Raw genomic sequence first — 50351 nt, 5'->3', positions numbered from 1 at the left:
GGGGTGGGACGACGAAATAAATTTTACGAAAATATCATTTCTGTCCCACTCCCAAGATACACTAATTCGCCAAGCGAAAAGTGTAACTATATATGCAGTTGGAGCGAAGACCAACTGTAAACCGCGACATTATAGAGCTAATCACTAGCCTACCTCAGGATCACCAACGAATCCTTCATTATTAAGGAATCTAGGCATCTTTACGGCGTGGTTCTAATCGCATCTTTTTCAATCTAAGTGCGTTTGTTACAACACTTACTGAACTTAGTGCCATTACAGCACCAGCAACCCATGGCGCAAGTAAGCCCAATGCAGCTATAGGGATACCGGCAATATTATAGCCGAATGCCCAAAATAGATTTTGACGAATATTACGAATGGTTGCTTTACTTGCATAAATGGCTTTAGGAATAAGCATCAAGTCGCCACCAAGAATAGTAATATCAGCTGCTTCAATCGCAACTTCTGTACCTGTACCAATGGCGATACCGATATCAGCTTTAACTAATGCAGGTGCATCATTTACACCGTCACCAACCATCGCAACCTTCTTACCTTGTTGCTGTAGTTTCGCAATTTGTGCAGCTTTTTCTTCTGGTAAAATATCTGCAATAACAGTATCTATGCCTACTTGTTTTGCAATGGCTTGAGCAGTGTTTTTATTATCGCCAGTTAACATGGCAACTTCAATACCCATATCATGCAATTGTTTTATAGCATCTTTGGCATGATCTTTTACAGTATCTGCCACTGCGATGATACCAGTTAATGAATAATTAACAGCAATGAGCATAGCAGTTTTACCATCTCGTTCATAATGTGTTAAATCATCAGAAATATGCTTAGGCAAGCTAATATCATTGTCAGCCATTAATTTACGGTTACCAACCAATATATGGTGATGATCAATCGTTGCTTCAATTCCATGACCAGGTACTGCTTTAAATGTTGTCGTCTCAGTTAATGTTAATTGCTTTTCTTTTGCATAATTGACAATGGCTTCTGCCAATGGGTGTTCAGAATCTTTTTCAGCAGTAGCAAGCAGTTGTAGCGTTTGATCGTCACCATGATAATCTGTCACGACTGGACGACCATTTGTAATGGTACCCGTCTTATCTAAAACGATGGTATCAATTTGATGTGTGCGTTCAACAAACTCGCCACCTTTAAATAAAATACCATTTTCAGCTGCACGACCGGTACCTACCATAATAGATGTTGGTGTAGCAAGTCCCAATGCGCATGGACAAGCAATGACGAGAACGGAAATACTCGCAACAAGTGCAGGTTCAAATGTACCTGGTGTAACTAAAGTAATCCACACGATAAATGTTAATAGTGCGATACCAACAACGATAGGAACGAAATAACCAGAAATAATATCTGCCAATCGCTGAATCGGCGCTTTAGAACTTTGAGCTTCTTCGACAACTTTAATAATATTTGCCAACGCAGTGTCCCCGCCAACTTTTGTTGCTGTCATAGTAATAGTACCGTTTTTGTTCATTGTTGAACCAATTACAGTATCATCAACATTCTTTTCAACAGGGATAGATTCACCTGTTAACATAGATTCGTCGATGGCAGTCATACCTTTAATAATTTTGCCATCAACAGGTATCTTTTCACCTGGTTTAACGATAAGTGTATCTCCAACATGTACCTCATTTAGAGGAATCATCACTTCATTACCGTCATTTAAAATGCGTGCTTCTTTAGCTTGTAAACTTAATAATTCGCCAAGCGCATTAGTTGTTTGAGACTTCGCTCTAGCTTCTAAATACTTACCGAATAAGATTAAGGTAATTAGTACGGCGCTTGTTTCAAAGTATAAATGCGGTTGCGTTGTTGAGCCATTTAGCCAACGAACCATTTCATAAATACTGTAAAAATATGCTGCACTTGTACCAACAGCAACAAGTACATCCATATTGGCGCCACCATTTCTTAAGTTTTTATAAGCACCTACATAAAATTGCCATCCAATAATAAATTGTACAGGTGTAGCTAAAATAAATTGGAACCATGGATTCGTAAATAGTGCTGGTATATGCATATTGAAAAGATGCACAAACATTAACATTAATAGCGGTAAAGATAATACTGCTGATATGATAAGCTTAATTAATTTATGTTGTAGCGCTTCAGCTTTGCGTGACGTTTGATCTTTATTGTTATCTTTAATAGACGCGTCATAACCTAATTTTTGAATGCGAGTGACAAGTTTATCAGCATCTGTTTCTTCAGGATAATAGTCAACTTTAGCTTGCTCTGTTGTTAAATTGACCGTTGCATTTTGAACGCCGTCCATTTTATTTAACACTTTTTCAATACGGCTTGAGCATGCAGCACAAGTCATGCCTGTAATGTCTAATTCGACAGTTTCTACAGCGACACCGTAACCTAAATGTTGAATCGTATTAATAAATTCTTGGACATCATGTTGATCAGGGTTATACTCAACAGTTGCTTTCTCTGTAGTTAAATTCACTTGGGCATTAACGTCATCAAGTTTATTCAGTTTCTTTTCGATACGATTTGAACATGCGGCACAAGTCATACCAGTGATATCTAACGTTGTTTTTTTCGTATTAGCCACATTATTGCCTCCCTGTGATTCATTGTTACACGTCTAATGTACCCCCTATAGGTATATAAGTCAATCGTTGCGTTTTACTTTTACCAATTTTAAAAAGAAAAAGAGAGATTGCCGTGCAAACATTGCACAACAATCTCACTATTTAGCATCTATATAAAAGAAGTCGTAATTAATATTAAAGGATGTATGAATGAAAGGTAAAACTTAAATGACTTCTGGATTTGCAATTCTTGGGTGACTTAAAAGAAATCAGATGGGTTAAATTCTTTCGCATGTAAATTTTTAAAATTATTAAGATGGATGACTTTATCATCATCTTTGTTGTCTGACAACTGACGACTCGTGTCGTTTGTCATTTCGTAATCTTGTATCGTTTTAACTAAACCTAGAATGATTAAGATAGCAACTGTGCCTGTAATTAATATTCTCATCGCTATCATACTCCTTTATATTTCTCTTACTCACATTGTACGTTAATAGATTAAAAAATGAATGCGTCTGTAGTATTGAATTTATCTACTACTTTAGCAGTATTTGATGTGAGAATTGTATGGATAAGGGTGATAAGGTCATGATTTCATAATGTTATAGCGTATTAGTTGCATAGGCGAATGTTTATTTGATTAACTTTTAAACAAGTAAATAAGTTATATTAGGAGTTGAAAGGTTTAATGACTGAAAAAGAAAAAATGTTAGCAGAAAAATGGTACGATGCAAACTTTGATCAAGACTTAATCAATGAACGTGCACGAGCGAAAGATATTTGCTTTGAATTAAATCATACAAAGCCGAGTGACACAAATAAAAGAAAGGAATTAATCGATCAATTATTTCAAACAACAACAGACAATGTAAGTATTTCGATTCCTTTTGATACAGATTATGGTTGGAACGTTAAACTAGGAAAAAATGTCTATGTAAACACCAATTGTTATTTTATGGATGGTGGACAGATTACAATTGGCGATAATGTTTTTATAGGACCTAATTGTGGATTCTACACAGCAACACATCCACTTAATTTTCATCATAGAAATGAAGGTTTTGAAAAAGCCGGACCCATTCATATTGGCAGTAATACTTGGTTTGGCGGTCATGTAGCCGTGTTACCAGGGGTGACGATTGGAGAAGGTAGTGTGATTGGTGCTGGTAGTGTTGTCACTAAAGATATTCCGCCACACAGCTTAGCGGTTGGAAACCCTTGTAAAGTCGTTCGTAAAATTGATAATGAGGTACCATCAGAAGCATTGAACGATGAAACACTAAATTAGTTGTCATGACACTTCTAAATTTTAAAAAGTAACTAATCATTTTCAAAATGCTTGAGAAGAAAGGTATAAAACACAAAAATGAAAGCGATTGCAAAAGCGACCTTGCTCATAGTAAAATGAGTTTAAATGATGTTATATCATTAAATCAAAGGGTTAAACCACTTTCAAAATTTATAGGGGGTAAGTGTACATGGTAGTAGAATTTAAAAATGAACCTGGTTACGATTTTTCAGTCCAAGAAAATGTGGATATGTTTAAGAAAGCATTGAAAGACGTGGAAAAAGAATTAGGTCAAGACATACCATTAGTGATTAATGGAGAGAAGATTTTCAAAGATGACAAAATTAAATCAATCAATCCTGCAGACACATCACAAGTGATTGCAAATGCATCAAAGGCAACAAAACAAGATGTTGAAGATGCATTTAAAGTAGCAAACGAAGCTTATAAATCTTGGAAAACATGGTCAGCAAATGATCGTGCAGAGCTTATGTTACGTGTTTCGGCAATTATTCGTCGTCGAAAAGCGGAAATTGCAGCAATTATGGTTTATGAAGCAGGTAAGCCATGGGATGAAGCAGTTGGTGATGCAGCTGAAGGTATTGATTTTATTGAATACTATGCACGTTCAATGATGGAATTGGCTCAAGGTAAGCCAGTTCTTGATCGTGAAGGTGAACACAATAAATATTTCTATAAATCAATTGGTACAGGTGTTACAATTCCACCGTGGAACTTCCCGTTTGCGATTATGGCTGGTACGACTTTAGCACCAGTTGTTGCAGGTAATACAGTGTTATTGAAACCTGCTGAGGATACACCTTATATCGCTTATAAATTAATGGAAATTTTAGAAGAAGCAGGATTACCAAAGGCGTAGTTAACTTTGTTCCTGGTGATCCAAAAGAAATTGGTGATTACTTAGTTGATCATAAAGATACGCATTTTGTTACATTTACAGGATCACGTGCGACAGGTACTAGAATTTATGAACGTAGTGCCGTTGTTCAAGAAGGTCAAAACTTCTTGAAACGTGTTATCGCTGAAATGGGTGGTAAAGATGCCATTGTAGTTGATGAAAATATTGATACAGATATGGCAGCAGAAGCTATTGTAACGTCAGCATTTGGTTTTTCTGGTCAAAAATGTTCAGCATGTTCACGTGCAATTGTGCATAAAGACGTTTATGACGAAGTATTAGAAAAGTCAATCAAACTAACAAAAGAATTAACGTTGGGCAATACTGTAGACAATACGTATATGGGCCCAGTTATTAATAAAAAACAATTTGATAAGATTAAAAATTATATTGAAATTGGTAAAGAAGAAGGTAAATTAGAACAAGGTGGCGGCACTGATGATTCAAAAGGTTACTTTGTAGAACCAACAATCATTTCAGGACTTAAATCTAAAGATAGAATCATGCAAGAAGAAATTTTTGGTCCAGTTGTTGGCTTTGTGAAAGTTAACGATTTTGATGAAGCAATTGAGGTTGCAAATGATACAGATTACGGTTTAACTGGTGCAGTGATTACAAATAATCGCGAGCATTGGATTAAAGCGGTAAACGAATTTGATGTAGGTAATTTATACCTTAACAGAGGCTGTACTTCAGCAGTTGTTGGATACCATCCATTTGGTGGTTTCAAAATGTCAGGTACGGACGCTAAAACAGGTAGCCCAGACTACTTATTACACTTCTTAGAACAAAAGGTTGTTTCAGAAATGTTCTAATACTTCATAATGAACAAGGGCCATCCATTGCGGTTGGCTCTTTTTATTTATAACTTTAAAAATTAAGTAATAGCAACCATATTTTTAGAAAAGGCTTATAGGTATAAGAATGTGAGATACGTTATTTCAATAATAATGGGAATTGTATTAGCAATTTGGTCATTTAAACAACTGAGTCAAAGTCATTTAGATAGCGGATTTATTTTTTTCTTCATAGTTTATGTGTTGTGTATCAGTTATTTTAATAGCGATAAGCACGATAAAAATAAAAAACGATAGTAGTACACGAATTCATTAACGTGTACACTATCGTTTTTATTATGAATGTTGGTAACGCTTATGAGCCTCTAATTTACTATTTAATCTTAATATTGATTAATCTATGGAAAATGTTATCAATATCTTCGCCAGGCCAGTCAATTTTTTCATCTTTTATCCAATGTATAAAACCTTCAATCAACGAGTCATAAATATAAAATATGAGATTATCTGGGATGTCGCTGTCAATATCGATACGGTCTCTATTATTTTTGATATCGTTATGCATAATTTTAATGCAGACATTTTTTAATACTTTATTAAATTCAGCGTCTTCTTCTTGGAATTCTGCGATTTCTCTCAAATCCTCTTTATTATTAATCGTATCACTCATCGTTTGGAATGGATGGTTAAGGCGATCGCCAATGTCTCTGGCGAAATAGTCTTTAGTCAATTGATTGAACAAATACTCTAGAAGATCATATTTATCATAAAAATGTTTATAAAATGTTGTGCGGTGTACGAGTGCGTTGTCGCAAATTTGATTGACAGTAATCGTTTGGAATAATTGCTGTTCTAACAATTGTAGCAAGCTACTCGACAATGCTTTTTTTGTCTTTATAACTCGTAAATCAGTCTCTTTCATCTACATTTCTCCTTTGTGTGTAGTTTAATATACAAAATTTTCCAATTGATTCTTTAAGAGGTCGGGGATAGATACTATAATCAAACAATAATCTACACTGTATAGTTAAACTATAACGTTGATTTTAAAAGGAGGCAATATACTTTGGCAAAATTTTTATATAAGATGGTGACATTCATCGCAAAACATAAATGGTCCGCGGTCATTGCATGGATAGTGATTGTAGCTGCAATATTGATACCACTTGCTACAAATGCACCGAAATTTGACAATGATATTAAAATGACAGGATTAGAGTCGTTAGATACGAATAAAAAGATTGAAAAACATTTTAATCAAGATAGTGAAAAGGCACAAATACGTGTTGTCTTTAAGACGACTAAAGATGATGGAATTCTACAACCGAGTATTACTAAAGATATTAAGAAAACGTTAGATGATATTAAAAAAGATGACAAGCACATTGATAAAATATCAGATCCTTATGAAAATAAGCAAATTAGTAAAGATAAAACAACAGCATTTGCAGATATCACATATGACGTTAGTCAAACATCTTTAAAAGATGACTCTAGAGATAATGTTAAAAGTCATTTGAAAGACTTACGTGACAATCATAATGTACAGACAGAATTAACAGGAACAGGTATGACCTCTACAGATATAGGTGGTAATTCTGAATTAGTTGGTATTATTGTTGCCTTTGTTGTGTTATTAATCACATTTGGTTCAGTTATTGCTGCAGGTTTACCAATTATAAGTGCATTAATTGGTTTAGCTTCTGGTGTAGGCATTATCAGTTTGTTAACTTATGCATTTGATATACCAAATGTCACACTGACATTAGCCGTAATGATTGGGCTCGCTGTTGGTATCGATTATGCATTATTTATTTTGTTTAGATATCGACAAGTAATGAAAACTGAAACAGACTATGTTAAAGGTATCGGACTTGCAGTGGGAACAGCAGGTAGCGCAGTCATCTTCGCTGGTGTGACAGTTGTGATTGCTGTATGCGGTTTATCGCTAGTTGGTATAGATTTCTTAGCAGTGATGGGGTTTGCTTCGGCAATTAGTGTTATATTTGCTGTATTCAGTGCACTGACTTTATTACCTGCGTTAATTAGCATTTTCCATAAACGCATTAAAGTGAACAAATTGCAGTCTAATTTTAAAAAAGATATTGATACGCCGTGGTCTAAATTTATTACTGGTAATGCACTTGCAGCAGTATTATTAGGTTTAATTATATTAGTTGCAGCGGCTATTCCAGTTAGTCATATGCGTCTTGGCATTCCAGATGACGGTGTTAAACCAGCAGATTCTACACAGAAAAAAGCTTACGATATTATCTCGGATAAATTTGGCGAAGGATTTAATGGCCAAATACCGATGTTGATAAATGTGAAAGATAAAAAGGATGATCCACAAGGATTACAACAAGATTTACAGTCTGTATATAAAGATATTAAAGATAAGAAAAATGTAGATATTGTTACGCCACCACAAATGAGTAAAGATAATGATTATGCATTGATGGTTGTGATACCTAAACATGGACCTAATGCAGAAAGTACAAATGACTTAGTACATGATTTACGAGATTATAATAAAGATGCGCAAGATAATTATGGATTTAAAACGGAAATTTCAGGACAAAGTGTCATTAATATTGATATGTCTAAAAAGTTAAATGAGGCGATACCTTTATTTGCAACAGTAATTGTTGTATTGGCATTTTTCTTATTAATGATTGTCTTCCGTTCAATTCTAATACCGTTAAAAGCAGTTTTAGGATTTGTCTTGTCATTAATGGCAACACTAGGTTTTACAACCTTTGTGATGCAAGATGGCTTTATGAAAGGATTATTCGGTATAGAAACGACAGGACCAATGCTAGCCTTCTTGCCGGTTATTACAATTGGTATACTATTCGGCTTAGCAATGGATTACGAAGTCTTCCTTATGTCGCGAATTCATGAAGAATATAGTAAAACAGGGGATAATGATTATTCTATCAAAGTAGGATTGAAAGAAAGTGGTCCTGTTATTGTAGCAGCTGCATTAATCATGTTTAGTGTCTTCTTTGCGTTTGTATTCCAAGAAGATGTCATGATTAAATCAATGGGTATGGCATTAGCGTTTGGTGTACTCTTTGATGCCTTCGTAGTCAGAATGATGTTAATTCCTGCATTAACTAAATTGTTTGGAAAAGGTTCGTGGTATTTACCAGCATGGTTGAATCGTATTATTCCACGAGTTGATATTGAAGGACATGCACTTGAAAAATATAAAACGGTTGAATCACAGGAATCTGAAGCTAAAGATAGTAAGGAAACATACGACACAACCTTTAAAGTATATCCACAAGGTGCAACAAATGTATCGAAACATCAAGATGTACATGGACAAGATGATGCACGTTCAATAGTACTAGATGATAAAACGATGGCATTGTACCAAGAAGTGAAACAGCAATCAGCAAGTTCATTGTTCTTATATGATGCTTTAATGGATTATCAAAACAAACATCAACTAAATTCAAAGCAACAAGCCACGAATATAGAACAGTTGAATAAAAATATTGAAAAGCTCAATCAATTGTTAGAAAAAAACTTAAGAAATAAATCATAAAATAACATGTACATGCCTCCGCTTTAAATGTCATTGATAGACATTTAAAGTGGAGGTTTTTTGCATGGAAGATATTATACAAAACATTTTTGCAATGTCACAAATTTTACATGAAAAATGAAAATTATTTAAATAAAGTATTGCGAGCTACAATTTTAAGGGTTATGATTTTTAAGTGATAATGATTATTATTTCTATTAGGAGAGCGAAATAGTATGTTAAACATTAAAAATGGTGAAATGAATAAGGCTTATAAAATAAAGCGAATGGATATTGCTAATGAGAATATGTTGTATCGTCTAAGTGCCTTTGGGTTAACAGATGACGCTATCATAACGATTAAACAAAAATGTTTATTTAAAGGGCCATGTATTATTGAAGTAAACGGACAACAGTTAAGTATTAGACATTGCGATGCTTGTTCTATTGCATTAGAAGAATAGGAGCCGGACGAATGGAAAATTATTGTATTTTAGGAAATCCTAATGTTGGTAAAACATCTTTGTTTAACGCTTTAACTGGTTCGTATGAATATATAGGCAACTGGAGTGGCGTAACGGTAGAGAAAAAAGTAGGGAAGCTAAAAGAAAATGTAGGACAATTAATTGATTTACCAGGTACATATGATTTATCGCCGATTTCTAAAGATGAAACTGTAGTGACAGACTATTTATTAAACGATTCTTTTTCAGGAATCATTAACATTGTTGATGCGAGTCAACTAAAAAGAAATATGCAATTAACAGTACAATTGTTAGAACTTAATCAACCAATATACATCGGATTAAATATGATTGATGTAGCTACAAAGCGCGGGATAAAAATCGATTATCATAAATTGATGAAAAAGTTAAAAACACCTATTTTTCCAGTTGTGGCACGTACAGGCAAAGGAACTAAACATTTACTTGGCGAATTAAAGCATCTAGGGGAAGGGTATCAACCGCATTTTAAAATCAATTATGGTGAGAAGATTGAAGAGACAATTAAAAATATGTGTCAAATAATAATGACAGAGACATCTCATGATAAATATCAAGCTAGATTTATTGCGATTCAATTCTTACTAAATAACATGCAAATTGCAAATGAACTTAATTCAGAGGTTGTAAATAAATTGTCGAGTTTACGGGATCAAGTTGCTGAACAAGTAGAGGCTGTATCTGTTCGTCGAGAGATGGAACGTATACGCAATCATTATATTGAGACGTTATTGCAAGACGTGGTAACGTATCCAGATGAAGATAAGCAATATTTCAGCTCTAGAATAGACAAGATATTAACACATAAATATATAGGGATGCCTATTTTTCTAGCGATTATGTGGTTGATCTTTCAAACTACATTTACATGGATTGGCACACCTTTGTCGGATCAACTCGATGCATTTATAGGTGGTACATTTACGGATAGTGTGAAGACGATTATGAATTATCTTGGCGTTATACCATTTTTACAAGATTTAATTACAGATGGCATTATTGCTGGTGTAGGATCAGTATTAGTCTTTGTACCACAAATTGTTGTGCTCTTTTTCTTTATATCTTTATTAGAAGATTCAGGTTATATGGCACGTATTGCGGTTTTAATGGATCGTATTATGGAATCTTTCGGTTTAAGCGGGAAGTCTTTTATACCGATGATTATCGGATTTGGTTGTAACGTACCGAGTATTATGGCTGCGCGCAGTATTGAAAATGAAAAAGAGCGTTTAACAACGATATTAATTGCACCATTCATGTCATGCTCTGCTAGACTTCCAGTGTATGCATTGTTCGTAGGTATCTTTTTCAAAGAGAATCAATCTTTAGTAGTATTAAGCTTGTATGTTTTAGGTATTATTATGGCATTTTTAGTCAGTACAGTACTTACTAAGACAGTTTTAAAAAATGATAATGCAATCTTTATTGTGGAATTGCCAACATACCGTGTCCCTTCCATTAAAACGTTGTGGCGTAGTACTTGGGAAAAGGCTAAGGGGTTTGTTCGTAAAGCAGGTACTTTTATTTTTGGCGGCTCAGTAGTCATTTGGCTATTAAGTTATGTAGGACCACATGGTATCAATGTGAATATCAATCAAAGTTTTTTACATATAGTTGGTAGCTTCTTTGGTATGTTAGTGCAACCGCTCGGATTTGGAACATGGCAAGCAGGTGCTACGTTAGTGCCAGGATTTTTAGCAAAAGAAGTTATCGTAAGTTCGATGGCGATTATCTATTCATCAGGTGATGCAGGCCTTGTTAATGTGATTCAAAACCAATTCACACCGCTATCTGCGTATGCATTTATGATATTTATACTATTGTATATTCCTTGTGTTTCTACAGTGGCAGCAATCCGTAAAGAGACTTATTCATGGAAATGGACGGCACTTGCAGTTGCCTATCCTCTAGTCATTGCATATGTCTTAACATTCATCTTTTATCAAGTTGGACATTTATTTGTTTAAGGAGTGGTTAAAGTGTCAGTCATTATTAATATTTTAATTTTTTTAGCGATTTTCGGATATGCCTTGTATACGTTAGTTAAATTTTTCAAACGTTCGAAACAAGGAAAATGTGGTACATGTGACATTGATCGTGATTGTTGTGGAACAGAACAACACACAGCGAATCATTTTCCTGGGAAATAATTTAAAAAATGAGCACAGGCGAGGGCGTCCTGATGCTCATTTTTTGATACGCTATATGTTAAAGTATCATGATTTACCTTTGACGACTAATTCATTGTCTTCGATATCTAAATCCACATGTTTAACGTCTGTATGATCTAAATAATAATCTGTTATTTTGTTACGCACTTGTTGTTCAACAATACGTCTTAATGGGCGTGCGCCTAACTCTTCATCATATCCCTCTTCAATTAACCAATCTTTTGCATCTTGAGAGACATTCATCGTAATACCTTTTTTATCTAGTGTTACTTGGACATCATCCAACAATAAATTAATGATTTCTTGAAGTGATTCTTTATCTAGGTGTAAGAATTCCACAATACCATTGAAGCGGTTAAGGAATTCAGGACGGAAGAATTTTTTCATTTCTTGCATAATGTCATCGTATTCTTGGTCTGTACCGTTACCAAAACCAGCGTTTGACGTACAAATAACGATTGTGTTTTTAAAGTTGATGACGTTACCTTGACCATCTGTTAAATTACCATCATCCATCACTTGAAGTAATAATGTTAATATTTGTGGATTAGCCTTTTCAATTTCATCAAATAGAATGACTGAATATGGATTGCGTCGTACTTTTTCAGTTAATGTATTTGAATTATCGTCATAACCGACATAACCAGCAGTTGTACCAATCATTTTAGAAACAGCAGTAGTATCACTATATTCACTCATATCAAGTCGAATCAGTGCCTCTTTATTACCAAATAAATCAATGGCTAACTGTTTGGCAAGCTCTGTTTTACCAACACCAGTAGGACCGACAAATAGGAAGCTACCAATTGGACGGTTGCCGTCATCGAATCCAGCACGATTACGGCGAATTGCACGTGAAACCATCTCTACAGCTTGGTCTTGACCGATGATTTTACTTCTTAAACGATTAGAAATATTTTTTAAACGTTCAATATCGTTATCATCCATTTGAGAAACTGGAATACCAGTTAATCGTTGAATAGTATCTGAAATATCATGAACTGTAGCAACAGCAGTATGTTCACCATTACTGTTTTCTAATTTATCTTGTAATGATTTGATTTCATTTTGAATGTCGTCAGCTTTTTTATATTCTTCAGCACTTACTGCTTTACGTTTATCATTTTCTAATTCAGAAATTCGTTTTTCAGTTTCAACTTTATCGACAGCTGGACTTTGCGCAGATAAATGTGCTGCTGTAATATCTAACACATCGATTGCTTTATCTGGTAATAGGCGTTGTGGAATATATTGAATGGATAAGTCTACACATGCCTTTAATACGTCATTAGGTAATTTGACTTGATGGTGTGTTTCAAATTTTTCACGAATTCCTTTTAAAATTTCAACCGTATCTTTTGCGCTTGGTTCGTTAACCAGTACCTCGTTAAAACGACGTGTTAATGCAGCGTCTTTCATGATATTATTGCGATATTCATCTTGAGTCGTTGCACCTATAATTGAAATTTCACCACGACTTAATGCTGGTTTTAAAATATCAGATAACCCTTTACTACCGGAATCACTTCCTGTTGCGCCGGAACCGATGATTTGGTGAATTTCGTCAAAGAAGAGCACAGCATTTTGTGATGATTTAACGCCTTCAACTAACTTTTGGATGTTTTCTTCAAAGGCGCCACGATATTGCGTTCCAGCTTCAAGAGATGAAATATCTATAGATATAATTTCTTTATCTTTGATTGCTGCAGGTACATTCCCTTCAACGATTGCTTGCGCTAAACCTTCGACAATCGCAGTTTTACCAACTCCAGCTTCTCCGACTAGGATAGGATTGTTTTTAGTGCGTCTACTTAAGACTTCTGCAGTTTCTTGGATTTCTTTATCACGACCGATGACTGGATCTAATAATCTGTCACGAGCCTCTTGCGTTAAGTTACGACCAATTTGTTCTAAATAATTGCCATTGCCACTTTGTTGACCTTGTTGTCTTAGTGCTGCTTGTTGAAAAGCTTGCGCACTTTGTTCGGCAGAATGATTATCATCTTGTTGCGTAAATTGTGATAATTCTTCCGGTGAAACTTCTTTACCATTAATATAGTATTTCTTGTTACTAGTCTGATTTGAGTTTTGCATGTCTTGCATCATTCTTCGTAAAATAGAATCGAAATCACTATTGAAAAAATTGTTATTCATAAACATCACCTCTAAATTTTTAAACTAATAAGTAAAAGAAAATACATTGAAACTATATGCAAACTATAAACAATGGCAATTCTATTTTTCCACCATTGTAGTTTTAAAAACGGCGCATTGTAGGCACTTTATGAACTTTTTGTGTAATTTTTGAAGTAAGTAAGAATTTAAAAGTAAATATTAATCAATGGTTAAGAAACGTATGTGTTGATACATAGTTAATTAAGAAATGGTATATTGTGTTGGTAGTCTATGTGAATTTTGATTTGGAAGTGAATAGTTGATCTTGAAAAAGCATAAAGTGTTAATCATTTTCATAAAGTTAAATGAATAGTATGATGATGCAAAAGGAGTGTGTGTTTATGGTATATAAAAGTTACTATGATTCGCCTGTAGGACGATTGGAACTTGTGAGTGATGGGGTAAGTCTGACCGCTGTTTTGTTTGAAAATCAACAAGATGATGGTACTAGGGAAGAAAATACGTCTTTAGCGATATTTAAAGAGGCGACACAGTGGTTAGACGCGTATTTTAAAGGTGACAATCCTGAAATCACAATACCTTTAAAGCCAACAGGTAGTCATTTTCAACAGTGTGTTTGGAATGAATTAAGACAGATTCCTTATGGGACGTTAACAACGTATGGTGCTATTGCCAAAAAAGTAGGCAAGGTGCTTGATAAGCCAAAAATGTCAGCCCAAGCGGTTGGAGGTGCAGTCGGAAGTAATCCATTATCTATTATCGTGCCATGTCATCGTGTTGTCGGTAAAACGGGTAGCTTAACAGGATTCGGTGGAACGATTAATAATAAAATTAAGCTGTTAGAGTTGGAGAATATCGATATGTCAAAGCTTTATGTACCAAAACATAGCACGAAGCCGTAAATTATAAATGATCCAGGCATTAGGAAAACTTCAATGCTGTGTCAAATAGGCATAATGAATTCATTCAAGACGAAGCATTATAAATAGAAAACAGCAGTAAGACGATTTCAATGAAAAGCTGTCTTACTGCTGTTTTTAGGTTATATTTAAATGTCTTTCAAATACACAGATTACTCTGGTCTGTGATATTCGCGAACGTTATTTTCAATATTTGATAAGTAGAAAATATGACGATCTTCATGAACAGCATCTTGTTGTTCGTCAAAGTCTACGTCATCAAAACGTTTGAAGAATGTTTCATATGCATCAACAGATACTTCAGTACGGTTATTTAATAATGTTTTGTGCGCAGCCTGATCTAAATGATCTTTGTAGCCTTCAACTAATGTCGCACTATAAAATTCACCAACTGAACCTGAGCCATAACTGAATAAACCGATTGTTTCACCAGCTTGTAAATCACGATTTTCAAGTAATGATATTAGGCTTAAATATAATGATCCAGTATAAATATTACCGACATAACGGTTATAATCTACAGCATCTTCATATCCTGAACGTAAACGCTCTTGAGTTGTTTCATCAGCGTTATCAATGATTGACTCTAATGCCTTTTTACCCATTTTTGTAAATGGAACATGGAAGCATAGTGATGCGAAGTCAGCTAGCGACTTACCTTGACGTTTTGCGTATTCATTCCAGCTTTGTTGGAATGAGCGGATATAAGCATCTTTAGATAATGCACCATCAACTAATGGATATTTATGTCCAGTTGGACGCCAGAAATCATAAACGTCTTCAGTGTAAGCAACAGCATCTTCATTTAATGCCAAAATGCTTGGATTATGTGCAATAACCATCGCAACTGCGCCAGCACCTTGTGTTGGCTCGCCGCCTGAATTCAATCCATAACGTGCTGTATCTGTAGCAATAACTAATACTTTTTCATTCGGTCTAGTTGCTAAATAATCTTTAGCTAATTGAATTGCTGGTGTTGCAGCATAACAAGCTTCTTTCATTTCAAAGCAACGTGCAAAAGGTTGAATACCTAATAAGTTGTGAATTTGAACAGCGGCTGCTTTAGCAGCATCAACTGCTGATTCAGTTGCCACAATTACCATACCAATTTTCTTTTTATCTTCGTCTGTTATAATGTCCTTAGCAGCGTTAGCGCCCATTGAAACGATGTCTTGATTTACAGGACTAACAGCCATTTCAGTTTGACCAATTCCAATTAAAAATTTGTTTGGGTCTACTTGGCGTGCTTCTGCTAATTTAGCCATGTCTACATAGTACTTTGGAACGTAAAAGTTTATTTTGTCGATACCTATTGTCATAAGGTTTTACATCCTTTCAAATTTATAAAAGCAACACTTGTATCATATCAGAATATGCTAATCTTATACAAAGAAATACACTAAATTTAAAAATGATTTGACGTTTCTTGTAAGCGTTTTAATTTACCTTGCTTTATTTTATAGTTAAAACAATAATTATTCAATTGAATTTTAAGACGAATAACGTTATTTTATGGTAAAAATAGTAGTGATTGAAATGTTAAAAAATTATGTGAAGTAAAAGGAGTATGTCCATGCAAAGTTTAGATAAAAATTTCCGACATTTATCTCGTCAACAAAAGTTACAACAATTGGTAGATAAGCAATGGTTATCAGAAGAGCAATTCAACATTTTATTGAATCATCCATTAATTGATGAGGAAGTAGCAAATAGTTTAATTGAAAATGTCATCGCGCAAGGTGCATTACCCGTTGGATTATTACCGAATATCATTGTGGACGATAAGGCATATGTTGTACCTATGATGGTGGAAGAGCCTTCAGTTGTCGCTGCAGCTAGTTATGGTGCAAAGCTAGTGAATCAGACTGGCGGATTTAAAACGGTATCTTCTGAACGTATTATGATAGGTCAAATCGTCTTTGATGGCGTTGACGATACTGAAAAATTATCAGCAGACATTAAAGCTTTAGAAAAGCAAATTCATAAAATTGCGGATGAGGCATATCCTTCTATTAAAGCGCGTGGTGGTGGTTACCAACGTATAGCTATTGATACATTTCCTGAGCAACAGTTACTATCTTTAAAAGTATTTGTTGATACGAAAGATGCTATGGGCGCTAATATGCTTAATACGATTTTAGAGGCCATAACTGCATTTTTAAAAAATGAATTTCCGCAAAGCGACATTTTAATGAGTATTTTATCCAATCATGCAACAGCGTCCGTTGTTAAAGTTCAAGGCGAAATTGATGTTAAAGATTTAGCAAGGGGCGAGAGAACTGGGGAAGAGGTTGCCAAACGAATGGAACGTGCTTCTGTATTGGCACAAGTTGATATTCATCGTGCTGCAACACATAATAAAGGTGTTATGAATGGCATACATGCCGTTGTTTTAGCAACAGGAAATGATACGCGTGGTGCAGAAGCAAGTGCGCATGCATACGCAAGTAAAGATGGTCAATATCGTGGTATTGCAACATGGAGATACGATCAAGAACGTCAACGTTTAATTGGTACAATAGAAGTGCCTATGACATTGGCAATCGTTGGCGGTGGTACAAAAGTATTACCAATTGCTAAAGCTTCTTTAGAATTGCTAAATGTAGATACAGCACAAGAATTAGGTCATGTAGTTGCTGCCGTTGGTTTAGCGCAAAACTTTGCAGCATGTCGCGCGCTCGTTTCCGAAGGTATCCAGCAAGGTCATATGAGCTTACAATATAAATCTTTAGCTATTGTTGTAGGTGCAAAAGGTGATGAAATTGCGCAAGTAGCTGAAGCATTGAAGCAAGAACCCCGTGCAAATACACAAGCAGCTGAACGCATTTTACAAGATTTAAGAAGTCAACAATAATCAAATGCGAATAGCGATTTTAAAGAAAAGTTTAAGTCAGTCCATCATAGCGCTTAAATAAATTAATATGAACAAAAAATAAAAAACTTCTATCATACGCATACAGGAAATTGAAGCGTTCGTGATAGAAGTTTTTTGATTAGTAAATATAGTTAAAGTTACGTGCTGCCTTTTTGCTTAGTACACGTGTATTGTATTTTAATGGGCGATAAAAGTTGTATTCTGAAACTTTAATACTACCGTTTTTATATACTTGTTCAACAACTGCGACATGTCCATAATATCCTGCAGTTGATTGCATGACAGCAAATTTTCTTGGTGTACGACCAGTCGCATATTTTGATTTACGTGCATTGTAATACCAATTTTTAGCATTACCCCATCTATTAGAAACAGGTTTGCCGACTTGTGCGCGACGTTTAAATGCCCACCATGTACATTGGTTTTTACTGTAATAATTAACTGCGGCATGCGATTGATGCGTTTGTTCGACGGATTGATAAGTGAAATCTGCTGAGAAAAGGACTGCAAAGGCAATTAGTAAACGAAAAAGTATCTTTTTATATTTCATTTTTATCTCCCAAGTTAATTTTTTCTTTATTCAACGTTATTTATGATAGCAAAATTTTTTTAGAAAACAATGCAAGCAATCAACAATAAAAGTAACTGTAATGAAGCTGTCATATAAAGTGTTAAATTGTAATAAAAATGGATTTTTTCATAAAATATAGAAATTCATGTATATAACAATTAATTGTCATAGTGATACAAGGATGTCAGGATTGATTAACAGCGGATATTAGTGGGAAAATATAAAATGATTTAAAAGAAAAGGTACGTGGTTCTATAACTGAAAGAAAATAGCAATCACAACATATAAATGAAGCGATAACATTAAAAACAGCGCCCTGCAATCAGAGCGCTAACATGAGATGATGTGACTCCATGTATTCATGTATCATTGTACATTTGTGAATTGGTTGAAAACTGATAGTGCCCGTTTAATTACAGGTACTGAGATGCTTTCAGGACATGGATTTGTTCGAAAATATGACAATATTTCACTATGGCTCTTCACTTCTCTAGGGAAATTGCTATCTTGATTAATCCAATCAACCAATTCACCTAATGGTGTGTCATCACCAAGAAAACTTTGCATAAATTCGTAAAAGCTCAATACCTCACCTCGAATAACAAACTTGAGCCATTAATATAATACCATAAAAGAATGTGTATTTTACATAAAACTTTTTATAAAGCAATTTTATAAATCTAAATTTATTGAATGTTTAAGAAGTTGTGTATAATGAAATAAACGTGTTGAAATAGTTAGGATGATGTTAGTGGATATCAAACATATGAAATATTTTATTGAAGTCGTAAAGCAAGGAGGCATGACTAATGCTTCCAAATCATTATATATTGCACAACCTACAATTAGTAAAGCAATTAAAGATATTGAAAATGAAATGGGCACGCCCTTATTTGATAGAAGTAAAAGACATTTAATACTTACCGATGCAGGTCAAATTTTTTATGAGAAAAGTAAAGAAATTGTTGCACTGTATGATTATTTACCATCTGAAATGGAACGCTTGAATGGACTGGAAACAGGGCATATAAACATGGGCATGTCGGCAGTCATGAATATGAAGATTCTTATCAATATTCTTGGTGCATTCCATCAACAATATCCAAATGTTACATATAATTTAATAGAAAATGGCGGAAAAACGATTGAGCAGCAAATTATCAATGATGAAGTAGATATAGGCGTGACCACTTTGCCAGTCGATCATCATATTTTCGATTATACTACCCTAGATAAGGAAGATTTGCGACTTATCGTGAGCAGAGAGCATCGACTCGCAAAATATGAAACTGTTAAACTCGAAGATTTAGCAGGTGAAGACTTCATTTTATTTAATAAAGACTTTTACTTGAATGATAAAATTATTGAAAATGCTAAAAACGTTGGCTTTGTTCCGAATACTGTAGCGCAAATTTCACAATGGCATGTTATAGAAGATTTAGTTACGAATGAATTAGGTATTAGTATTTTACCAACATCAATTTCAGAGCAACTAAATGGAGACGTGAAACTATTACGTATTGAAGATGCGCATGTACATTGGGAATTAGGTGTTGTTTGGAAGAAGGATAAACAATTAAGTCATGCCACAACGAAATGGATAGAATTTTTGAAAGATCGTTTAGGCTAACATATTAATAAAGCACTCATTATTTGAGGTTCCTCATTACTTGGATCATTGAAATAATGAGTGCTTTTTATTATGAAAAAGAAGTGAAATTTAGAGAGCGTTTCCATAGAAAAAAGTAATACAAAGCATAAAAAAAGAGTATTTTTATATTGTGTGTGTCATCTTTATAATAGTTATTGTAACAATTTAGACATATTTAGAAAGGGATGGCGCCATGCACAAAGTCCAATTAATAATCAAACTACTACTACAACTAGGAATCATCATTGTGATTACTTATATTGGCACAGAAATTCAAAAGATTTTTCATCTTCCCTTAGCCGGCAGTATTGTTGGTCTATTTTTATTTTATTTACTATTACAATTTAAGATTGTACCGCTCACTTGGGTAGAAGACGGTGCAAACTTTTTATTAAAGACGATGGTCTTTTTCTTCATACCATCAGTTGTAGGTATTATGGATGTTGCGTCCGAAATTACGCTAAATTATATACTCTTTTTCGCAGTCATTATCATAGGAACATGTATCGTTGCATTATCTTCAGGTTATATTGCTGAAAAAATGTCTGTTAAACATAAGCAACGTAAAGGTATAGATGCTTATGAATGATTACGTGCAAGCCTTGTTAATGATTTTATTGACTGTCGTTTTATATTATTTCGCTAAAAGATTACAACAAAAATATCCGAATCCGTTTTTGAATCCAGCATTAATTGCATCTTTAGGAATTATTTTTGTCTTACTTATCTTTGGAATTAGTTATAATGGGTATATGAAAGGTGGCAGTTGGATCAACCATATTTTAAACGCAACGGTCGTATGTTTAGCGTACCCACTTTATAAAAATAGAGAGAAAATTAAAGATAATGTCTCTATCATTTTTGCAAGTGTATTAACTGGCGTCATGCTAAATTTTATGTTAGTGTTCTTAACACTTAAAGCATTTGGCTATTCTAAAGACGTCATTGTAACATTATTGCCCCGATCTATAACAGCCGCTGTTGGTATAGAAGTGTCACATGAACTTGGTGGCACAGATACGATGACCGTACTTTTTATTATCACAACGGGTTTAATAGGTAGTATTTTAGGTTCGATGTTATTACGATTTGGAAGATTTGAATCTTCTATCGCCAAAGGTTTAACGTATGGGAATGCGTCACATGCATTTGGCACAGCTAAAGCACTGGAGATGGATATTGAATCTGGTGCATTTAGTTCAATTGGGATGATTTTAACTGCAGTTATTAGTTCGGTGTTAATACCTGTTCTAATCATACTGTTCTATTAATTAGAAAAAGACACTAAGAAAGGGAGGCTATTAGTAATAATGGCAAAAATAAAAGCAAATGAAGCATTAGTTAAAGCATTACAAGCATGGGATATAGATCACTTATATGGTATTCCAGGTGATTCAATCGACGCAGTGGTCGATAGTTTACGTACAGTGAGAGATCAATTTAAATTTTATCATGTACGTCATGAAGAAGTAGCAAGCTTAGCGGCTGCTGGTTACACAAAATTAACTGGTAAAATCGGTGTGGCATTAAGTATCGGTGGCCCTGGTTTAATTCATTTATTAAATGGTATGTACGATGCCAAAATGGATAATGTACCGCAATTAATATTATCTGGACAAACGAATAGTACAGCACTTGGAACGAAAGCATTCCAAGAAACAAATTTACAAAAATTATGTGAAGATGTAGCCGTTTATAATCACCAAATTGAAAAAGGTGACAATGTGTTTGAAATCGTTAACGAAGCAATTCGTACGGCATATGAACAAAAAGGTGTAGCTGTTGTTATTTGTCCTAACGACTTATTAACTGAAAAAATTAAAGATACAACGAATAAACCAGTAGATACATCAAGACCAACAGTAGTATCACCAAAATATAAAGACATCAAAAAAGCGGTTAAATTAATTAATAAAAGTAAAAAGCCTGTCATGTTAATTGGTGTAGGTGCGAAACATGCGAAAGATGAGCTACGTGAATTTATTGAAATGGCTAAAATTCCTGTCATTCATTCATTACCAGCTAAAACAATCTTGCCGGATGATCATCCATATAGTATCGGTAACTTAGGTAAAATCGGTACCAAAACATCTTATCAAACAATGCAGGAAGCGGATTTATTAATTATGGTTGGTACAAACTATCCATATGTGGATTACTTACCTAAGAAAAATATTAAAGCCATTCAAATTGACACAAATCCTAAAAATATCGGACATCGTTTCAATATTAATGTGGGAATTGTTGGAGATAGTAAAATTGCGTTGCATCAGTTAACTGAAAATATTAAACATGTTGCTGAAAGACCATTCTTAAACAAAACGTTAGAACGTAAAGCGGTTTGGGATAAATGGATGGAACAAGATAAAAATAATAATAGTAAACCATTACGTCCAGAACGATTAATGGCATCAATCAATAAATTTATTAAAGATGATGCAGTGATTTCAGCAGATGTAGGTACAGCAACAGTTTGGTCAACTCGATACTTAAACCTTGGTGTAAATAACAAGTTCATCATTTCAAGTTGGTTAGGTACAATGGGTTGCGGTCTTCCAGGTGCAATGGCATCAAAAATTGCATATCCAAATAGACAAGCCATCGCAATTGCTGGTGACGGTGCATTCCAAATGGTGATGCAGGACTTTGCAACAGCTGTACAATATGATTTACCTTTAACAGTGTTTGTTTTAAATAATAAGCAATTAGCGTTTATTAAATATGAACAACAAGCTGCTGGTGAATTAGAATATGCGGTTGATTTCTCTGATATGGATCATGCCAAATTTGCTGAAGCAGCAGGTGGTAAAGGTTATACAATTAAAAGTGCTAGCGAAGTAGATGCTATTGTAGAAGAGGCACTAGCACAAGATGTACCAACAATTGTAGATGTTTATGTTGATCCTAATGCTGCGCCATTACCAGGTAAAATTGTAAATGAAGAAGCGCTTGGTTATGGTAAATGGGCATTTAGATCTATTACTGAAGATAAACATTTAGATTTAGATCAAATTCCACCTATTTCAGTTGCAGCAAAACGTTTCTTATAACTGATTGAAAGGTTATCACAATTGAATTGAACTATAAAAACGGTAATTTCTATTTCAACAAAATGGGAATTGCCGTTTTGTTTATTTATCACAAATGATTGTACTGAATTGATGATAAAATTGTGAAAAAGTTGTTGAAAACGCTTTTACAAATATGTATAATAACTATGAATTACATATCACTTGCGTGTTACTGGTAATGCAGGCATGAGCAAACAACCGTACTATGAGAATAGTCTTGTTTGTTCATGCCTGCTTTTTTGTACATGGAAGCGGAAATTGAGATAGGGGATGTTTATATGTTTAAGAAATTGTTTGGACAATTGCAACGTATCGGTAAAGCATTAATGTTACCTGTTGCGATTTTACCAGCAGCTGGTATTTTATTAGCGTTTGGTAACGCAATGCACAACGAACAATTAGTAGAAATTGCACCATGGTTAAAAAACGATATCATTGTAATGATTTCGTCGGTCATGGAAGCAGCAGGACAAGTTGTATTTGATAACTTGCCATTATTATTTGCAGTTGGTACAGCACTTGGATTAGCAGGAGGAGACGGTGTTGCAGCATTAGCAGCGCTAGTAGGTTACTTAATTATGAATGCAACAATGGGGAAAGTGTTGCACATTACAATTGATGACATTTTCTCATATGCCAAAGGGGCAAAAGAATTAAGTCAAGCAGCGAAAGAACCAGCACATGCCTTAGTATTAGGTATTCCAACGTTACAAACGGGTGTGTTTGGTGGTATTATCATGGGTGCTTTAGCCGCATGGTGTTACAACAAATTTTATAATATTACACTACCACCATTTTTAGGATTCTTTGCAGGTAAACGATTTGTACCGATTGTGACATCGGTCGTAGCAATTGCAACAGGTGTGGTTTTAAGCTTTGCGTGGCCACCAATTCAAGACGGATTAAATAGTTTATCGAATTTCTTATTAAATAAAAATTTAACATTAACAACGTTTATATTCGGTATTATTGAACGCTCATTAATTCCATTTGGTTTACATCATATTTTCTATTCACCGTTCTGGTTTGAATTCGGAAGTTATACAAATCACGCAGGTGAATTAGTTCGTGGTGACCAACGTATTTGGATGGCACAATTGAAAGATGGCGTACCATTTACTGCTGGTGCATTTACTACTGGTAAATATCCATTCATGATGTTTGGTTTACCAGCGGCAGCATTTGCTATTTATAAAAATGCACGACCAGAACGTAAAAAAGTCGTGGGTGGTTTAATGTTATCAGCAGGATTAACTGCATTTTTAACTGGTATCACTGAGCCATTAGAATTTTCATTCTTATTTGTAGCACCAGTACTTTATGGAATTCACGTATTATTAGCTGGTACATCATTCTTAGTAATGCATTTATTAGGCGTTAAAATTGGTATGACATTCTCAGGTGGTTTCATAGATTATATTTTATATGGTTTATTAAACTGGGATCGTTCACACGCATTATTAGTTATTCCAGTCGGTATTGTATACGCTATCGTGTATTACTTCTTATTCGACTTTGCAATTCGTAAGTTTAAATTGAAAACACCAGGTCGTGAAGATGAAGAAACTGAAATTCGTAACTCTAGTGTCGCAAAATTACCATTTGATGTCTTAGATGCAATGGGTGGAAAAGAAAACATTAAACATTTAGATGCATGTATTACACGTCTGCGCGTAGAAGTGGTTGATAAATCAAAAGTAGATGTAGCAGGTATTAAAGCTTTAGGCGCATCAGGTGTATTAGAAGTTGGAAACAATATGCAAGCTATCTTTGGTCCAAAATCAGATCAAATTAAACATGATATGGCCAAGATTATGAGTGGTGAAATTACGAAACCAAGTGAAACGACAGTGACTGAAGAAATGTCAGATGAACCAGTTCACGTAGAAGCACTTGGAACAACAGACATCTATGCACCAGGTGTCGGTCAAATCATTCCATTATCAGAAGTACCTGATCAAGTATTCGCTGGTAAAATGATGGGTGATGGTGTTGGCTTTATCCCTGAAAAAGGTGAAATTGTAGCACCGTTTGATGGTACAGTGAAAACAATCTTCCCTACGAAACATGCGGTAGGATTAGAATCTGAAAGTGGTGTCGAAGTACTTATTCATATTGGTATCGATACAGTGAAACTGAATGGTGAAGGATTCGAAAGTCTGATTAACGTTGATGAAAAAGTAACACAAGGTCAACCATTAATGAAAGTGAATTTAGCATACTTGAAAGCGCACGCACCAAGCATCGTTACACCAATGATTATTACAAATCTTGAAAATAAAGAACTTGTCATTGAAGATGTCCAAGATGCTGATCCAGGTAAGCTAATTATGACAGTCAAATAATGATTGAAAATGAAATAGCATATCAAATGAATGAACTTTTAGTCATTCATAGTGCGTATGCGAAGTAGCGAGTTGAAAGAGAATACGTTACAAAAGGCAGTAGCTTAAAATGAAGCTACTGTCTTTTTAGTGCGCAATGATGTATAGCAGGTGTGTTGATGAGAATAAGGTAAATATTAGTGTTAGATATAGAAAACATTGCTTATGTTTTTGTCACATTTTAGAAAAATGCATCTTCGCGACTAGCCAAATTAATAGCGTCATTGAAAAGTTTGATTTCCCGTAATAAAGTTCAATTGCTTGTATTTTTATCATGAAAGTAATAAAAATAAATTAACATGATTTTAAATCTATTTGTAAGATAAGGAGATTTGTCATTATGACAACAGAAGGTCTATTAGTTGCAGAGAAAGAAATCGAAGTGAATGGTTACGACATTGATGCGATGGGTGTCGTTAGTAATATCGTTTATATTAGATGGTTCGAAGATTTGAGAACAGCGTTTATTAATCAGCACATGAATTACTCAACAATGATCAATCAAGGCATTTCACCTATACTTATGAAAACGGAAGCAGAATATAAAGTACCTGTCACAATACATGACAAACCAGTAGGTCGTATTTACTTAGTTAAAGCAAGCAAGATGAAATGGGTGTTTCAGTTTGAAATTGTGTCCGCACATGGCGTGCATTGTATTGGTACACAGACAGGCGGTTTTTACAGATTGAGCGATAAGAAGATAACCTCTGTGCCACAAGTGTTTCAAGAGATTTTAGCAACAAAATAATGACTTCATTTTAAAATATAAAAAGTAAGAAGGTGTTCGAAATGGTTAAGCAATTAAATAGTGTCGTAGCATTCCGTGAATTTATTCATCAATATCCGTTAGCAGTTGTACATGTCATGCGCGATCAGTGTAGCGTGTGTCATGCCGTTTTACCACAAATTGAAGACTTGATGCAATCATTCCCCAATGTGCCATTAGCTGTGATTAATCAAAGTCAGGTGGAAGCTATTGCTGGAGAATTAAATATTTTCACTGTACCTGTGGATTTAATTTTTATGAATGGAAAAGAAATGCATCGTCAAGGGCGTTTTATCGATATGCAACGTTTTGAACATCATCTTAAGCAAATGAATGATAGTGTGAATAACGATGTCGATGAGCGTTAGTATTGAAAATGATTAGTATTGCTATGATTATGTAGACATCATAACTTATTTCCCGGTAAATATTGGTAGTAATAAGAATCAGCATGGTACAGTAGAACTATAGTAGAAATCATCAAAGAGGAGTGACGACAAATGCGTAAAAAATGGTCTGCACTTGCGTTTGGATTTTTAGTAGCGGCATACGCACATATTAGAATTAAAGAAAAACGCAGTGTGAAAAGTTATATGTTAGAACAAGGTATACGATTATCTAGAGCTAAGCGTCGTTTTATGTATAAAGAAGAAGCGATGAAAGCATTAGAAAAAATGGCGCCACAGACAGCAGGTGAATATGAGGGCACCAATTATCAGTTTAAGATGCCAGTAACAGTGGATAAGCACTTCGGTTCAACCGTTTATACCGTTAACGATAAACAAGATAAGCATCAACGCGTTGTATTATACGCACATGGAGGCGCATGGTTCCAAGACCCACTCAAAATTCATTTCGAATTTATTGATGAACTTGCAGAAACACTCAATGCTAAAGTCATCATGCCAGTATATCCGAAGATTCCGCATCAAGATTATCAAGCGACGTATGTGCTTTTTGAAAAGTTGTATCATGATTTATTGAATCAAGTAGCAGATTCTAAACAAATCGTTGTAATGGGTGACTCTGCGGGCGGTCAAATTGCTTTATCATTTGCTCAATTGTTAAAAGAAAAGCATATAGCTCAACCAGGACATATTGTCTTGATTTCACCAGTATTAGATGCAACGATGCGCCATCCAGAAGTTCCTGACTACTTAAAGAAAGATCCAATGGTAGGTGTTGATGGTAGTGTTTATTTAGCTGAGCAATGGGCAGGTGACACACCATTAGATGATTACAAAGTATCACCAATTAACGGTGACTTAGATGGTTTAGGACGAATTACCTTAACTGTTGGTACAAAAGAAGTGCTGTATCCTGATGCATTGAACTTATCACAATTGTTGAGTGCAAAAGGTATAGAACATGACTTTATACCTGGATATTACCAATTTCATATTTATCCAGTATTCCCAATACCAGAGCGCCGACGCTTTTTATACCAAATTAAAAATATTATTAACTAAAATAAAAAACTCTGATATCACCTACAATGTAGCTACATTGTTAAATAGTAGATACTTGCTAAAGTGATTATCAGAGTTTTCTTATTCATCTAATGTTTCAGGTTGTCTTTTAAGTGATAGTAATAAAATTAAAATCATAATAAGAATGATGCCTACGATTTGAAATGGTTTGAATGCCACATGTAACCATAGACTGCTTGCGATAACGGCTACGACAGGTTCAACAGTTCCGAATAATGTTGTTTCTTTCGCTGATATGTATTGTAAACTGTCGATAAAGAAATAAAATGCGAGTGCGGTACCACCGATAATACCAAAGATTAAAAATAATATAATTGATATGTCCCATTTAGTGATATCAATGTGCCAAATTGGATGGCGTAAATTCATCGCAACACCAGAAATAAGCATTGCCCACCCGACAATTAGAATCGAACCGAAGCGGTTAAGTAGGTCTGAAGGATAAATTGTGTAAAAAGCGAGTGCTACACCAGCTAAAATACCCCAGAATAAACTTGCAGGATTGACGACTAAATTAGAAAATGAACCATTCGTTAATAATAAAAATGTTCCTAATAATGTCATGATAATAGCAAGCACATCAAATAATGTAAGTTTTGCAACGCCTCTTATGACAAACCAAATAATAATATAAACTGGCGCAATGTATTGTAGTAATGTTGCAATCGCAGCATTACCTGTATTAATAGATGCCATATAAGCATATTGTACAACTAACATGCCCAGTATACTGAAGATAAGTAATTTGCCTAACATACGTCGATCTTGGAATACGCTAAATATTGAACGTTTGGGTTGCATCATTTTGTACATAATAAGTAAGAAAATACCACTGACTACAAGTCGAGCAGTGACATACCAATCGACATTAATATTCTTATATTTGAACAAGAAATCAGAAACAGTACCACCTAATCCCCATAAACAAGCACCGACAATGGCAAGTATAATTCCTTTTAAACGCAAAGCTGAATGATTATTCGCCAAGTATCTCACCCCTTTAAAACTTAACACCAACAACATAAAATATGTCGGTGTATGATAATGATTTAATTCATTATATCGACTTTTAAGAAAGAGTGAAATGAAAAAATAAAAAAATCATCTAAGATGTAGTGGTCTAGATGATAGATAAATGAATCGATATGGGAAATGAATGTTGAAACACAGAGGATAAACTATTTAAATGAGATTTCAGGAAGACTCAAATGTTTTTGCGTAAGAGATCCATGATGAGAATGCTGACTATCTAACACGAAATGTGATACATCATGTCCAGTCATACTCGTATATAAAATAATGACTAAATAAGAAGTGAACGTTATAAAGATAAGTGCTAAATAGATAGAAATTGCAACTTTAACGGAATGACTCAATTGCATCTTTACCGCCTCCACTAAGTTATACTAAATATTTTCATCTTCAGTATAACCAGACATTGTTAAGTTGATGTAAATTTAGCTTTAAAAAAAGTAAAGATTCAACCTATAGACTATCATCATTCCTATCAGAAAACTAAAAATAATATCCTACTTTAATTATCTTATTGCAAATATATGTGTAATAAGTTATTTTTGAATATAGTGTGCGGTTTTATAAACACAGCACAAAAACAAAAAATAAATAGCTCGAAAGATAAAATGTATAAATATTAAAAATTTTTAGAAATATTACTTACTTCCAGATGTAAAAAAGTTATCAAAAAACTGTCACACAACTGTTTGAAATATAGAGTAAAAAGTTAATTAGTAAATATTAATGACAACATAAGTAGTTTTTGAAACAATCCATTTTAAAAATCTTTCACAAATATGAAATATTTCACTTAAATATTTGATTTGATAACAGATAAAAGTTGAAAACGTTTTCTTAAGGGTGTACGATGTTTATGGTTTGAAAATAAAATAAACATAGAGAGAGGTTTTTGGGAAATGGATATTCTGTTAGGTGTAGGCACATTAGTCTTGGTTTTAGTGATCATGACGCTATTTTTAAAGTATGCACCGTACGGTAAACAAGGACTACAAGCATTATCCGGTGCAGCTTGTGCGACATTTCTACCACAAGCATTCTTAAGTTACGCCATTGGTGGCGTATTTGATATTAAATTTCTACAAGATATTGGGGATTTAGCAGGAAGTTTAAGCGGTATCGCAGTAGGTATTCTAACGTGCTTAAACTTAGGCGTTGCACCAGTATTTGCGGTCATTGTTGGTTTAGTATTACATGACTTTAAATTATTACCAGCATTCATCGCAGCTTATGGCGTAGCTTTTTTAATTAAATGGATTGAAAAGAAAGTTCCAGAAGGCTTGGACTTAATTGTGGTGATCTTATTTGCACCAGCAATTGCTTTCGGACTTGCATCAATCATTACACCTGGTGTGCTAGCAACATTAAAACAAATAGGTAGTGCTGTCACTGCGGTAGGTGATAACAATCCATATGCATTAGCGGTCATTTTAGGACTAGTGATTCCTGTTACAGGTATGACACCGCTAAGTTCAATGGTATTAACAAGTTTATTAGGACTGACAGGTGTTCCTATGGCTATTGGAGCACTAACATGTACAGGTAGCTCATTTGTTAACCTTATTTTATTCCGAAAATTAAACATTGGTGGACCGTCAAAAGCATTTGCAGTTTGTATTGAGCCATTGACGCAAATTGATTTAATAGCGCAATATCCAGTACAACTATATGGTACAAATGCACTGATTGGGGTCGTCAACGCATGTATCGTGACATTTAGCGGACTAGTAATAGGTGTCAAAGGTATGGCAACACCAATTGCAGGTGCCATCGTATTGTTTGGCTTTAATAATGCAGTGACATCAATTGTAACAATCGCAACAGTGATTATTGTCAGCATTGTCTTAGCCTATATTATTGGAACACTAATTAATAAGTTTAATTTAATGAATATCAACTTTAAAATGCCGAGCAAAAAGAATCATATTAAGGAGAGTGTTTAATTATGGCAAAGAGCTATGATTATCAAAGTGCTTTCGATATTATCGGACCAGTTATGATGGGACCTTCAAGTTCTCATACGGCTGGTGCAGTAAAGATTGGGAATTCAGCACGCGCAATATTGGGAAATATTCCTAAAAATATTGAAATACATTATTATGAATCATTTGCTCAAACACACCAAGGACATGGTACAGATGTCGCTATTGTGGGTGGAGCAATGGGCTATTCAACATTTGATAACCGAATTAAATCTTCATTAGAAATTGCAGCTGATGATGGTATTAAAATAGATATTATCGAAGAAGAAGGCGATAGTATTGGTCAACATCCAAACTGTGCTTATATTAAATCATCTCGTAATGATGGTCGCTACATTGAAATTATCGGTATTTCAATCGGTGGTGGTACAATTAAAATTAAAGGTATTCATATAAATGGACTAGAAGTAGATTTAAATCATGGATTACCAATTTTAGTTGTTGACGGAAATATGACTAAAGCACAAGTAAATCATTTCATTAATGATATCAACGATATGAAATTAGACTGTAAAGATGAATTTATTAAAATAGATGAAGATAAATGCTTGGTTGTAATACCATTAAATAAAGCAATCTCAGAATCGACATTAAATACAATTAAAGAGAAATACAGTGACGTAAACGTTTCCTATATAAATTAGAGGGGGAATAAACATGTTTGATTCAATTAGAGAGACTATAGATTATGCCGTAGAAAATAATATGTCATTTGCGGATATCATGGTTAAAGAAGAAATGGAATTAAGCGGTAAATCACGTGATGAAGTGCGAGCGCAAATGAAACAAAATTTAGATGTCATGCGAGACGCAGTAATCAAAGGGACGACAGGTGATGGCGTTGAAAGTGTAACGGGCTACACTGGTCATGACGCTGCTAAACTACGTGATTATAATGAATCACATCATGCTTTGTCTGGATATGAAATGATTGATGCAGTCAAAGGTGCCATTGCAACAAATGAAGTCAATGCTGCGATGGGTATTATTTGTGCAACGCCAACAGCTGGTTCCTCGGGTACCATTCCCGGTGCACTTTTTAAATTAGAAAAAACACATGACTTAACAGAAGATCAAATGATTGATTTCTTATTTACATCAGCGTTGTTTGGACGTGTCGTAGCGAACAATGCAAGTGTAGCTGGTGCGACAGGTGGGTGCCAAGCAGAAGTTGGTTCAGCCTCTGCAATGGCGGCAGCTGCAGCAGTAGCTATTTTCGGTGGATCGCCAGAAGCCTCTGGGCATGCAATGGCACTAGCGATAAGTAATTTATTAGGTTTAGTTTGTGATCCAGTAGCAGGACTTGTTGAAATACCTTGTGTTATGAGAAATGCAATTGGTTCAGGTAACGCTTTAATTTCAGCAGATTTAGCATTAGCAGGTATTGAAAGTAGAATTCCTGTTGATGAAGTTATTGAAGCAATGGATAAGGTTGGTCGTAAACTTCCTGCATCATTACGTGAAACTGGATTGGGTGGATTAGCAGGTACACCAACTGGAGAAGCAATTAAACGTAAAATCTTTGGCACAGCTGAAGATATGGTTAAAAATAATTAATGAGATAACAATAAGATATTGATAAAAAAGAAGCATCTGTCTGGATCATTAGTACCAGATAAATGCTTCTTAATTTTCTTTCATAAAGTTGAAAAAATTATGGAAAATACATGCTCATCAAAATAGTGATTGCAAAAGCGCCCCCGTATATCTAAAATAACTTAAAAGGAGTGATGATATGCTAAGACTATCAATCATCTTTATAGCATTCATCATTAACACAACGATTACATATGGATATACGACTGAGGGAACGTGGGTCAATCTATTATTTAAATCTTTATCGCTCAGCATGATTATCGTTTTCATGTTCTACTATATTCGTTTTGTTATTGAGAAAAAGCGTTAAATCAAAGCTATGGGGATAGTATTTGAAAAGAATAAATAAAAGGGACGATGTAAATTGTCCCTGAGAAGTTTAAAATTTTATATGTTGACTTGTTATGTTAAGTGAATTGACATGGTTGTCTTGTTTATATTATGTGATTCAAAGATTACTAGTCTTGTAAATCTAATTCGTAAAATGCTAAATCTAACCATTGATTAAATTTAAAACCTACATTGGTCAGTGTGCCGGCATGCTTAAAAGCAAACTTTTGATGCAACTGAATACTCGCTTTGTTGGAAGCATCAATGCCTGCAACTAGCGCACGATAACCTTTAGCTTTTGCCTCTGCAATTAAACGCTGTAATAATTGACTAGCAATACCTTTTCCTCTAGCTGAAGCATCGACATAAATAGAATGCTCGATTGTATATAGGTATGCTGGCCAAGGTCTAAACGAACCGAACGTCGCAAACCCTAAGACACTTCCGTTTTCCTCAAATACAAAGATAGGCTCATGATTACGTTGTTTCGTTTCAAACCATGCGATACGTTCGTCTATGGTTTGCGGTTCATAAGTATAAACAGCTGTTGTATTAATAATGGCATCGTTGTATATCGCTAATATAGCGTTTAAATCTTCTTTTTTAGCACATCGAATCATAATAATTCCCCCTTAATATGTATTAAAAACGTTTCGTTATTTGAATGCAAATATGTGTAATGAAATCTAACGTGACAATATATGTGCAAATTTAATATTATAAAATGAATTGCTATGAGTCATTTTGAAATTAATGGTATACTATATGAAATGTTAATAGGCATTGTGAAATGTATAAAAGGAGCCTTAACGTATGAAAAAATGGACAAATCGATTAATGACAATCGCTGGTGTGGTACTTATCCTAGTGGCAGCATATTTGTTTGCTAAACCACATATCGATAATTATCTTCACGATAAAGATAAAGATGAAAAGATTGAACAATATGATAAAAATGTAAAAGAACAGGCGAGTAAGGATAAAAAGCAGCAAGCTAAACCTCAAATTCCGAAAGATAAATCGAAAGTGGCAGGATATATTGAAATTCCAGATGCTGATATTAAAGAACCAGTATATCCAGGACCAGCAACACCTGAACAATTAAATAGAGGTGTAAGCTTTGCAGAAGAAAATGAATCACTAGATGATCAAAATATTTCAATTGCAGGACACACTTTCATTGACCGTCCGAACTATCAATTTACAAATCTTAAAGCAGCCAAAAAAGGTAGTATGGTTTACTTTAAAGTTGGTAATGAAACACGTAAGTATAAAATGACAAGTATAAGAGATGTTAAACCTACAGATGTAGAAGTTCTAGATGAACAAAAAGGTAAAGATAAACAATTAACATTAATTACTTGTGATGATTACAATGAAAAGACAGGCGTTTGGGAAAAACGTAAAATCTTTGTAGCTACAGAAGTCAAATAATCCATTACGCTAATGAATGAATATATTGAGTGGAAAACAGTCTTGATTGCGAGACTGTTTTTTGTTTGGTGTGAGGCAACAATAACGACGTGTCATTGGTGGAGATTGTAAAAATACATAATAAAAAGAAGCGACAATGGATGCCGCTCCTTTTTATGTACTACATACCGATTTTCAACCATCTCTTTCTACTTAGTAATAAGACAATAGTATTAACTATAAATAGAAGAACGAAGAATGATACTGTATTTATAATTTCAGTAGGACACATAAATGTTGACTCGTTATTCAATATTTTTTCTACGGCACGATACATCGTATTGCTCGCCTCAAATGGAGCAACGATACCAAATATATTTTTATTAATGGCAACTAAGATGACTGAACCAATCCAATATACAATGCTGATTCCTAAGCTGATTAAAATGTTAGGTGAAACCATACTAATCGTTCCAACAACTAAGATATATTGTAAGATAACGAGTGAAAATAAGATTATTAATAGTAAGTAATGTGAGAAATTCGAATATATAATTGAAATAATTGTGATACTTAGAATTATGAACACTAAACATTCAAAAAATAACACTGCTACCTTTTTATAGAAGAAGGTAAAGATATTATCGCCAATCAATTTATAAAACAGGATATTTTTATTCGAATACTCTTTATCAATAAAATATGCAATAACAAATGAAAATAGTAAGAACCCTAATTGCGTTGCAACAGTATATGAACTGAAGAAAAACTGGCTATAGCTTAAATTTTTAACTTTGTCTATACCTATTGGTAAAAAATACCCAAGTAAGAAAAGGAATATGAATAGCACACCAAGCGTGTAAATGATTTTATTGGAAATACTTTTTTTAAATTCTAATTTCAAAGTGGACACCTCAATTATAAATTAATGTAATCATTTATGACTTCTTCTTTTGATTGGTACTCTTCTATTTGAAGGTCTTTAAAAATAAAGTATTTACCCGGCAAAGCACTTAAATCGGATAAATTATGTGTAATATTGATAATAGTTTTAGTTTGATGGCTTTGAATAAAATCATTTATAAATTCATAAATTTCATTAACTGTTTTCTTGTCTAAAGCGTTTGTAATTTCATCTAATATGATTAAATCATGATCTTCCAATAAGAAACTTAATAATTTAAGCTTTTGTTTTTGACCATCACTCAAGTTTTTTAATAGTATGTTAGACGGTATTACTTCGATGTTTAGAATTTTATAAATTTTGTCGAAGGTTTGTAGGTTGTCTTTGAATTTTGTTTTTAACAATGATAATAAAAAGTCTTTAGTTATATCATTAGGAATATTCGATGAACTTGATATTAAGGTTACATTTTGAGAAATGGACTTAGGGATATTTCCACTATTATTTAGTAAGAAATCTTTAGCTAACAAAGATTTTCCTACACCATTTTTACCAACAATGTGATTGATCTGACCAAGATAGAAATTTAAATCACAATTGTCAACTAGTTGTTTGTTTTTAACTTTTAAAGAATAGTTATTTAGTTTCATGTATACAACTCCTATGTATAAAGGGATTTATTACACCGATATTTAATTGTATTTTTAAAAATTCTTTCACATTATGTATAGATGTTATAAATTAGTATATCGCACTATATTTTGTCCAAATGATAAATATATCGTTATATTTTTTACAATATTCTGAAATTTATGTTCGTCTCTGAATGCTATATCCAGTGTAATATGTTTTGCATATATGAAAGCAATTTCAAAATGTGAATATAGGTTCATTGTGGTATGACAAACTTCATTGCCTGTCATGAGATGGATATAATGAAGACGACTAAAAGAGCAATGAGGAGGATAATCATGGTTAAGGCTATTGCGGTAGATATGGACGGGACGTTTTTAGATTCGAAAAAGACATACGATAAACCAAGATTTGAAGCGATTTTTACTGAACTTAGAAATAGAGATATTACATTTATAGCTGCGAGTGGCAATCAATATGCGAAGTTGAAGTCTATTTTCGGGGATAGAGATATGTATTTTATATCTGAAAATGGTGCAGTTATTTATAAAGGCAATGAGTTATATAATTATAAAAGCTTTAATCGTCAGGTGTTTCAACAAGTTGTCGATTACTTAAATATGAACCAAAGTATTGATCAACTCGTCATCTGTGGTTTGAAAAACGCGTATATTTTGAAACATACTTCTGAAGCATTTAAAGAAGATACGAGATTTTATTATCATCAGTTAAAAGAAATTGACAGTCTACAACAATTACCTGAGGATGATTATGTCAAAATTGCATTCAATATTAATCGTGAGACGCATCCGAATGTTGACGAAGAAGTAGCGACGCAATTCAGCAATGATATTAAACTTGTCTCAAGTGGGCACGATAGTATTGATATTATTATGCCAAACATGACTAAAGGGCAGGCATTAAAACGATTGTTAGATAAATGGGAAATGTCTTCTTCAGAGCTCATGGCCTTCGGAGATGCGAATAATGATAAAGATATGCTTGCGTTCGCTAAGCATAGTTATGTGATGGAAAATAGTCATGATGAAGAATTGTTCAATATTGCCTCGGCTGTCGCTCCAAGTAATGATAAGCAGGGTGTTTTAACGATTATCGAACAAGAAGTGTTGAAAAGTAGGTAGTAGATCATCAATGAAGCAGCTATCATGATACTAAATACATGTTAAATGAAAACTTTGAATACGAATCATCAAATATTAATATATCTCAAACAGGTTAGGCAATAATGCCATAGTAAAATAAGCGCACTACAATCATTTGAATAGATGATAAAATAAAGCGGATTTTAATCAAATCGATTTTGATACAGATATACAAAATAAAAAGCAAAGGCACATGGCGCGCCTTTGCTTTTAAATATATATTAATTTAAACGTGTTTCACATGTACCAGTGTTAATGACAGATAATGCTGCGTTTAAACCACCTTCAACAAGGTTTTGTACTGCTTCATCAGAGAAGAAAGCAATATGTGGTGTTACTAAAATTCTTTCATGTTCGATTAACTCTAATAATGTTTTATCGTCAATGTCTTTATTAGTCCAGTCATTTGTGAAGTATGCTGCTTCATTTTCATAAGTATCAATCGCAGCACCTAACAAAGTACCATCGTTCACTGCAGCGATTAAATCAGGTGTATTGATGACTGCACCACGTGCTGCGTTAACTAAGATCGCACCTTTTTTCACATGATCAAACATAGCTTTATCGAATAAATGATAGCTTTCTTTGTTCGCTGGAACATGTAAAGAAATAATATCAGCATCTTTAATAGCTTCTTTAACACTGTCTTTGTATGTTAAAAAGTCTAAATCTTTATTAGGATAAGCATCATAAGCTGTAATTGTAGCACCAAATCCTGCATATATTTTAGCTGTAGCAGCACCGATACGACCCGTACCGATAATTGCAACAGTCATATTTTTAACTGGTTTAGACATGATTTCTGCTTGCCAAGTAAAATCATGTGCTTGTACACGGCGTTCAATATCTGGGAAGCGACGCACTAATTGTAGGGCGATAGAAACAGAATACTCTGCAATTGTTTCAGGTGAATAACTTGGAACGTTAGATATCACAATATTGTGTTTTTTAGCTAAATCTAAATCATACATATCAAATCCAGCAGTACGTTGTGCAATTTGTTTAATACCGTAAGATTCTAATTTAGGATAAACGTCATTTTCTAACTTACCAAATTGCATTGTAGTTACGCCATCGTAATCTTTTAATTGATCGACAGTAGCACTTGATAATAGCTCTTTAGAAGTAGTTACTTCGACATTATTCTTTTTTCCCCAATTTAATGCCATCTCTTTCTCATAATCACGCGTACCAAAGAACATAATTTTTGTCATTATTAAAAACCTCGCTTTTAAAAGATTGAAAAGTAAATGAGTGAAATTAAAGATTATGCACATTAAAATCACGCCACAATTTAATTGTGAAAAATATCACAAATATATTATAACACTAAATTTTCCAAAATTCAAAAACGTGTTTAATTGTAGAAAACCTATAACGTGTGCACAAGTTATAATAGATTCTAAACGGATTACTTTAGTCTTTTTAAAACATGAAGTATAATTTGTATAGCAATAAATATAAAAATTGGAGGCTATGTTCAATGAGCAATATGAATCAAACAATTATGGATGCATTTCATTTTAGACATGCGACAAAACAATTTGATCCACAAAAGAAAGTTTCGAAAGAAGATTTTGAAACAATATTAGAGTCAGGTAGATTGTCTCCAAGTTCTCTTGGGTTAGAACCTTGGAAGTTTGTCGTGATTCAAGATCAAGCGTTACGTGATGAATTAAAAGCGCACAGTTGGGGAGCAGCGAAACAATTAGATACAGCGAGCCATTTTGTGCTAATTTTTGCGCGTAAAAATGTAACGTCAAGATCACCGTATGTACAACATATGTTAAGAGATATTAAAAAATATGAGGCACAAACGATTCCAGCTGTTGAACAAAAATTCGATGCATTCCAAGCAGATTTCCATATTTCTGATAATGATCAAGCCTTGTATGACTGGTCAAGTAAACAAACGTATATCGCATTAGGCAATATGATGACGACAGCCGCATTGTTAGGTATTGATTCATGTCCGATGGAAGGTTTTAGTCTGGATACAGTGACAGACATTTTAGCAAATAAAGGTATCTTAGATACTGAGCAATTTGGTTTATCAGTGATGGTCGCATTTGGCTACAGACAACAAGATCCACCGAAAAATAAAACACGCCAAGCATATGAAGATGTTATTGAATGGGTTGGGCCAAAAGAATAAATAGAATACAGTATGTCTAAATATATAAAATTAAAAAGTTAGCAATAAAAAAGCCTGCGATTACATAAATGAATCGCAGGCTTTTGCGTGAAAAAATTGTATTAATAAAGTATGGATGATTATTTTTCTGGAACAAGGTCAGTATTTGAATGAACTGTGATGTCAAACCCTTCTGGTGCCGTAAATGTATGTGTTGAGGCGTCGGGTTGATAAATATCAACATGTGTTAATCCATAACTTTGTGCATTGTTTTGTCTTGCTTGATTGGATTGCCAAGTATTAGCAGCAATATGATGGTGATAATGATTCGTTGACATAAATAGCGCACGTGGAAAATCAGACACATGTTGGAATCCTAATTGTTCAATGTAACATTGATATGCTGCGTCCAAATCATGTGTTTTTAAATGTAAGTGTCCAATCATGCCTTTTGCTGGCATTCCTTGCCAACCTTCATCAGTACGATGTGTTAATAAGGTTTGGCTATCAACTTCTAAAGTATCCATTTTAACTTTTCCATTTTGCCATTCCCATGAAGATGAAGGTCTATCGCGATAGACTTCAATACCATTACCTTCGGGGTCGTTGAAATATAAAGCTTCACTTACTAAATGATCACCAGCGCCGATGCCCATATTTTTTTGTGCCACGAAATATAAGAAGTTAGCTAGATCCTCAGTAGTTGGTAATAAAAATGCTATATGAAAAAGCCCTGCTTCACGTGGGGAAGTCTGACGGCCGTCTTCTAATAAATGTAACGTTAGTGTGTGGCCACCATTACCAACTGATAATACGGTTGTGTTATCGTCAGAACTTTTAACTGATAGTCCTAAAATGTTTTTGTAAAATGTTGTCATTAAGTCTAAGTCTCTTACGTTCAGTTCAATGTTTGTCACTTGTGTTGCTGTTTTATCGTGAAATGCCATTATGCATCGCCTCGTTTTCTATTTTTCTATAAGTTAGTATAAAAAGTATACCAGAAAAGAAAATGAATTGACAGCAAAAAGTTTGAAATGCAAAATAACATGATGTTTCGCAATTTTATATTGATACGAACAAATAAAAAAGCGATGGCACTGGCGCACCATCGCGAGGTTTATTTAACCAAGATACACATCTTGATATGAATCTTCTTTTTCTAACATATGTTTGGCAAATGAACATGAGGCAATAATTTTCAAATTATTTTCTCGAGCGTGTTCAACAACTGCTTTAACTAGTTTTTTGCCAACACCTTGACCACCGAGTTCATCAGATACGCCTGTATGATTAATGTTAATTTCATTATTATCCACAAAACGGTATGTGATTTCAGCTAAAGCATGATTTTCATCATCACCAATATAGAATTTGTTCTCGCCTTGTTTGATTTCAAGGTTACTCATACATATCAACTCCTATCATGATTGATTATAATGTTTCCCTATTCTATTTTAACTTAAACGAAGTCAAAGGTGCATGACAGTCATGTGACGACATTGCCACATTTATGTAGTCGTTTTTATTAAGCGCAATTTGAAATAAAGATGAAAACACCTATCTTGACATTAAATCCAATCAGCTATATAATTTATCTCGAAATCGAAATAAATTAAAAGGTTGGTGATGATATGGATCGAACGAAACAATCGCTCAATGTCTTTGTCGGAATGAATAGGGCGTTAGACACATTAGAGCAAATTACAAAAGAAGACGTAAAGCGATATGGCTTAAATATTACTGAATTTGCAGTGCTCGAGTTGCTTTATAATAAAGGTCCGCAACCAATTCAACGTATTAGAAACCGCGTATTAATTGCAAGTAGCAGCATTTCATATGTTGTAAGTCAATTAGAGGACAAAGGTTGGATTACACGTGAAAAGGATAAAGATGATAAACGTGTATATATGGCTTATTTAACTGAAAAAGGGCAAAGTCAAATGGCAGATATTTTCCCTAAGCATGCTGAGACATTGACAAAAGCGTTTGATGTGTTAACAAAGGATGAATTAACAATCTTACAGCAAGCATTTAAGAAACTAAGTGCACAATCTACAGAAGTGTAAGGCGTGCACTAAAAATTTACATTAAAATATCTCGGTTTCGAGATAAATACACTAAAAAGACAAAGAGGGTATATAAAATGACAAATAATCATGAATTACTAGGTATTCACCATGTCACAGCAATGACAGATGATGCAGAACGTAATTATAAATTTTTTACAGAAGTATTAGGCATGCGTTTAGTTAAAAAGACAGTCAATCAAGATGATATTTATACGTATCATACATTTTTTGCAGATGACGTAGGTTCGGCAGGTACAGACATGACGTTCTTTGATTTTCCAAATATTACTAAAGGGCAAGCAGGAACAAATTCCATTACAAGACCGTCTTTTAGAGTGCCTAACGATGACGCATTAACATATTATGAACAGCGCTTTGATGAGTTTGGTGTCAAACACGAAGGTATTCAAGAACTATTTGGTAAAAAAGTGTTGCCATTTGAAGAAGTAGATGGCCAAGTGTATCAATTAATTTCAGATGAGTTAAATGAAGGTGTAGCACCTGGTGTGCCATGGAAGAATGGACCGGTGCCAGAAGATAAAGCGATTTATGGATTAGGACCCATTGAAATTAAAGTAAGTTATTTTGACGACTTTAAAAATATTTTAGAGACTGTTTACGGTATGACAACTATTGCGCATGAAGATAATGTCGCATTACTTGAAGTTGGCGAAGGAGGCAATGGTGGCCAGGTAATCTTAATAAAAGATGATAAAGGGCCAGCAGCACGTCAAGGTTATGGAGAGGTACATCATGTGTCATTTCGTGTGAAAGATCATGATGCAATAGAAGCGTGGGCAACGAAATATAAAGAGGTAGGTATTAACAACTCAGGCATCGTTAATCGTTTCTATTTTGAAGCATTATATGCACGTGTGGGGCATATTTTAATAGAAATTTCAACAGATGGACCAGGATTTATGGAAGATGAACCTTATGAAACATTAGGCGAAGGGTTATCCTTACCACCATTTTTAGAAAACAAAAGAGAATATATAGAATCGGAAGTTAGACCTTTTAATACGAAGCGTCAACATGATTAATTGGAATGAGAGGGATTTGTGATGGAACATATTTTTAGAGAAGGAGAAAATGGTGCGCCAACGCTAATATTATTGCATGGTACAGGTGGTGATGAGTTCGATTTATTACCATTAGGCGAAGCATTGAATGGAAATTATCACTTGTTAAGTATTAGAGGACAAGTTTCAGAAAATGGGATGAACCGGTATTTCAAACGTCTTGGTGAAGGTGTTTATGATGAAGAAGATTTGGCATTTCGTGGACAAGAATTGTTAGCGTTCATTAAAGAAGCTGCTGAACGTTATGATTTTGATATTGAAAAAGCTGTGCTTGTTGGATTTTCAAATGGATCAAATATAGCGATTAACTTAATGTTGCGTTCAGAAGCACCATTTAAAAAAGCATTGTTATATGCACCGTTATATCCAATTGAAGTAACGTCAACAAAGAATTTATCAGATGTCAGTGTGTTGCTTTCTATGGGCAAACATGATCCAATTGTGCCATTAGCTGCAAGTGAACAAGTCATTAACTTGTTTAAGACACGTGGGGCACAAGTCGAAGAAGTTTGGGTGAATGGTCATGAAATTACAGAAACTGGATTAACGGCTGGTCAACAAATACTTGGGAAATAACAGTTCTATTAAGAAGCGGACAGATGGAAAAGATTTTCACTTTTCATCTGCCCGCTTTTTTGATTTTGAAGTGTTGTACTAAATTTTACAATAGTATAGATATTTTAATCGATATGAGATTTGCCGGTAATACGCTTAATTAAACCTTTATAGAGTACAGGTATGAGTAAGATGAAACCGAACAATCCCATAATAGGGAATACTTTTCCAATTAATGAAATGAAACCGATAAATGTACTAATATAAGTGATGACAGCCATTGTAATAATAATGATGAAGTAACGTCTGCTAAATGGAACGCTGAAACGTGACGCAAATGCATACATTAATCCAACAACAGTATTGTAGATGACAAGTATCATAATGACAGACATAATAATACCGATTGACGGAGACATTTGTGTCGCTAATTTTAATGTAGGTAAATCGACGTGTTTAATTTTATCGAATTGAGAAATTAAACCTAGGTTAATCATCATGAGTAAAAATGTAATGATTAAACCGCCAATCAAGCCCCCGTATAACGTTGAGTCACGATACTTAACTTTACTACCCATCACTGATAAGAGGCTGAAGGCAGCAGCAATTTGCAAGCTTGCATAGTTAATCGCATCAAACCACCATCCAGGTGATAATGATTTCTGCTTATGAATCTGAGCATCATTATTAGCGGCAGTAAAATCAAGATGACTCGTTGTGAAATAGTAGACCGCAATCATAATGACAATCGCAATTAAAAATGGGGTAACACCTCCAAGCACAGCAATTAAACGATCGAATTTTAGAAACAGTGTTGCTAAAATAAAGGCGACTAATATGAGTGCGCTCAGCCAATACGGTAAGTTGAAACTTTGATGAATGGTTGAAGCACCACCTGCAGTCATAATAATAGCTAGAGACAACATAAACATCGTCAAAATAATATCAAAACCTCTTGCAATAGAGGGGTATAAGAAATAGTTAATTGAATCAGAATGATTTCTAGACTTTAGATGATGACCTGTATGCATGACAATCATTCCACCTAAAGTAATCAATAGTCCTGTCACAATAATGCCTGAAATGCTATATGCGCCATGACTTGTGAAAAACTGGAAAATTTCTTGACCAGTAGCAAAGCCGGCACCAACGACAACACCCACAAAGGCAAATGCCACAATAATGGACTCTTTTAAGATACGCATGATTTAAAAATGTCCCTTCGTAATTTTAAGTAATATAGAAAATGTAACATACATGTGAATGAAAAATATAGTACTAATATAGTATTTTGTTAAATTGGAGTAGAAGCAAGGGCGTCGGTCATTTTATTAATTTATTAGTTAATTTTGCATTTTTTTGCTGTGAAGTTGTTATAATACAGTTAACAAGGAACTAGCATAGATACACCAATCTCCTCACTACTCGCAATAGTGAGGGGATTTTTTCGGTGTAGCTAGGTCACCTATTTACCATCGCATTTGCGTAGCCAATGCGTAAACACAGCACCACTAAATAAGTGCACGATACATGCACCAAATGTCGTCTTTAGTCTAAGTAACGATCATGCATTAACATTTTCAAAATATCTATTTGAGCTTGAAGCTCTTTACCTTTATTTGTATCACGAATCTTCTTACGTTGTAACTCTTTGTCTACGACGCGCTTTATAGAAAGTTCATCGATACCTTCGGAAAGAATTTTTTCTTTTGCGTTAAATTGTTGATGTGCAACGAGTTGCATTCCGAATGAATTATACAACAATGTATAGCCTGCAATGCCAGTTGTTGACTGATAAGCTTTTGAAAAGCCGCCATCAATGACAAGCATCTTTCCATCAGCTTTGATAGGATCTTCTCCATTAATTTCTTTCACTGGTGTGTGACCATTAATAATGCGTCCTTCATCTGGATTTAATCCGAAATCACTGAGCATTTTACGAACCATATTCACATCTTCACGAAGATGATAGTACGGATTCTTTTCTTCTTTATGAGAAGCTTTATCTGCAATAAAGTATCGTTCAAACGTAGTCATCGCACGTTTACCAAATAGTGAAGAATATTTCCCAGTCCATAAATACCAAACTAAATCAGTGGATAAGTCATCAGTATTTTCTTTTTCATCAAATGATTTACGGACATGATATTCAAACACATCTAATAACTCTTGGCCACTGTATGTCTGACCATCAATTTCGAATGATTCCATCTCACCATTTTCATCAACTGGAATACAACCGTGAATGAGTAAATTGCCATTACAAGGTAAGTAAAGTGAGCCTTTACGCATCAAGAAAGACATATGACGACGTAATTTTTCAGATTGTTGGAATGACAATAATAGTTTATTCATGACTTCTTCTTCTTCAGGTAGTAATTCTGCTGGGTTATCACGGTTAACAGTTTGGAAGCATGTATCTTTTAATGGATATGTTTTTCCGTACACTGTTATTTCATTAGTATCATAATTAACTTTTTCAAGTACAAGTCGTTCGTCCATTTCAAAGTTTGAACGACGCTTAATAACCGGTATTTCCAGTTTGAATTGAATCATCGCAATAGCTTGATGAATTTTAGTAATCTGACTTTCTTCGCGTTGTGTTAAACGTTCATGCTTGTCAGGTCTTTTTTTAGGTTTAAAAGCAGGATTATCTGCATCATAGTATTTTTCGGCCAATGTTAGCAAAGGTCTTAAATTAATACCGTAAGCATCTTCAACGATATCTAGATTGTCATAACGTGCACAAATACGTAGTAAATTAGCTAAACATACTTTAGACCCTGCATAAGCACCAACCCAAAGCACGTCATGATTACCCCATTGAATATCCAGAGAATGATAATTAATCAGCGTGTCCATGATTTTATCTGGTTGCGGGCCACGATCATAAATATCACCGACAACGTGTAAATGATCGACGACTAAGCGTTGTACAGAATATGCAAGCCCTATAATTAAATCATCCGCTTGCTTAAGCTCAATCACTTGGTTTACAAGTGTTTCGTAGTAAGATTTTTTATTTTTAAATTCGTTGTTCTTATATAATAACTCTTCTACGATGAAAACGTATTGCTCCGGCAAGGCACGTCGAAGTTTTGAACGCGTATATTTTGAAGAACAATATTTAATTAGCTGAATGAGATGTTCAATCGTCGTAATATACCAAACATTTAATTGTCCATAATTTTGAAAATCACATTTAATAAGTTGCAATTTATCTTCTGGATAGTAAACAAGGGCAGTCAAATCGTTAAGTTCTTTCGTTGATAACTTGTCTTTGAAAATATCATTGATTTTCGCTCGCACGTTCCCAGAACCGTTGCGTAATACGTGTTGGAAAGCTTCATATTCACCATGTAAATCGCTGACGAAATGCTCCGTACCTTTAGGCAATTCTAAAATAGATTCTAAATTAATAATTTCAGTCGCAAGCTTTTCTGGAGTATCGAAATGTTGAGATAATAAATCCAAATATTTCTTTTTTAATTCTCTTTCAGTAATTTGAGTCATTGTGTGTCACTCCTGTAGTATATTTCAATCATTGGTTTGTAAAATTAATACGCTTACAATGATTATCAAGAAAACGTTAACATTTTTCAATAAGTATGCTTGAATTGATAAAAATAGAGTAAACATATTGTGAATTTTAGTGTTGAGAATCTGTGGTTGTATCATTCATATTAGTAGAGTTGAAGTGTACCCGCATAAATATGAAGTGATAAAGTTGTTGAAGCGGCGTTGAAATATCATGATAGAGATATAAGCATCCCATCCTAGAGAATAATTTTTATATTAAGCAGAGTTGAAATAGCTTGGCAGAGATACGATTATCGTTTAAGTGAGCATATTTTGTACATTACAAGTGGGGGTATTTTGAAATATATTAAAGATAGAATGAGTGGCATGCTGATATATCAAAAATCCCCGCACCATTATTTGGGTGAAGGGATTTGAAAATGATTTTGAATTACGATGGAATATGTGTGTATTTAGACATCTAATACTTTAAGTTACTAAATATTTTTCTTCTTGAAAATAAATACTACAAGTATTAAGAAAATAGAAATATAAGCAATATTACCAATAAACAATTCATGAAGTTCTAATTTCGTCGACTTACTAAAGCCTTTTTCAACTGTTTGAAGCATAATATTCATCATATTAATAGGATTCCACTTTAGCCAGTCTATTTTTTCTAAAAGTGCCGTTTGAATAACTGCTAAAATAGAACTTGCAAAATAAAAAACAATACCTACAGCAATGGCTACACCCGTTGAATTAGTTGCAGATGATAATAGCAACGTTAAGCTTAAAACTAACCAAACGCCAACAAATGTGCCTAAACTAACTAATAATAATTGATTCAATAAAGATAATTGATTACCGCTACTTTCAAATATATTTAAATCATTAAAGAATAAAGACCCAATAACAATTGAAGCAATAATTGTAATAACAAAATAAATTAAAGAAATAATAAATAATGTGATGATTTTGCTAACAATCATAGTTGTTCTTGAATATTCACGATAGAGTAAATTTTTAATCGTACCGTAATGAAATTCCATTGAAATGATTGTACTTGCTTGAATAATTAATAAAAATGCAAACCATGAAAAACCATTATAAGCAGATGTAAAAGATTCCTGTGGCGTAAAAATTTCATTGTATTTTGTAGCGATATAACCTTGAGCAACCATTAGTAGAATAAAGACAATAGGTGCGATAAAAGTTGATTTCTTTTTAAATAATTTGAAACATTCTTGTTTAATTAAAGTTCCCATTTTATGCTTGATCCTCCTTTTCTATGATGTCTAGTAATACATTTTCTAAATCATTATCTTTAAATTGTTTAAGTTCTTCTTCCGATGTTTCTGTAACAATTTTACCTTTGTTAATAATAAGGATAGAGTTTGTGATTTTAACTAACTCACTTAAAATATGGCTCGAAATTAAGAAAGTGACACCTTCTTGCGCTTTTTGGACAATCAATTCACGTACATCTCGCACAGCTTTTGGATCTAAGCCATTCATTGGTTCATCTAAGATAATAAATTGAGGGTCATTTAAAAATGCTATAGCAATTCCTAATTTTTGTTTCATACCAAGAGAATACGTTTTAGCTTTTTTATGGATGTATTCATCCATATGAAGTTGTGAGACAATTTTATCGATATCTTGAGTGTTTTTTGATTCGTTCAATAACTTCAAGTTTTCATATCCAGACATAAAAGGATATATTCCTGGATTTTCAATCAATGCACCGATATTGTTTTTACTGTCCTTGCTGTTAATAACATTAAAATTCCCACTTTGGAAACTAGAGTAACCTAATATAACTTTCATTAAAGTTGTTTTACCTGCACCATTCGCTCCAACAAGACCAACTATTTGTCCGCGTTTCAGCTTAAATGATACATCTTCGAGAATCGTTTTGTTGCCTATCTTCTTTGTTAAATGTTCAATAGTTAAAACATCCATATCACTATCTCCTTTGTTATTAAATAATCTGAATCTTAAGATTTTATATATAAAATTAATTTTATCACATAACAAGTGTTATAAAAATATGGATTTAAAAAACTTAAATAATATAAAATATAAATATTAATATGAGTATTTTTGCAGCATGCAAATGGCATTGCTAAATTTATTAAAATACGCAATTTGTTATGAGTGACTTTTTTGAATAGAAGGCATATTAAAGTGACGAAAACAGTTTGTGTGGAAGACAGGGTAAATTCTGCTTATTTAAAATGATAGTTTGTATTATAGATGGATTTGTGAGATGGGTATACGGAATGTATACATACTGAGGGAACTGAACTTTGATGGGAAACTTCATTATATCTCTTAACGTAAAGGGGTTTAAGTGACTTTCAGCTAAAGTATGCCAAATAAACTTAAAAAAGCAGTGAATCATTTCAATAGATGGAATGATTTTACTGCTTTTTGTTTATAGAAATTTAAAATTCATGCCTTTATGCTAACAACAATATTATTTTACTCTCTTACGTTTGCCAATGTAACGTATAGCAAAGTAAATGACTGCGATAATGATGACAACATACATAATACGTGAATATGTATGAAGACCAGTCATCAACATACCAAAGCTATCGCTCAACGTGCGTCCTAGTAAAATTAAACCGAAATTCCAAATTGTTGTACCTATTAATGAAATAACGGTAAATGTCACAACATTCATGCGGTTTACACCGGCTGGAATGGTAATCAATACACGTAATACAGGTATGAAACGACAGATAAATACAGCCCATACGCCATACTTTTTAAACCAATCATTTGCTCGCTTTAAATCCTTACTTTTCAATTTAATCCACTTACCGTGTCGATCAATAAAACGATATAGACGTTCTTCTGAAATCAAACGACAGATATAATATAAAATTAACAGCCCTATAAACGATGCGATGGTTGCAATAATAAATAAGGTTAAAATTGATAAGTGTGATTTAACAGACATAAGACCAGCAAATGTCAGAATAATTTCCGATGGTACGATAGGTAAAACATTTTCTAATAAAATTAATATAAAAATGGCTGCATACCCAAAACGACTAATAAATTCAGTGATAATTTGTTCCATTATTAAAAATAAGCTCCTTTAATTTTCAGCAATTGCAGACAAATAGAAACTGGATAAATTCAAATGAATAATGAATGATGTCGTATGCGATGTTGAAACAAGCATTTGTCTTAAAATGTATTATAAGCAATAAATCAAAAAATTGCTTGCTATAAGTACGAAAAGTCAACAAATGATCATCTAAATAACAGGCGCTGCACAATGAATGAGCAATGTAGTTTTATGCAATTTAAAATGAATGTCAAACATGTAAGAAAGCCTGCAATATACGTTTTAAAACACTAGGATTGCAGTATTTTTAATTAACAAATGATAGGCTACTATGTAACTAAAAGTTCCTTTATATCGTTTTAATAGCAAAAGTTAAGCGGAATTTAATAAAATTTTTATAGATTCTATTGTAAACGCTTTCCATGTCTGATAATATTATAAAAAATAACTTTGGTACAATTTTGTGACAAAGTAGGGGTGGACATGCCAGATGTCCGAAAATTTTAACGTTTCAGGGTAAGTTTTAAAAAATTAATTAGGGAAGTAGGAATAGTTATGAAGGAAAAACGAACTAACGTAAGGTGGATGTTCGCGCTTGCGTTCTTCTTTATTGGGGTTATTGCGTATATGGATAGAGCAAACATTTCATATATCGCTAAGCAAATGATGGATGATTTAGGGATGACAAAACCACAATTTGGTTTATTGGCATCATTCTTCTCTCTAGGTTATGCATTAATGCAAGTACCATCGGGGATGTTGGCTGAAAAATTCGGTCCACGTAAGATGATTACAATTGCATTAGTTTGGTGGAGTGCATTTACAATCTTAACGGGTATGATTAAGAACCACGGTTTAATTTATTTAGTGAGATTCTTATTTGGCGTGGGTGAGGCGCCAATGTACCCTTCTAATGCTGTGTTTAATTCATTTTGGTTCTCTAAAAATGAAAAAGGTAGAGCATCAAGTGCATTATTAGCAGGATCATATTTCGGACCGGTATTAGCACCAATAGTTACAATTGCTATTGTTAATGCATTTAACTGGCAAGCAGTATTTTATATTTTTGGTGCAGTAGGGATTTTAATGGCTGTATTATGGGCGATTATTGCCAAAGACTTACCTGAGCAACATAGAATGGTTAATGAAGCGGAGAAACTGGTATGTCAACAATTTTTTAGACAGTTTTCAT

General features: G+C 33.9%; 48 protein-coding genes and 2 pseudogenes. 30 read left to right on the top strand and 20 right to left on the bottom strand.

The genetic code is table 11. The features are described from left to right. Nucleotides 1-190 precede the first annotated feature (190 nt). Together HMPREF2658_RS01535 and cwrA are read right to left on the bottom strand one after the other, a co-directional pair. Nucleotides 191-2599, bottom strand: coding sequence for a heavy metal translocating P-type ATPase (locus HMPREF2658_RS01535; RefSeq protein ID WP_054194520.1), 2409 nt, complete (start codon nt 2597-2599; stop codon nt 191-193). Between the two features lie 239 nt (nt 2600-2838). Further along, nucleotides 2839-3030 carry a cell wall inhibition responsive protein CwrA gene (gene cwrA / locus HMPREF2658_RS01530; protein ID WP_001221404.1) on the bottom strand — a complete coding sequence of 64 codons (192 nt, stop codon included), beginning with the start codon at nt 3028-3030 and terminating at the stop codon, nt 2839-2841. A 240-nt stretch (nt 3031-3270) separates the two neighbouring features. Here cwrA and HMPREF2658_RS01525 point away from each other — a divergent pair, with 240 nt between their 5' ends. From HMPREF2658_RS01525 to HMPREF2658_RS01515, 3 genes and pseudogenes are all read left to right on the top strand, one after another. Then, complete coding sequence (locus HMPREF2658_RS01525) at nt 3271-3870, top strand: sugar O-acetyltransferase (RefSeq protein ID WP_000136484.1); 600 nt, start codon at nt 3271-3273, stop codon at nt 3868-3870. Nucleotides 3871-4060: 190 nt separating this feature from the next. Continuing rightward, nucleotides 4061-5604, top strand: a pseudogene (pruA, locus tag HMPREF2658_RS01520) (L-glutamate gamma-semialdehyde dehydrogenase). A 111-nt stretch (nt 5605-5715) separates the two neighbouring features. Further along, nucleotides 5716-5883, top strand: coding sequence for a hypothetical protein (locus HMPREF2658_RS01515; protein ID WP_001796738.1), 168 nt, complete (start codon nt 5716-5718; stop codon nt 5881-5883). A gap of 76 nt (nt 5884-5959) precedes the next feature. On the opposite strand, the gene farR is transcribed toward HMPREF2658_RS01515, so the two are convergent. Then, a complete protein-coding gene (gene farR, locus HMPREF2658_RS01510) occupies nt 5960-6508 on the bottom strand; it encodes a fatty acid efflux pump transcriptional regulator FarR (protein ID WP_000665230.1) in 549 nt (182 codons plus the stop codon). A gap of 144 nt (nt 6509-6652) precedes the next feature. Between farR and farE the strand changes: the two genes are divergently transcribed. The 4 genes from farE to HMPREF2658_RS01490 all read left to right on the top strand — a co-directional run bounded on the left by farE (nt 6653) and on the right by HMPREF2658_RS01490 (nt 11774). Next, the gene (gene farE / locus HMPREF2658_RS01505) at nt 6653-9142 is read left to right on the top strand and encodes a fatty acid efflux MMPL transporter FarE (RefSeq protein ID WP_001051449.1); all 2490 of its coding nucleotides are present in this window, start codon (nt 6653-6655) and stop codon (nt 9140-9142) included. A gap of 215 nt (nt 9143-9357) precedes the next feature. Further along, entirely contained in the window at nt 9358-9585 is a 228-nt protein-coding gene (locus HMPREF2658_RS01500; RefSeq protein WP_000932073.1) for a FeoA family protein, read from the top strand. 11 nt (nt 9586-9596) lie between these two features. Then, nucleotides 9597-11591, top strand: coding sequence for a ferrous iron transport protein B (gene feoB / locus HMPREF2658_RS01495; RefSeq protein ID WP_000432903.1), 1995 nt, complete (start codon nt 9597-9599; stop codon nt 11589-11591). 12 nt (nt 11592-11603) lie between these two features. After that, complete coding sequence (locus HMPREF2658_RS01490) at nt 11604-11774, top strand: FeoB-associated Cys-rich membrane protein (protein ID WP_000111116.1); 171 nt, start codon at nt 11604-11606, stop codon at nt 11772-11774. Between the two features lie 66 nt (nt 11775-11840). Here the strand turns inward: HMPREF2658_RS01490 and clpL are convergent, their stop codons facing one another. After that, complete coding sequence (gene clpL, locus HMPREF2658_RS01485) at nt 11841-13949, bottom strand: ATP-dependent Clp protease ATP-binding subunit ClpL (RefSeq protein ID WP_001063338.1); 2109 nt, start codon at nt 13947-13949, stop codon at nt 11841-11843. Nucleotides 13950-14311: 362 nt separating this feature from the next. On the opposite strand from clpL, the gene HMPREF2658_RS01480 reads away from it, so the two are divergent. Next, entirely contained in the window at nt 14312-14833 is a 522-nt protein-coding gene (locus tag HMPREF2658_RS01480; RefSeq protein WP_000262599.1) for a methylated-DNA--[protein]-cysteine S-methyltransferase, read from the top strand. A gap of 170 nt (nt 14834-15003) precedes the next feature. Here HMPREF2658_RS01480 and HMPREF2658_RS01475 read toward each other — a convergent pair whose 3' ends face one another. Continuing rightward, entirely contained in the window at nt 15004-16170 is a 1167-nt protein-coding gene (locus tag HMPREF2658_RS01475) for a hydroxymethylglutaryl-CoA synthase (protein ID WP_000151984.1), read from the bottom strand. A 254-nt stretch (nt 16171-16424) separates the two neighbouring features. Here HMPREF2658_RS01475 and HMPREF2658_RS01470 point away from each other — a divergent pair, with 254 nt between their 5' ends. After that, nucleotides 16425-17705 (top strand): hydroxymethylglutaryl-CoA reductase, degradative, encoded by a 1281-nt coding sequence (locus HMPREF2658_RS01470; protein ID WP_001191002.1) that lies wholly within the window; start codon nt 16425-16427, stop codon nt 17703-17705. 139 nt (nt 17706-17844) lie between these two features. Here HMPREF2658_RS01470 and HMPREF2658_RS01465 read toward each other — a convergent pair whose 3' ends face one another. Together HMPREF2658_RS01465 and HMPREF2658_RS01460 are read right to left on the bottom strand one after the other, a co-directional pair. Then, entirely contained in the window at nt 17845-18276 is a 432-nt protein-coding gene (locus HMPREF2658_RS01465; protein WP_000875614.1) for a CHAP domain-containing protein, read from the bottom strand. Nucleotides 18277-18663: 387 nt separating this feature from the next. After that, nucleotides 18664-18882, bottom strand: coding sequence for a sterile alpha motif-like domain-containing protein (locus HMPREF2658_RS01460; RefSeq protein WP_000011687.1), 219 nt, complete (start codon nt 18880-18882; stop codon nt 18664-18666). 166 nt (nt 18883-19048) lie between these two features. Between HMPREF2658_RS01460 and HMPREF2658_RS01455 the strand changes: the two genes are divergently transcribed. From HMPREF2658_RS01455 to HMPREF2658_RS01420, 8 genes are all read left to right on the top strand, one after another. Next, entirely contained in the window at nt 19049-19927 is an 879-nt protein-coding gene (locus HMPREF2658_RS01455; protein WP_000351761.1) for a cidABC operon transcriptional activator CidR, read from the top strand. Between the two features lie 214 nt (nt 19928-20141). Then, the gene (gene cidA / locus HMPREF2658_RS01450; protein WP_000549735.1) at nt 20142-20537 is read left to right on the top strand and encodes a holin-like murein hydrolase modulator CidA; all 396 of its coding nucleotides are present in this window, start codon (nt 20142-20144) and stop codon (nt 20535-20537) included. Continuing rightward, nucleotides 20530-21219, top strand: a complete 690-nt coding sequence (locus HMPREF2658_RS01445; protein ID WP_001001018.1) for an LrgB family protein — start codon at nt 20530-20532, stop codon at nt 21217-21219. The genes cidA and HMPREF2658_RS01445 overlap by 8 nt, the downstream gene beginning before the upstream one ends. 39 nt (nt 21220-21258) lie before the next feature. Next, nucleotides 21259-22998 (top strand): pyruvate oxidase, encoded by a 1740-nt coding sequence (locus HMPREF2658_RS01440; protein WP_001062662.1) that lies wholly within the window; start codon nt 21259-21261, stop codon nt 22996-22998. A 299-nt stretch (nt 22999-23297) separates the two neighbouring features. Next, on the top strand, nt 23298-25364 hold the full coding sequence (gene ptsG / locus HMPREF2658_RS01435; protein ID WP_000473692.1) for a glucose-specific PTS transporter subunit IIBC: 2067 nt from the start codon (nt 23298-23300) through the stop codon (nt 25362-25364). A 379-nt stretch (nt 25365-25743) separates the two neighbouring features. After that, nucleotides 25744-26154, top strand: coding sequence for an acyl-CoA thioesterase (locus HMPREF2658_RS01430; RefSeq protein ID WP_000206034.1), 411 nt, complete (start codon nt 25744-25746; stop codon nt 26152-26154). A 41-nt stretch (nt 26155-26195) separates the two neighbouring features. Beyond that, on the top strand, nt 26196-26540 hold the full coding sequence (locus HMPREF2658_RS01425; RefSeq protein WP_000240665.1) for a thioredoxin family protein: 345 nt from the start codon (nt 26196-26198) through the stop codon (nt 26538-26540). Between the two features lie 132 nt (nt 26541-26672). Beyond that, complete coding sequence (locus HMPREF2658_RS01420; protein WP_001228154.1) at nt 26673-27641, top strand: alpha/beta hydrolase fold domain-containing protein; 969 nt, start codon at nt 26673-26675, stop codon at nt 27639-27641. An 81-nt stretch (nt 27642-27722) separates the two neighbouring features. On the opposite strand, the gene HMPREF2658_RS01415 is transcribed toward HMPREF2658_RS01420, so the two are convergent. Then, nucleotides 27723-28658: a DMT family transporter gene (locus tag HMPREF2658_RS01415; protein WP_072460442.1), complete on the bottom strand. Its 936-nt coding sequence runs from the start codon at nt 28656-28658 to the stop codon at nt 27723-27725. A gap of 182 nt (nt 28659-28840) precedes the next feature. Then, complete coding sequence (locus HMPREF2658_RS01410; RefSeq protein WP_001177186.1) at nt 28841-29044, bottom strand: hypothetical protein; 204 nt, start codon at nt 29042-29044, stop codon at nt 28841-28843. Nucleotides 29045-29593: 549 nt separating this feature from the next. Here HMPREF2658_RS01410 and HMPREF2658_RS01405 point away from each other — a divergent pair. Genes HMPREF2658_RS01405 through HMPREF2658_RS01385 form a run of 5 tightly spaced genes read left to right on the top strand, consistent with a single transcriptional unit; the run spans nt 29594 to nt 32582 of the window. Beyond that, nucleotides 29594-30637 (top strand): PTS sugar transporter subunit IIC, encoded by a 1044-nt coding sequence (locus HMPREF2658_RS01405; RefSeq protein ID WP_000353634.1) that lies wholly within the window; start codon nt 29594-29596, stop codon nt 30635-30637. A 2-nt stretch (nt 30638-30639) separates the two neighbouring features. Then, nucleotides 30640-31320 carry an L-serine ammonia-lyase, iron-sulfur-dependent subunit beta gene (gene sdaAB / locus HMPREF2658_RS01400; protein ID WP_001140239.1) on the top strand — a complete coding sequence of 227 codons (681 nt, stop codon included), beginning with the start codon at nt 30640-30642 and terminating at the stop codon, nt 31318-31320. 13 nt (nt 31321-31333) lie between these two features. Next, entirely contained in the window at nt 31334-32233 is a 900-nt protein-coding gene (gene sdaAA / locus HMPREF2658_RS01395) for an L-serine ammonia-lyase, iron-sulfur-dependent, subunit alpha (protein WP_054194519.1), read from the top strand. Between the two features lie 18 nt (nt 32234-32251). Beyond that, a complete protein-coding gene (locus tag HMPREF2658_RS14540; RefSeq protein WP_031785530.1) occupies nt 32252-32359 on the top strand; it encodes a hypothetical protein in 108 nt (35 codons plus the stop codon). 52 nt (nt 32360-32411) lie between these two features. Then, nucleotides 32412-32582 carry a hypothetical protein gene (locus tag HMPREF2658_RS01385; protein WP_001549802.1) on the top strand — a complete coding sequence of 57 codons (171 nt, stop codon included), beginning with the start codon at nt 32412-32414 and terminating at the stop codon, nt 32580-32582. Nucleotides 32583-32730: 148 nt separating this feature from the next. Here the strand turns inward: HMPREF2658_RS01385 and HMPREF2658_RS01380 are convergent, their stop codons facing one another. Beyond that, nucleotides 32731-33222 (bottom strand): GNAT family N-acetyltransferase, encoded by a 492-nt coding sequence (locus HMPREF2658_RS01380; protein WP_000617344.1) that lies wholly within the window; start codon nt 33220-33222, stop codon nt 32731-32733. Nucleotides 33223-33415: 193 nt separating this feature from the next. Between HMPREF2658_RS01380 and srtA the strand changes: the two genes are divergently transcribed. Further along, nucleotides 33416-34036 (top strand): class A sortase SrtA, encoded by a 621-nt coding sequence (gene srtA, locus HMPREF2658_RS01375; protein ID WP_000759359.1) that lies wholly within the window; start codon nt 33416-33418, stop codon nt 34034-34036. A gap of 160 nt (nt 34037-34196) precedes the next feature. On the opposite strand, the gene HMPREF2658_RS01370 is transcribed toward srtA, so the two are convergent. Beyond that, nucleotides 34197-34928: a peptide ABC transporter permease gene (locus HMPREF2658_RS01370; RefSeq protein ID WP_001796742.1), complete on the bottom strand. Its 732-nt coding sequence runs from the start codon at nt 34926-34928 to the stop codon at nt 34197-34199. 5 nt (nt 34929-34933) lie between these two features. After that, on the bottom strand, nt 34934-35569 hold the full coding sequence (locus tag HMPREF2658_RS01365; protein WP_000773927.1) for an ATP-binding cassette domain-containing protein: 636 nt from the start codon (nt 35567-35569) through the stop codon (nt 34934-34936). A gap of 321 nt (nt 35570-35890) precedes the next feature. Here HMPREF2658_RS01365 and HMPREF2658_RS01360 point away from each other — a divergent pair, with 321 nt between their 5' ends. Next, complete coding sequence (locus HMPREF2658_RS01360; protein ID WP_000237527.1) at nt 35891-36694, top strand: Cof-type HAD-IIB family hydrolase; 804 nt, start codon at nt 35891-35893, stop codon at nt 36692-36694. A gap of 242 nt (nt 36695-36936) precedes the next feature. Here the strand turns inward: HMPREF2658_RS01360 and HMPREF2658_RS01355 are convergent, their stop codons facing one another. After that, nucleotides 36937-37929: a D-lactate dehydrogenase gene (locus HMPREF2658_RS01355; protein ID WP_000161536.1), complete on the bottom strand. Its 993-nt coding sequence runs from the start codon at nt 37927-37929 to the stop codon at nt 36937-36939. 269 nt (nt 37930-38198) lie between these two features. On the opposite strand from HMPREF2658_RS01355, the gene HMPREF2658_RS01350 reads away from it, so the two are divergent. Continuing rightward, nucleotides 38199-38870 carry an NAD(P)H-dependent oxidoreductase gene (locus HMPREF2658_RS01350; protein ID WP_000069098.1) on the top strand — a complete coding sequence of 224 codons (672 nt, stop codon included), beginning with the start codon at nt 38199-38201 and terminating at the stop codon, nt 38868-38870. Nucleotides 38871-38989: 119 nt separating this feature from the next. Here HMPREF2658_RS01350 and HMPREF2658_RS01345 read toward each other — a convergent pair whose 3' ends face one another. Then, nucleotides 38990-39796 carry a VOC family protein gene (locus tag HMPREF2658_RS01345; RefSeq protein WP_000863963.1) on the bottom strand — a complete coding sequence of 269 codons (807 nt, stop codon included), beginning with the start codon at nt 39794-39796 and terminating at the stop codon, nt 38990-38992. 174 nt (nt 39797-39970) lie between these two features. After that, entirely contained in the window at nt 39971-40255 is a 285-nt protein-coding gene (locus HMPREF2658_RS01340; protein WP_000067114.1) for a GNAT family N-acetyltransferase, read from the bottom strand. A gap of 225 nt (nt 40256-40480) precedes the next feature. Between HMPREF2658_RS01340 and HMPREF2658_RS01335 the strand changes: the two genes are divergently transcribed. The 3 genes from HMPREF2658_RS01335 to HMPREF2658_RS01325 all read left to right on the top strand — a co-directional run bounded on the left by HMPREF2658_RS01335 (nt 40481) and on the right by HMPREF2658_RS01325 (nt 42576). Beyond that, the gene (locus HMPREF2658_RS01335) at nt 40481-40915 is read left to right on the top strand and encodes a MarR family transcriptional regulator MhqR (protein ID WP_000376245.1); all 435 of its coding nucleotides are present in this window, start codon (nt 40481-40483) and stop codon (nt 40913-40915) included. Nucleotides 40916-40992: 77 nt separating this feature from the next. Continuing rightward, nucleotides 40993-41961, top strand: coding sequence for a ring-cleaving dioxygenase MhqE (locus tag HMPREF2658_RS01330; protein ID WP_000183740.1), 969 nt, complete (start codon nt 40993-40995; stop codon nt 41959-41961). Between the two features lie 21 nt (nt 41962-41982). Further along, a complete protein-coding gene (locus tag HMPREF2658_RS01325; protein ID WP_000400014.1) occupies nt 41983-42576 on the top strand; it encodes a methylhydroquinone degradation carboxylesterase MhqD in 594 nt (197 codons plus the stop codon). Between the two features lie 104 nt (nt 42577-42680). Here HMPREF2658_RS01325 and HMPREF2658_RS01320 read toward each other — a convergent pair whose 3' ends face one another. From HMPREF2658_RS01320 to HMPREF2658_RS01305, 4 genes are all read right to left on the bottom strand, one after another. Continuing rightward, the gene (locus HMPREF2658_RS01320) at nt 42681-43760 is read right to left on the bottom strand and encodes a YkvI family membrane protein (RefSeq protein ID WP_001807700.1); all 1080 of its coding nucleotides are present in this window, start codon (nt 43758-43760) and stop codon (nt 42681-42683) included. A gap of 343 nt (nt 43761-44103) precedes the next feature. Then, complete coding sequence (locus HMPREF2658_RS01315) at nt 44104-46068, bottom strand: fructose-1,6-bisphosphatase (RefSeq protein ID WP_000192186.1); 1965 nt, start codon at nt 46066-46068, stop codon at nt 44104-44106. Nucleotides 46069-46571: 503 nt separating this feature from the next. Then, nucleotides 46572-47342, bottom strand: a complete 771-nt coding sequence (locus HMPREF2658_RS01310; RefSeq protein ID WP_000536961.1) for an ABC transporter permease — start codon at nt 47340-47342, stop codon at nt 46572-46574. Nucleotide 47343: 1 nt separating this feature from the next. Continuing rightward, nucleotides 47344-48039 (bottom strand): ABC transporter ATP-binding protein, encoded by a 696-nt coding sequence (locus tag HMPREF2658_RS01305; protein WP_000382895.1) that lies wholly within the window; start codon nt 48037-48039, stop codon nt 47344-47346. Nucleotides 48040-48448: 409 nt separating this feature from the next. Here HMPREF2658_RS01305 and HMPREF2658_RS01300 point away from each other — a divergent pair. Continuing rightward, nucleotides 48449-48548: pseudogene (locus HMPREF2658_RS01300) on the top strand (hypothetical protein). A gap of 8 nt (nt 48549-48556) precedes the next feature. Here HMPREF2658_RS01300 and HMPREF2658_RS01295 read toward each other — a convergent pair. Then, nucleotides 48557-49168 (bottom strand): undecaprenyl phosphate transporter UptA, encoded by a 612-nt coding sequence (locus HMPREF2658_RS01295; protein WP_000435044.1) that lies wholly within the window; start codon nt 49166-49168, stop codon nt 48557-48559. Nucleotides 49169-49714: 546 nt separating this feature from the next. On the opposite strand from HMPREF2658_RS01295, the gene HMPREF2658_RS01290 reads away from it, so the two are divergent. Continuing rightward, nucleotides 49715-50351 (top strand): pyruvate MFS transporter (locus HMPREF2658_RS01290; RefSeq protein WP_141758273.1); only part of this gene is annotated, 637 nt, incomplete at its 3' end.

It is taken from the genome of Staphylococcus sp. HMSC062H10 (assembly GCF_001836945.1).
GTDB lineage: Bacteria > Bacillota > Bacilli > Staphylococcales > Staphylococcaceae > Staphylococcus > Staphylococcus aureus.
This window is presented reverse-complemented; position numbering and strand designations above follow the sequence as displayed.

Excerpts from the sequence above, each read along its gene's own strand:
- HMPREF2658_RS01475 (WP_000151984.1), bottom strand. The coding sequence starts at position 16,170 with ATGACAATAGGTATCGACAAAATAAACTTTTACGTTCCAAAGTACTAT.
- HMPREF2658_RS01340 (WP_000067114.1), bottom strand. The coding sequence starts at position 40,255 with ATGAGTAACCTTGAAATCAAACAAGGCGAGAACAAATTCTATATTGGT.
- farR (WP_000665230.1), bottom strand. The coding sequence starts at position 6,508 with ATGAAAGAGACTGATTTACGAGTTATAAAGACAAAAAAAGCATTGTCG.
- HMPREF2658_RS01405 (WP_000353634.1), top strand. The coding sequence starts at position 29,594 with ATGGATATTCTGTTAGGTGTAGGCACATTAGTCTTGGTTTTAGTGATC.
- HMPREF2658_RS01315 (WP_000192186.1), bottom strand. The coding sequence starts at position 46,068 with ATGACTCAAATTACTGAAAGAGAATTAAAAAAGAAATATTTGGATTTA.
- HMPREF2658_RS01380 (WP_000617344.1), bottom strand. The coding sequence starts at position 33,222 with ATGATTCGATGTGCTAAAAAAGAAGATTTAAACGCTATATTAGCGATA.
- HMPREF2658_RS01350 (WP_000069098.1), top strand. The coding sequence starts at position 38,199 with ATGAGCAATATGAATCAAACAATTATGGATGCATTTCATTTTAGACAT.
- HMPREF2658_RS01440 (WP_001062662.1), top strand. The coding sequence starts at position 21,259 with ATGGCAAAAATAAAAGCAAATGAAGCATTAGTTAAAGCATTACAAGCA.
- HMPREF2658_RS01330 (WP_000183740.1), top strand. The coding sequence starts at position 40,993 with ATGACAAATAATCATGAATTACTAGGTATTCACCATGTCACAGCAATG.
- HMPREF2658_RS01365 (WP_000773927.1), bottom strand. The coding sequence starts at position 35,569 with ATGAAACTAAATAACTATTCTTTAAAAGTTAAAAACAAACAACTAGTT.
- srtA (WP_000759359.1), top strand. The coding sequence starts at position 33,416 with ATGAAAAAATGGACAAATCGATTAATGACAATCGCTGGTGTGGTACTT.
- sdaAA (WP_054194519.1), top strand. The coding sequence starts at position 31,334 with ATGTTTGATTCAATTAGAGAGACTATAGATTATGCCGTAGAAAATAAT.
- HMPREF2658_RS01325 (WP_000400014.1), top strand. The coding sequence starts at position 41,983 with ATGGAACATATTTTTAGAGAAGGAGAAAATGGTGCGCCAACGCTAATA.
- HMPREF2658_RS01335 (WP_000376245.1), top strand. The coding sequence starts at position 40,481 with ATGGATCGAACGAAACAATCGCTCAATGTCTTTGTCGGAATGAATAGG.
- cwrA (WP_001221404.1), bottom strand. The coding sequence starts at position 3,030 with ATGAGAATATTAATTACAGGCACAGTTGCTATCTTAATCATTCTAGGT.
- HMPREF2658_RS01500 (WP_000932073.1), top strand. The coding sequence starts at position 9,358 with ATGTTAAACATTAAAAATGGTGAAATGAATAAGGCTTATAAAATAAAG.
- ptsG (WP_000473692.1), top strand. The coding sequence starts at position 23,298 with ATGTTTAAGAAATTGTTTGGACAATTGCAACGTATCGGTAAAGCATTA.
- HMPREF2658_RS01425 (WP_000240665.1), top strand. The coding sequence starts at position 26,196 with ATGGTTAAGCAATTAAATAGTGTCGTAGCATTCCGTGAATTTATTCAT.
- feoB (WP_000432903.1), top strand. The coding sequence starts at position 9,597 with ATGGAAAATTATTGTATTTTAGGAAATCCTAATGTTGGTAAAACATCT.
- HMPREF2658_RS01470 (WP_001191002.1), top strand. The coding sequence starts at position 16,425 with ATGCAAAGTTTAGATAAAAATTTCCGACATTTATCTCGTCAACAAAAG.
- HMPREF2658_RS01310 (WP_000536961.1), bottom strand. The coding sequence starts at position 47,342 with ATGGGAACTTTAATTAAACAAGAATGTTTCAAATTATTTAAAAAGAAA.
- HMPREF2658_RS01410 (WP_001177186.1), bottom strand. The coding sequence starts at position 29,044 with ATGCAATTGAGTCATTCCGTTAAAGTTGCAATTTCTATCTATTTAGCA.
- HMPREF2658_RS01385 (WP_001549802.1), top strand. The coding sequence starts at position 32,412 with ATGCTAAGACTATCAATCATCTTTATAGCATTCATCATTAACACAACG.
- HMPREF2658_RS01295 (WP_000435044.1), bottom strand. The coding sequence starts at position 49,168 with ATGGAACAAATTATCACTGAATTTATTAGTCGTTTTGGGTATGCAGCC.
- HMPREF2658_RS01360 (WP_000237527.1), top strand. The coding sequence starts at position 35,891 with ATGGTTAAGGCTATTGCGGTAGATATGGACGGGACGTTTTTAGATTCG.
- HMPREF2658_RS01430 (WP_000206034.1), top strand. The coding sequence starts at position 25,744 with ATGACAACAGAAGGTCTATTAGTTGCAGAGAAAGAAATCGAAGTGAAT.
- HMPREF2658_RS01525 (WP_000136484.1), top strand. The coding sequence starts at position 3,271 with ATGACTGAAAAAGAAAAAATGTTAGCAGAAAAATGGTACGATGCAAAC.
- HMPREF2658_RS01445 (WP_001001018.1), top strand. The coding sequence starts at position 20,530 with ATGAATGATTACGTGCAAGCCTTGTTAATGATTTTATTGACTGTCGTT.
- HMPREF2658_RS01345 (WP_000863963.1), bottom strand. The coding sequence starts at position 39,796 with ATGGCATTTCACGATAAAACAGCAACACAAGTGACAAACATTGAACTG.
- HMPREF2658_RS01465 (WP_000875614.1), bottom strand. The coding sequence starts at position 18,276 with ATGAAATATAAAAAGATACTTTTTCGTTTACTAATTGCCTTTGCAGTC.
- HMPREF2658_RS01320 (WP_001807700.1), bottom strand. The coding sequence starts at position 43,760 with ATGCGTATCTTAAAAGAGTCCATTATTGTGGCATTTGCCTTTGTGGGT.
- cidA (WP_000549735.1), top strand. The coding sequence starts at position 20,142 with ATGCACAAAGTCCAATTAATAATCAAACTACTACTACAACTAGGAATC.
- HMPREF2658_RS01480 (WP_000262599.1), top strand. The coding sequence starts at position 14,312 with ATGGTATATAAAAGTTACTATGATTCGCCTGTAGGACGATTGGAACTT.
- HMPREF2658_RS01355 (WP_000161536.1), bottom strand. The coding sequence starts at position 37,929 with ATGACAAAAATTATGTTCTTTGGTACGCGTGATTATGAGAAAGAGATG.
- sdaAB (WP_001140239.1), top strand. The coding sequence starts at position 30,640 with ATGGCAAAGAGCTATGATTATCAAAGTGCTTTCGATATTATCGGACCA.
- HMPREF2658_RS01420 (WP_001228154.1), top strand. The coding sequence starts at position 26,673 with ATGCGTAAAAAATGGTCTGCACTTGCGTTTGGATTTTTAGTAGCGGCA.
- HMPREF2658_RS01305 (WP_000382895.1), bottom strand. The coding sequence starts at position 48,039 with ATGGATGTTTTAACTATTGAACATTTAACAAAGAAGATAGGCAACAAA.
- clpL (WP_001063338.1), bottom strand. The coding sequence starts at position 13,949 with ATGAATAACAATTTTTTCAATAGTGATTTCGATTCTATTTTACGAAGA.